The 55,624-nt window shown below is 66.5% G+C and carries 57 protein-coding genes and 2 pseudogenes (2 of these 59 running past the window's edge); 27 read left to right on the top strand and 32 right to left on the bottom strand.

The features are described 5' to 3' along the window. From FHR32_RS27125 to bla, 4 genes are all read right to left on the bottom strand, one after another. Positions 1-29, bottom strand: the beginning of a protein-coding gene (locus tag FHR32_RS27125) for a hypothetical protein (protein ID WP_184757355.1). It extends 223 nt beyond the left edge of the window; only the first 29 of its 252 coding nucleotides appear in the window; it begins with the start codon at positions 27-29; its stop codon lies beyond the left edge, outside the window. A 227-nt stretch (positions 30-256) separates the two neighbouring features. Further along, on the bottom strand, positions 257-724 hold the full coding sequence (locus tag FHR32_RS27120; protein WP_184757354.1) for an OsmC family protein: 468 nt from the start codon (positions 722-724) through the stop codon (positions 257-259). Between the two features lie 14 nt (positions 725-738). Continuing rightward, entirely contained in the window at positions 739-1,206 is a 468-nt protein-coding gene (locus FHR32_RS27115) for a GntR family transcriptional regulator (RefSeq protein ID WP_312882716.1), read from the bottom strand. A gap of 467 nt (positions 1,207-1,673) precedes the next feature. Next, positions 1,674-2,603: a class A beta-lactamase gene (gene bla / locus FHR32_RS27110; protein WP_246467448.1), complete on the bottom strand. Its 930-nt coding sequence runs from the start codon at positions 2,601-2,603 to the stop codon at positions 1,674-1,676. 189 nt (positions 2,604-2,792) lie between these two features. On the opposite strand from bla, the pseudogene FHR32_RS47705 reads away from it, so the two are divergent. The 4 genes and pseudogenes from FHR32_RS47705 to FHR32_RS27095 form a co-directional block, all read left to right on the top strand. Continuing rightward, positions 2,793-2,879: pseudogene (locus tag FHR32_RS47705) on the top strand (zinc finger domain-containing protein); the annotation flags it as partial. 78 nt (positions 2,880-2,957) lie between these two features. Beyond that, positions 2,958-3,386, top strand: a complete 429-nt coding sequence (locus tag FHR32_RS27105; protein ID WP_312882715.1) for a pullulanase-associated domain-containing protein — start codon at positions 2,958-2,960, stop codon at positions 3,384-3,386. A gap of 189 nt (positions 3,387-3,575) precedes the next feature. Continuing rightward, complete coding sequence (locus FHR32_RS27100) at positions 3,576-3,860, top strand: CPCC family cysteine-rich protein (RefSeq protein ID WP_184757352.1); 285 nt, start codon at positions 3,576-3,578, stop codon at positions 3,858-3,860. A 438-nt stretch (positions 3,861-4,298) separates the two neighbouring features. After that, positions 4,299-4,856: a hypothetical protein gene (locus FHR32_RS27095; protein WP_184757351.1), complete on the top strand. Its 558-nt coding sequence runs from the start codon at positions 4,299-4,301 to the stop codon at positions 4,854-4,856. Positions 4,857-5,033: 177 nt separating this feature from the next. Here FHR32_RS27095 and FHR32_RS27090 read toward each other — a convergent pair whose 3' ends face one another. Further along, positions 5,034-6,011 carry a tyrosine-type recombinase/integrase gene (locus FHR32_RS27090; RefSeq protein ID WP_184757350.1) on the bottom strand — a complete coding sequence of 326 codons (978 nt, stop codon included), beginning with the start codon at positions 6,009-6,011 and terminating at the stop codon, positions 5,034-5,036. A gap of 206 nt (positions 6,012-6,217) precedes the next feature. On the opposite strand from FHR32_RS27090, the gene FHR32_RS27085 reads away from it, so the two are divergent. Continuing rightward, the gene (locus tag FHR32_RS27085) at positions 6,218-6,766 is read left to right on the top strand and encodes a hypothetical protein (protein WP_184753076.1); all 549 of its coding nucleotides are present in this window, start codon (positions 6,218-6,220) and stop codon (positions 6,764-6,766) included. 188 nt (positions 6,767-6,954) lie between these two features. Next, entirely contained in the window at positions 6,955-7,734 is a 780-nt protein-coding gene (locus FHR32_RS27080) for a transposase family protein (protein WP_184753144.1), read from the top strand. 100 nt (positions 7,735-7,834) lie between these two features. On the opposite strand, the gene FHR32_RS27075 is transcribed toward FHR32_RS27080, so the two are convergent. The 9 genes from FHR32_RS27075 to FHR32_RS27035 all read right to left on the bottom strand — a co-directional run bounded on the left by FHR32_RS27075 (position 7,835) and on the right by FHR32_RS27035 (position 12,947). Then, a complete protein-coding gene (locus FHR32_RS27075; protein WP_246467443.1) occupies positions 7,835-8,104 on the bottom strand; it encodes an Arm DNA-binding domain-containing protein in 270 nt (89 codons plus the stop codon). Next, complete coding sequence (locus tag FHR32_RS27070) at positions 8,101-8,286, bottom strand: helix-turn-helix domain-containing protein (protein ID WP_184757349.1); 186 nt, start codon at positions 8,284-8,286, stop codon at positions 8,101-8,103. Before FHR32_RS27070 ends, FHR32_RS27075 begins: the two co-directional genes overlap by 4 nt. Further along, a complete protein-coding gene (locus tag FHR32_RS27065; RefSeq protein ID WP_184757348.1) occupies positions 8,283-9,653 on the bottom strand; it encodes a replication initiator in 1,371 nt (456 codons plus the stop codon). The genes FHR32_RS27070 and FHR32_RS27065 overlap by 4 nt, the downstream gene beginning before the upstream one ends. Before the next feature lie 105 nt (positions 9,654-9,758). Next, positions 9,759-9,896 (bottom strand): hypothetical protein, encoded by a 138-nt coding sequence (locus FHR32_RS27060; RefSeq protein ID WP_184757347.1) that lies wholly within the window; start codon positions 9,894-9,896, stop codon positions 9,759-9,761. Then, the gene (locus FHR32_RS27055) at positions 9,893-10,069 is read right to left on the bottom strand and encodes a hypothetical protein (RefSeq protein ID WP_184757346.1); all 177 of its coding nucleotides are present in this window, start codon (positions 10,067-10,069) and stop codon (positions 9,893-9,895) included. The genes FHR32_RS27060 and FHR32_RS27055 overlap by 4 nt, the downstream gene beginning before the upstream one ends. Before the next feature lie 16 nt (positions 10,070-10,085). Next, positions 10,086-10,451: a hypothetical protein gene (locus FHR32_RS27050; RefSeq protein ID WP_184757345.1), complete on the bottom strand. Its 366-nt coding sequence runs from the start codon at positions 10,449-10,451 to the stop codon at positions 10,086-10,088. A gap of 17 nt (positions 10,452-10,468) precedes the next feature. Next, positions 10,469-11,131, bottom strand: a complete 663-nt coding sequence (locus FHR32_RS27045) for a DUF2637 domain-containing protein (RefSeq protein ID WP_184757849.1) — start codon at positions 11,129-11,131, stop codon at positions 10,469-10,471. An 86-nt stretch (positions 11,132-11,217) separates the two neighbouring features. Further along, the gene (locus tag FHR32_RS27040) at positions 11,218-12,594 is read right to left on the bottom strand and encodes an FtsK/SpoIIIE domain-containing protein (protein ID WP_184757344.1); all 1,377 of its coding nucleotides are present in this window, start codon (positions 12,592-12,594) and stop codon (positions 11,218-11,220) included. Further along, on the bottom strand, positions 12,591-12,947 hold the full coding sequence (locus tag FHR32_RS27035) for an SCO3933 family regulatory protein (protein WP_184757343.1): 357 nt from the start codon (positions 12,945-12,947) through the stop codon (positions 12,591-12,593). The genes FHR32_RS27040 and FHR32_RS27035 overlap by 4 nt, the downstream gene beginning before the upstream one ends. Before the next feature lie 183 nt (positions 12,948-13,130). Between FHR32_RS27035 and FHR32_RS27030 the strand changes: the two genes are divergently transcribed. From FHR32_RS27030 to FHR32_RS27020, 3 genes are all read left to right on the top strand, one after another. Continuing rightward, positions 13,131-13,496 carry a winged helix-turn-helix domain-containing protein gene (locus FHR32_RS27030; RefSeq protein ID WP_184757342.1) on the top strand — a complete coding sequence of 122 codons (366 nt, stop codon included), beginning with the start codon at positions 13,131-13,133 and terminating at the stop codon, positions 13,494-13,496. Between the two features lie 279 nt (positions 13,497-13,775). Further along, positions 13,776-14,813 (top strand): AAA family ATPase, encoded by a 1,038-nt coding sequence (locus FHR32_RS27025; protein WP_184757341.1) that lies wholly within the window; start codon positions 13,776-13,778, stop codon positions 14,811-14,813. Continuing rightward, positions 14,810-15,403, top strand: coding sequence for a nucleoside/nucleotide kinase family protein (locus FHR32_RS27020; RefSeq protein ID WP_184757340.1), 594 nt, complete (start codon positions 14,810-14,812; stop codon positions 15,401-15,403). Before FHR32_RS27025 ends, FHR32_RS27020 begins: the two co-directional genes overlap by 4 nt. Before the next feature lie 466 nt (positions 15,404-15,869). On the opposite strand, the gene FHR32_RS27015 is transcribed toward FHR32_RS27020, so the two are convergent. Then, positions 15,870-16,157 carry a hypothetical protein gene (locus tag FHR32_RS27015; RefSeq protein ID WP_184754834.1) on the bottom strand — a complete coding sequence of 96 codons (288 nt, stop codon included), beginning with the start codon at positions 16,155-16,157 and terminating at the stop codon, positions 15,870-15,872. After that, positions 16,154-16,468 (bottom strand): hypothetical protein, encoded by a 315-nt coding sequence (locus FHR32_RS27010; RefSeq protein WP_184754835.1) that lies wholly within the window; start codon positions 16,466-16,468, stop codon positions 16,154-16,156. The genes FHR32_RS27015 and FHR32_RS27010 overlap by 4 nt, the downstream gene beginning before the upstream one ends. A gap of 227 nt (positions 16,469-16,695) precedes the next feature. On the opposite strand from FHR32_RS27010, the gene FHR32_RS27005 reads away from it, so the two are divergent. The 3 genes from FHR32_RS27005 (at position 16,696) to ltrA (FHR32_RS26995) (ending at position 21,269) form a co-directional block, all read left to right on the top strand. Next, entirely contained in the window at positions 16,696-16,962 is a 267-nt protein-coding gene (locus FHR32_RS27005) for a GntR family transcriptional regulator (RefSeq protein ID WP_221465414.1), read from the top strand. 738 nt (positions 16,963-17,700) lie between these two features. Next, positions 17,701-19,092, top strand: coding sequence for a group II intron reverse transcriptase/maturase (ltrA, locus tag FHR32_RS27000; RefSeq protein ID WP_221466229.1), 1,392 nt, complete (start codon positions 17,701-17,703; stop codon positions 19,090-19,092). A gap of 785 nt (positions 19,093-19,877) precedes the next feature. Next, entirely contained in the window at positions 19,878-21,269 is a 1,392-nt protein-coding gene (gene ltrA, locus FHR32_RS26995) for a group II intron reverse transcriptase/maturase (protein ID WP_221466229.1), read from the top strand. A 242-nt stretch (positions 21,270-21,511) separates the two neighbouring features. Here ltrA (FHR32_RS26995) and FHR32_RS26990 read toward each other — a convergent pair whose 3' ends face one another. Further along, the gene (locus tag FHR32_RS26990) at positions 21,512-24,892 is read right to left on the bottom strand and encodes a P-loop domain-containing protein (protein WP_184757338.1); all 3,381 of its coding nucleotides are present in this window, start codon (positions 24,890-24,892) and stop codon (positions 21,512-21,514) included. A gap of 25 nt (positions 24,893-24,917) precedes the next feature. Next, on the bottom strand, positions 24,918-25,280 hold the full coding sequence (locus FHR32_RS26985; RefSeq protein WP_184757337.1) for a hypothetical protein: 363 nt from the start codon (positions 25,278-25,280) through the stop codon (positions 24,918-24,920). A gap of 204 nt (positions 25,281-25,484) precedes the next feature. Between FHR32_RS26985 and FHR32_RS26980 the strand changes: the two genes are divergently transcribed. Both FHR32_RS26980 and FHR32_RS43130 read left to right on the top strand, forming a co-directional pair. Then, the gene (locus FHR32_RS26980) at positions 25,485-26,135 is read left to right on the top strand and encodes an HAD family hydrolase (RefSeq protein WP_184757336.1); all 651 of its coding nucleotides are present in this window, start codon (positions 25,485-25,487) and stop codon (positions 26,133-26,135) included. Between the two features lie 514 nt (positions 26,136-26,649). Beyond that, positions 26,650-28,050, top strand: coding sequence for an IS701 family transposase (locus tag FHR32_RS43130; RefSeq protein ID WP_221465207.1), 1,401 nt, complete (start codon positions 26,650-26,652; stop codon positions 28,048-28,050). A gap of 71 nt (positions 28,051-28,121) precedes the next feature. Here FHR32_RS43130 and tnpC read toward each other — a convergent pair whose 3' ends face one another. Both tnpC and FHR32_RS26965 read right to left on the bottom strand, forming a co-directional pair. After that, positions 28,122-29,081 (bottom strand): IS66 family transposase, encoded by a 960-nt coding sequence (gene tnpC / locus FHR32_RS26970; protein WP_184757335.1) that lies wholly within the window; start codon positions 29,079-29,081, stop codon positions 28,122-28,124. A gap of 261 nt (positions 29,082-29,342) precedes the next feature. Beyond that, positions 29,343-29,483 (bottom strand): annotated as a pseudogene (locus FHR32_RS26965) (ATP-binding protein); the annotation flags it as partial. A 147-nt stretch (positions 29,484-29,630) separates the two neighbouring features. On the opposite strand from FHR32_RS26965, the gene FHR32_RS46785 reads away from it, so the two are divergent. From FHR32_RS46785 to FHR32_RS26945, 4 genes are all read left to right on the top strand, one after another. Then, a complete protein-coding gene (locus FHR32_RS46785) occupies positions 29,631-30,692 on the top strand; it encodes a tyrosine-type recombinase/integrase (protein ID WP_184757334.1) in 1,062 nt (353 codons plus the stop codon). After that, positions 30,689-31,003: a helix-turn-helix domain-containing protein gene (locus FHR32_RS26955; RefSeq protein WP_184757333.1), complete on the top strand. Its 315-nt coding sequence runs from the start codon at positions 30,689-30,691 to the stop codon at positions 31,001-31,003. Before FHR32_RS46785 ends, FHR32_RS26955 begins: the two co-directional genes overlap by 4 nt. 233 nt (positions 31,004-31,236) lie before the next feature. Continuing rightward, the gene (locus FHR32_RS26950; RefSeq protein ID WP_221466227.1) at positions 31,237-32,661 is read left to right on the top strand and encodes a tyrosine-type recombinase/integrase; all 1,425 of its coding nucleotides are present in this window, start codon (positions 31,237-31,239) and stop codon (positions 32,659-32,661) included. Between the two features lie 47 nt (positions 32,662-32,708). Continuing rightward, positions 32,709-33,083, top strand: a complete 375-nt coding sequence (locus FHR32_RS26945; protein ID WP_184757331.1) for a hypothetical protein — start codon at positions 32,709-32,711, stop codon at positions 33,081-33,083. 100 nt (positions 33,084-33,183) lie between these two features. Here FHR32_RS26945 and FHR32_RS26940 read toward each other — a convergent pair whose 3' ends face one another. From FHR32_RS26940 to FHR32_RS26920, 5 genes are all read right to left on the bottom strand, one after another. Then, positions 33,184-33,963: a transposase family protein gene (locus FHR32_RS26940; protein WP_184753075.1), complete on the bottom strand. Its 780-nt coding sequence runs from the start codon at positions 33,961-33,963 to the stop codon at positions 33,184-33,186. Between the two features lie 188 nt (positions 33,964-34,151). Further along, entirely contained in the window at positions 34,152-34,700 is a 549-nt protein-coding gene (locus tag FHR32_RS26935; RefSeq protein WP_184753076.1) for a hypothetical protein, read from the bottom strand. A gap of 270 nt (positions 34,701-34,970) precedes the next feature. After that, a complete protein-coding gene (locus FHR32_RS26930; RefSeq protein WP_184757330.1) occupies positions 34,971-35,648 on the bottom strand; it encodes an ATP-binding protein in 678 nt (225 codons plus the stop codon). Continuing rightward, entirely contained in the window at positions 35,645-37,321 is a 1,677-nt protein-coding gene (gene istA, locus FHR32_RS26925) for an IS21 family transposase (protein WP_184757329.1), read from the bottom strand. Before istA ends, FHR32_RS26930 begins: the two co-directional genes overlap by 4 nt. A gap of 150 nt (positions 37,322-37,471) precedes the next feature. Beyond that, positions 37,472-37,993 (bottom strand): DUF6444 domain-containing protein, encoded by a 522-nt coding sequence (locus FHR32_RS26920; RefSeq protein WP_184757328.1) that lies wholly within the window; start codon positions 37,991-37,993, stop codon positions 37,472-37,474. 192 nt (positions 37,994-38,185) lie between these two features. Here FHR32_RS26920 and FHR32_RS26915 point away from each other — a divergent pair, with 192 nt between their 5' ends. From FHR32_RS26915 to FHR32_RS26905, 3 genes are all read left to right on the top strand, one after another. Then, a complete protein-coding gene (locus tag FHR32_RS26915; protein WP_184753818.1) occupies positions 38,186-38,794 on the top strand; it encodes a helix-turn-helix domain-containing protein in 609 nt (202 codons plus the stop codon). Next, positions 38,728-39,318 (top strand): IS630 family transposase, encoded by a 591-nt coding sequence (locus tag FHR32_RS26910; protein WP_312882647.1) that lies wholly within the window; start codon positions 38,728-38,730, stop codon positions 39,316-39,318. Before FHR32_RS26915 ends, FHR32_RS26910 begins: the two co-directional genes overlap by 67 nt. A gap of 366 nt (positions 39,319-39,684) precedes the next feature. Then, complete coding sequence (locus FHR32_RS26905; protein ID WP_184757848.1) at positions 39,685-40,500, top strand: HARBI1 family protein; 816 nt, start codon at positions 39,685-39,687, stop codon at positions 40,498-40,500. A 322-nt stretch (positions 40,501-40,822) separates the two neighbouring features. Here the strand turns inward: FHR32_RS26905 and FHR32_RS26900 are convergent, their stop codons facing one another. After that, positions 40,823-41,971 (bottom strand): IS30 family transposase, encoded by a 1,149-nt coding sequence (locus tag FHR32_RS26900; protein ID WP_184757327.1) that lies wholly within the window; start codon positions 41,969-41,971, stop codon positions 40,823-40,825. A gap of 56 nt (positions 41,972-42,027) precedes the next feature. After that, on the bottom strand, positions 42,028-42,945 hold the full coding sequence (locus tag FHR32_RS26895; protein WP_184757326.1) for a hypothetical protein: 918 nt from the start codon (positions 42,943-42,945) through the stop codon (positions 42,028-42,030). Between the two features lie 76 nt (positions 42,946-43,021). Between FHR32_RS26895 and FHR32_RS26890 the strand changes: the two genes are divergently transcribed. From FHR32_RS26890 to FHR32_RS26875, 4 genes are all read left to right on the top strand, one after another. Beyond that, positions 43,022-43,309 (top strand): transposase, encoded by a 288-nt coding sequence (locus tag FHR32_RS26890; protein WP_184757325.1) that lies wholly within the window; start codon positions 43,022-43,024, stop codon positions 43,307-43,309. Continuing rightward, positions 43,276-44,187 (top strand): IS3 family transposase, encoded by a 912-nt coding sequence (locus FHR32_RS26885; RefSeq protein WP_184757324.1) that lies wholly within the window; start codon positions 43,276-43,278, stop codon positions 44,185-44,187. The genes FHR32_RS26890 and FHR32_RS26885 overlap by 34 nt, the downstream gene beginning before the upstream one ends. A gap of 390 nt (positions 44,188-44,577) precedes the next feature. Beyond that, positions 44,578-45,834, top strand: a complete 1,257-nt coding sequence (locus tag FHR32_RS26880; protein WP_184752199.1) for an IS256 family transposase — start codon at positions 44,578-44,580, stop codon at positions 45,832-45,834. A gap of 699 nt (positions 45,835-46,533) precedes the next feature. Next, on the top strand, positions 46,534-47,160 hold the full coding sequence (locus tag FHR32_RS26875) for an NTF2-like N-terminal transpeptidase domain-containing protein (protein ID WP_184757323.1): 627 nt from the start codon (positions 46,534-46,536) through the stop codon (positions 47,158-47,160). Positions 47,161-47,284: 124 nt separating this feature from the next. On the opposite strand, the gene FHR32_RS26870 is transcribed toward FHR32_RS26875, so the two are convergent. The 4 genes from FHR32_RS26870 to FHR32_RS26855 all read right to left on the bottom strand — a co-directional run bounded on the left by FHR32_RS26870 (position 47,285) and on the right by FHR32_RS26855 (position 52,681). Beyond that, positions 47,285-47,872, bottom strand: a complete 588-nt coding sequence (locus FHR32_RS26870) for a GNAT family N-acetyltransferase (RefSeq protein ID WP_184757322.1) — start codon at positions 47,870-47,872, stop codon at positions 47,285-47,287. Positions 47,873-48,448: 576 nt separating this feature from the next. After that, positions 48,449-50,185: an IS1634 family transposase gene (locus FHR32_RS26865; RefSeq protein ID WP_184757321.1), complete on the bottom strand. Its 1,737-nt coding sequence runs from the start codon at positions 50,183-50,185 to the stop codon at positions 48,449-48,451. A 197-nt stretch (positions 50,186-50,382) separates the two neighbouring features. Then, a complete protein-coding gene (locus FHR32_RS26860; protein WP_184757847.1) occupies positions 50,383-50,847 on the bottom strand; it encodes a GNAT family N-acetyltransferase in 465 nt (154 codons plus the stop codon). 619 nt (positions 50,848-51,466) lie between these two features. Further along, positions 51,467-52,681 carry an amidohydrolase gene (locus tag FHR32_RS26855; protein WP_184757320.1) on the bottom strand — a complete coding sequence of 405 codons (1,215 nt, stop codon included), beginning with the start codon at positions 52,679-52,681 and terminating at the stop codon, positions 51,467-51,469. Positions 52,682-52,970: 289 nt separating this feature from the next. Between FHR32_RS26855 and FHR32_RS26850 the strand changes: the two genes are divergently transcribed. Beyond that, positions 52,971-55,208, top strand: a complete 2,238-nt coding sequence (locus FHR32_RS26850) for a family 2 encapsulin nanocompartment cargo protein terpene cyclase (protein ID WP_184757319.1) — start codon at positions 52,971-52,973, stop codon at positions 55,206-55,208. 83 nt (positions 55,209-55,291) lie between these two features. Here the strand turns inward: FHR32_RS26850 and FHR32_RS26845 are convergent, their stop codons facing one another. Next, positions 55,292-55,528, bottom strand: coding sequence for a hypothetical protein (locus tag FHR32_RS26845; RefSeq protein WP_184757318.1), 237 nt, complete (start codon positions 55,526-55,528; stop codon positions 55,292-55,294). A 39-nt stretch (positions 55,529-55,567) separates the two neighbouring features. Between FHR32_RS26845 and FHR32_RS26840 the strand changes: the two genes are divergently transcribed. Then, positions 55,568-55,624 carry the 5' portion of a C40 family peptidase gene (locus FHR32_RS26840; RefSeq protein ID WP_246467441.1) on the top strand. 318 nt of this gene lie beyond the right edge of the window, so only the first 57 of its 375 coding nucleotides appear in the window; the start codon lies at positions 55,568-55,570; its stop codon lies off the right edge, out of view.

Here is a 55,624-nt window from a genome sequence, read left to right as displayed (position 1 = left end):
ACGCAGAAACGATCGCGACGCGCACCCACCACATCGCGACCTCGATTCGCGGACCTGAGCGCGTTCCTCGATCGAGCGCTTCGAGGAACGCGCCAAGGTCGGGAGCCCGTTCCAGCAGCCGACGCAGGCCAGCGACGGGCTGAAGGCCGAGAACTGGCGGCCCGCCGTCAATCACCAGGCATGAACCGGCGGTGACACTGTGCACAACTGCGCAACGCCACTTGAGGCCGGTCGGCGTATTGGAAGACCTGACTGGTCAGTCCACCGTCACGGGCGCGTGGCGGACCGGAAAGTTCAACGAGTTGGCGATGAAGCACAACTGATGCGCACGCTCGTGCAACCCGGGCAGCAGGCCGGCCTGCCCCGGGTCGGCCAGGGTGACCCGCGGATGCAGGACGACCTCCTCGAACCGGCCCCCTCCGTCCGGCGTCTCTACCATGGTGCCGGTCGGACTGTCGGAGTAAGCGGTCACCACCACCTTCTCCACGGCACACAGGGAAAGGAACGACAGCATGTGGCACTGCGCGGCGGACGCGACAAGCAGTTCCTCGGGGTTCCACCGGGCTGGGTCTCCGCGAAACGCGGGGTCGGAGCTGCCCTCAATCGGCTGCTTGCCGCCCGCCTCGATCAGGTGGGCGCGCTCGTATGAACGGTATGAACTGGTACCGGTTCCGGTGTTCCCGGTCCAGGTCACCGACGCTTCGTAGTGGTGGGTCTTCGACATTGGCCTCTCCTTTATCATGCCAGTGCAGAACTGGTGGCGCGGGCGTGGTCGCCGGCAATCCGTCCGGCCGCCGCCCGGTCGCCCCGGGCAATGGCCCGGAGCAGGCGCTGATGCTCGGCGGCGACGGTCTGTGGTCGCGCGGGCGGGACGAGTGACGCACGTGTAGAGATGATGATCTGGTTCCACAGCCGGTCCAGGCACTCCAGCGCGATGGGATTGCCCGCCAACTCCGCCACTCCGCGGTGAAACCGCCGGTTGAGCTCAACGGCGCGATCCAGGTTCCCCGAGGCGGTTACTATCTCGAGGTCGCGGGCGTCCCGGTCGAGGGCGGCCAGCTCAGCGGGCGCGATGAGGCCCGCATGCTGCCGGTCGGCGGCCAACTCGGCAGTGAGCGCCTCCAGCGCCGCTCGCACCGCGTAGGCGTGGGCCAGGTACTCCGTGGTGAGTGCGCTCACCACGACCCCGCGGCCGGTGCCGCGCACCAGGCCGTCACCCTCCAGCCGGCGCAGTGCCTCGCGTACTTAGAGAGATACCCCCCGACCCCTTGAAGCCGGTGCGCTTGTAACCGTCGCGGTTTTCGGTCGCGACGGGCAGGTCCGCGACGGTTTGGCGCAGCAGCGGCGGTGCGGCTGGCGCTCGGTGCGTTGCGCTGACGCCGCCTCCGGGGGGTGCTGCTGCCGCAGTGGCGGGGAGCGTGCCGACGAGGAGTGCCGCGTGCCGTGGGGGGAGATGCATGTGTATCCACCTCCGTTGATTACCTAGAGCTTCTTCTGTGCACTTTAAGTAATCATGCGGTAAGGGTGGACGTCTCTGGCGTCACAGGAATACTCACCTGCCCCCAACGGCACCGCCGACGGGTGGAGCGGGCGGGGAGCTGGTCACCATCCCCGGAGGCGCAGGGCCCGCGCTCGGGGTCTTGCTGAGCGCCGCGCCACGACCCGATGGCCGGTCACAACCTGCCGAGGGCCTTGGCCAGCGCGGTCGCGGTGGAGGCGATCATCTTGTCATCGTTCGGGGTGTTGTTGAGGTTGCGGTTGGTGAACACCGACAGGATGATCGGCGCGCTCGATCCGGGTGTCCAGACGATCGCCAGGTCGTTGGCGGTGCCGTAGTTTTTCGCGCCGCCGGTGCCGGTCTTGTCGCCGACCGTCCAGTCCTTGGGGAGTCCCGCCCGGATCCGGTTGGCGCCGGTGAGGCTGGCCTTCAACCAGCCGACCAGCCGGCCTCGGTCGCGGGCGTGGAGGGTCTTACCGGTGGTGAGCTTGGTGAAGGTCTGTGCAGCCGCCGCGGGGGTGGTGGTGTCGCGCTCTTCACCGGGCTTCCACTCGGTCAGCCTGGGCTCCGGTCGGTCCAGGCGACTCGTCTGATCACCGGTGGCGCGGAAGAACCCGGTCAGCCCGCGCGGCCCGCCGATCTGCTTCAGCAGCGTGTTGCCCGCGAAGCCGTCGGATTTGGTGATCCCGGCGCGGCACAGCTGTGCAGGTGTCATGCCGGTGTCGGTGTATTCAGTGGTCTCTGGGGAGTTCGCGGTCAGCTCGGCCAGCTCGGCCGGCGTCCAGCGAACCACCTTGTCCATCAGCCCGGGGTCGCTGGTGCGCGCTTTGTGCAGCACTGCCGCGCACGCGAACACCTTGAACATGGAGTTGAACGGGAAGCGCTCGTCGGCCCGGTAGCCGACCGTTTTACCGGTCCCCAGGTCAATGCCCACTGCACCAATACGCCCGTTGTAGGACTTCTCGAGTTCCTGCAGCGTCTTGCTGAGGTCGGAGCCGGAGGAGGCGTTGCTCCCCGTCCGGGCGGCGACGCTGGAGGTCCTCGTCTCGCCGGTGACGGCACTCGCCGCATGGGCGGGGCCGCCCAGCAGCGCAGAAGCGGTCAATGTCGCGACCCCTAGTCGCAGTCGGAGATGTTGTGTCATGCCGAAGAGAAGATCAGAAACTATCCAGTGATGTCCAATATCAATATGGGTAGTTCCGCCATATCGATATGGATATCGATAGTCGTCTCAAGCGCAGATGACGCCAGTGAGTGTGCGGTGTGACCTGTCTGTACCCACAGGACAGTCAACTGCCCGATGTGCGAGGCGCCGACAGGAAGCGCCTGTCGGACTCGGGGAGGCAAGGTCGCGCCGAAGCACCACACGCCGCGCTTCTGAGCAATAACCCCTTGGGATCAAGCACGTGTTGCAACTCCGAAGCAGGCAACCGCAGGATGGCGTCACGTAGGGCGACAAGTGGCGAAGGTCCATCCGACCCGGGCCGCGGCCGAGAACGTCGCGATCCTGCATTACCACCGGCCGGACGGGAATTACCAGGGCTGGGGACTACACCTGTGGGGTGACGTGGCCACTCCCACCGAGTGGGCCACCCCGCTCCAGCCGGCGGGTGAGGACGGATTCGGAGTCCACTTCCGCGTCCCCCTGACCGAGGGGGCGAAGAACGTGAGCTACATCATCCACAAGGGCGACGAGAGGGACCTGCCGGACAACCAGGCACTGGACCTCACCGCCGCGGGCCACGAGGTCTGGCGGGTGGCGGCCACCGAGGGCCACCTGCTGCCCCAGCCCCCGGCCCGGGGCGCGGACGCCGACCTGAGCAAGTCGGCGGACCACGTCGTCACGGACGTACTCCAGGCGATGGAGATCCTGCGCAGCGAGCGCTGACCGAGAAGCCGCGCCGCAGCTCACGAGAAGTGCTGTACAGCAACGCCGCCTTACGCGATCACATCCCACCGGCCCGTATCTATCGCCCGGCCAAGGCGCGAACCTGCCGACCTGGGCCGTGCCGTTGACTCGTAATTAAGTGATCAGTTGCCGACATTGCCCGTTGGGCAGGGGCGTTACCTTGAGTTAATGGTGTTCGTGAACGTCCTTCGGCCGAAAGGCGACGAGCTGTATCCATGTCCGTGCTGCGGGTTCCTCACACTTGAGGAGCGGGGCATGTACGAGATCTGCCCGGTGTGCTTCTGGGAGGACGACGGCCAAGACGAGCATGACGCCGACGAGGTTCGTGGCGGTCCCAACCGCGGGGTGAGCCTTACTCAAGGGCGACGTAACTTCGCCGAGTTCGGTGCGAGCAGTAAGCGGCGCATCGACAAGGTGCGTGATCCCCTCCCGCCTGAGCATCCAATCAGATGATCTTGCTAACGAGGATGCTAACGACAGACCCGGACACCCTTGGACGACCATGGACTGAGAGACCCCGCAGAGCCCGCCCGACCAGGCCCGGAAGACGGCGGTGGACGGTCCTGGACGATCGTGTCTTCACTCGTAATGAAGGGGTCTGGGATTCGATTCCCCAAGGCGGCTCCAGCTCAGAGGCCCTCACCGGACACCGGTGGGGGCCTTTTGCTAACACCCTTGCTAACAGCTCGTTGTGAGGAGCGCTTAGTGCTGGCTGGGGAGCGAACTGATTGTCATGACGAGGCTCTGGCATCGTTCGCTAAACGACAGGGGCAAGGGCATGTTTGATCATGCTCTCTCATGGCGATCTTCAATGAACTCCAACAGGCCTTGTCCCGTCGGACGATAGCGATTGGATCACGGCCAAGCCCTTTCCTCCGCTGAGGCTATGCAATGGGTGACATGCTACGGAAGGTACTCTCACGCCTGCTCGACATCAGCGACGGTCTTGCGATCGTGTGCTTCGCCGCTACTGGGGTCTTCTCCGGCATACGGCTACTCGGGGAGCACCAATGGATACCCGAATGGGTTGGCGGGCTCCTCCTCGCACTCGCTTTGGGAGCAATCGGCGTCGCCATCCGTTTCCTCTGGCGGAGGCAGGCGAGACGTCTCGCCATCGCAGAAGAAGACCCCGGCCAACGACTCCGGCACCGTATCCAGAGCGTCAATTCTGCCTTCGCCGAAGCAACCACTCTCATGGACGAGCTTCGGCGCGATCTCGAAGCTCAGCAGGCTGCCCGCGAGACCTTGCTTGTCGAGGCCGAGCAACAGCAGCGACTCCTCGAAATCAACACGGAGGAAGCCGAGAAGATCCGGCAAATTCTCGTCGGTGAGACCAAAGCCACCATTCGCGCGGAGCGGCGTCGCGAGTGGATGTTCTTCCTCTTCGGCTTCCTCGCGTCTGCCGCGGCATCGGTTCCCATCGGCCTCTGGGTGAATCACATCAGCTAGGCGAGGTCCTGTCCCTCGCTCCCCTCCCTGAAAAGGGACTCGAACTCAAGGGGCAGGTGAGTCAGTAGTCACCGTATTGCGACCTGCGCAGGTCCCGGGCCACGTTGGTTCGAGGCCAACCAAAAGGTCTCTGATCCGGTCAGATCAGAGACCTTGGGCGAACAGGCTCTACGGGGCTCATTCGAGGGCTCTGGCGAAGATCTCAGCGGCGGCGGTTTCCGCGGAGCGGATCACGTGGGCGTATACCCGAAGGGTGATGGCCGGGTCTGCATGTCCGAGTCGAGTCGCGACTATGTGCACCGGAACGCCGGCCAGGAGGAGCGTGGTCGCGTGGATGTGCCGAAGGTCATGCAGCCGAACGTAGGGAAGCGGATGGACGGGGGCTTGATCCTTGTCCTCCGGTTCGTTGTACGCCTTGATGAGCTTGCCTGGCAGCGCCGTCACGGTGGTCGGATAGATGGCTCCGCCCCAGGCCGTCGTGAAGACATGTCCGTCCTCTTCCCCCTTCCAGGATTCGCCGCCGCGGAGCTTCTCGGCGTCCTGCGCTTCTCTGTGCTTCCGGAGGACAGCAACCGTGCCATCGTCGATGGTCACCACGCGCGTCCGGCCGCTCTTCGTGGTGCCCTCGATGTGCTCACCGTCGACTACGCCCGTTGAGCCCTTGATGGTGATTTGCTTTCCACCCAGGTCGACGTCAGGCCATCGGAGGTTTAGCAGTTCACCCCGTCGCGCGCCTGTGTAGGCGGCCAGGTGGAAGAAGGCGAACAGTCGGTGTGAACGGGCCAGCGCGAGGAACGTCCGGAGTTGAGCCGGGGTCCAGATCATGCCGGGCTCCCGCCAGTCGCCACGCGGACGCTTGGCCTTGTCGACAGGCGAGCTACTGAGGTACTCGTGAACCTCGACGGCATCACGGAAGGCCCGCCGCAGGATCGCATGCGTGTGGACGACGGTGGACACCGACAGGGGCTTTCCGCCGCGCCCGCCTCTGGCGAGCAGATCCCGGTAGAGCTTGGTGATCGTGGAGGGCCGGACCGCCTGAAGCTTCGTTTTCCCGATGTGGGGCTTGATATAGAGGCGGATGGTGATCCGGTAGTCCTCAAGCGTCCCCGGCTTGATCTCCATGGCGTGATCCTCGATCCAGTGAGCTAGTTCCATCCTGTCCTCGCAGGTCGGAGGGGGTGGCCTGGCGGTGTTGAGTGTGCTCTCTCCTGGTAGACGGCTGGGATCATGGGTCTCGATCGTCCGCCGGGGGCAAATGTGGATCTTCCGGCTTTCGTCTGCGCTGCCCGGCCTGGGGTCGTTATCGTCCGTGTCCTGGTGATCTCGCCAGGTAATCGTTGTCTTGTCGGCCGGGGGAAGCCATGTCGTCACCGCTGCTGGAGCGCATCACCATGCGCCTGGTCGCGCTGGGCACGCACGCCGATCGGTTGCGCGAGCAACTGGCCGAGACCGAAGACGAGATGGACCGGCTGCGTGTGGCCGAGCAGGTGGTCAAGGAACTCCTCGCCGACGATCCCGCCGAGCAGCTCAACGCACCCGGCGAGCCCGGCGGTGAGCCGACGCCGTTCTACCAGGTGATGCTCACCCCAGCCCAGGCAGCAGAGCAGGCCTCCCAGGGGATAGAGCTGCGCCCCATACCCGTACCCGTACCCGCGTCCGTGCCCGTGCCCGGCGGTTTGCTGATCCCGCACCGTCACCACGCTGCCGGCACTGATGAGCTGCCCGCCGACTACCAGGCGCTACTGGCCGCGGTACGCGCCGCCGACGGCCCCCTCATCTGCAAGGCGATCTGCGCCCAGCTCAGCCTTTCCACCGAATCGGGGCAGGTCGAAGGCGTGCGGGCCAAGCTGAACCGGCTGGCCGAGCGGGGCTGGCTGCGCAAGACCCCCAGCGGCGCGTTCGCCCCCTGACCTCGGGCGGCCCACTGCGCCCACTGCCGCTTCCCGCAGCCCCTGGCCAGGCCCTGCCCGGGTGAAACATCCCGAGCGTGTCCCCGGCGGGGGCCTGGCGGCGTGTGACCACAACCAAAACCACGACATCGACAACGTCGAAGGCTTCGACGTCCGCCGAAGACACGCCCTCGCCTGTCTACTCCTGCATGCTGCCGCTGTCCACCCAAACCCTCACCTTCCTGGCCGACCTGCTGCGCGCTCATCTCAAGACCATCGGCTCGCGCTGGCGGAAACTGCCCGCCGGGAAGATCGCCACCATCGTGCTGGCCGTCTTACGCCATGACCAGCGCCTGGCCGACATGGCCGGCGCCAACAACGTCTCGGCCTCCACCGTGCGACGCTGGATGCTGGAGACCGTCGAACTGCTCGCCGCCCGCGCACCCCGCCTGGACCGCGCCCTGAAGAAGATCGCCAAAGCCGGTGGTGAGGTCGTCCTGCTGGATGGCACCCTGATCCGCACCCGCCGCCGCACCGGAGCCGACAACCGCAGGAACTACTCGGGCAAGCACAAGGCCCACGGGCTGCTCGTGGTGGCGCTCACCGACACCCGCGGCAACCTGCTGTGGGTCTCCGCCGTCCGGCCTGGTCGCGCATCGGAGATCACCACCGCCCGGCACAACCGCCTCACCGCCCGCCTGCGCAAGGCCGGGCTGGGCGCTATCGCCGACCTCGGCTTCGTCGGCCTGGACGACGATGACGACAATCCGGTCATCATCACCGGCCGCAAAGCCACCCGCGGCAGGCCCCTCACCCCCGCGCAAAAGCAGGTCAACCGGCTCATCAGCGCCGAACGCGCCCCCGTCGAGCACGGCTTCGCCACGTTGAAGGCCTGGCGCATCCTCACCAAGCTCCGCCTGGACGCCATCCACGTCACCAAGCTGCTCCGCGCGCTGATGGTCCTGGCCATCACCGAACACACCCGCTGACCGATGATCACCCACCATGATCAGTACCCACCACCAGCCAGAGCATGCCCTCAACGGATCACACCAGGCCCCTGACCAGCAACTTCAAGTTGGAACGATCTCAATCATCGAGGTACTCGCTCACGGTGATCTCGTTCCGGTCGACGTACTCGCCGCGCCGAGCGTTCACGCGTGCCTCGTCACGAGCAGCCTTGGCAGCTTCCTCAGTGGCGAAGCCACCCACCCACTTCGGCTTGCTCTCGCCCGTCTCTGGATCCTTGACGCGGATCACGTAGGACCAGGTGGTTCCGCGCTTCATGACGCCGTCGCGGAGCTTGGGCGCGCTTTTCTTGTTCGGCTTGTCAGAGGTGTCGGCGAGGGGCTTGGTCATGCCGCACGCTCCGCCGAGGTCAGGCCAGTGATGTAGTCCTGCAGAGCCGAGACCGGGATCCGCCGGGAGCCGTCGATCCGGACCGAGGCGACCGCGCCGGAGGCGATGAGCTGGTAGAGCTTGCTCCGGGAGACCGCCAGGGCAGCCGCAGCTTCGGGAACGGTGAGAAGGAGCCGTGTCATGAGCCACCCCCGGGCAAGGTGGACAGACGGTTTCCGGTAAGGGCGCTTACCAAAAGGGCGTCGCCTGCCGAGTGGCCCTGTCCGGCGTACTCCCAGTGCGAGACGATGAGGACGGTGTCCTCGTCGAAGAGCGGTAGTCGACCGGTGGTGATCGCTTCCCCGCGCATGTACTCGGTGCGGGCGGCGCGGATCTCGCCGAGGGTGGTGGAGTAGCGGCGGCTCTTGGTGGAGAAGTGGCCGCGGAACCCAAGCATGTTCGCCCATTTGATGAGCCGGAACTCGGTCAGTTCGTCGAAGGCACCCAAGCGCAGGCACTCGGCGATGAGCCGCCGGGCGTGGTCGCGAATCGGCAGGGCGGTCAGATCGTCGAGGGGATTGATCCGCCGATCCAGGGTGCCGACGCACTCGGCGGCTTTGGTGGCATATTTGGCGATGTAGGCGGCTACGGCCTGTTCGGTGAGGTCGCCGGTCATGGTGATCTCGCGAACGTCGAGTTGAGCGCCCCATTGGAAGGCCCGCGCGGGTTCGCCAGGTACCGCAGGGACGGTGATCGCGACGGCCGAGGCGGCGTGCTGCACGGCATCGGTCAGCAGGTCGGCTGTCGCCCAGGCCGGTGGAGGTGTAGCCGGCCCCTCGGGGCCGTCGACGCGGATGGCTGCGTGGAAGTGGACGACGCCGCGCCGTTGGTACTCGGCGACTTTGGCGAAGGAGATCACGGCCTGTTCCCGTAGCTCCCGCTGCGTCAGCCCGGCGTTCTTGGCGACGCGTCGGCGAAGAGCTTCGGTGAAGCGCCGCCACAACTCCGGGGACATCGCGTTGAACAGCACCGAGCCCGCGTAGTCATAACAGTCCGGGCAGAGTGGTTCACCAAGGCGACTTTCGTCGGCCCCGTGCCGAGCGGTGCATGACATGACACGCCCGTGTGGGCAGGTGGCCGCATCGCGTCGCGCGTGACACGGCAGGACGGTGCCGTTCTTCTCCCGCCGGGTGTGGACGGTACCGAAGGACGGAGCGGTGAGGGTGACGAACAGGCAGGGGTGCGCGGTGACCGACTCCGGGACGCCCTTGCCGCCTACCAGACCGGCGCGGATGAGTTGGTAGGTGTCAGCCCGGTAGGTCTCGGCGCAGGCCGGGCAGCGCGAGGCGCGCCGGGTCTTGCACGGGACGCGAAGGACACCGTCCGGTTCGCCCGTGGTGCTGTAGCTGTGCAGACGGTTCCCGGTGGCGGGGTCGAGGTGGTCGACGCGGCCCCGCAGGTGGATCGGTTGGCGGCAGCCACCGGTGGCGCGGACTTGGAAGGCCCAGCGGGCGTATTGGGGGTCGTGGAGCCGGGTGATGAGTCCGGCTACGGCGTAGGTGCTTGGCATGATGGGTGGGTCCCTTCCGGGCTTTTCGGGGTTCGGTGCGGGATGGCCCCCGACGTGGCGGACGTCTTGGCGGATGTGTGGTCACGCCGGGGGCGCCGAAGGCTCTCAGCAGAAGCCGAGGCCTTCGCAGTGCGGGCAGGTTGGGCCGTAGCTGTCGACGCCGGTTCCTCCGCAGTGGCAGCACAGCCACCGCTTCGGGGCGATGTCGACGGACGAGGCGTGGTCGTCAGGGGCGTCGGTCATGTGATCCATCTCCTTGCGTGGGGTTTGGGGGCGGTGTCGATGAACACGCGCCAGGTGTAGGGGCGTCTGTGGCGTGGCCGGATCGGCGAGATGGAGCCGATCGGGAGGATCGTGCGGATCTTGTTGACGGTGTAGGCGATTTCGGCATAGGTGCCGTCGATACGGATGCGCATGGGGGTCTCCTTCAGATCAGGCGGCGCGAGTCGAGGTGCTGGGGGCGGAGGTGACGGGGTCGGGGTCGATGCAGCCCGCATACGAGGTGTCGGCGACATGCCGGGCGCGGGAAGCGGCGGGGATGCCTACGGCGGTGTACTCGACCGGTCCGAAGGTGACGACGGCCCGGTAGTGGCCGTGGTCGGGGTCGTCTGCGTCGGTCTCGGTGCCGAGGAGCGCGGCGATGGTGTCGATCTCGGCGCGGATCTCGGTGTCGGTGCCACGGGCGAAGTAGTGGAGTCCGGAGAAGTCGGGGACGGGAATCTCGGGGTTGGCTTCCAGGAAGGCGGCCAGGTCGTGCAGGCCCTTGATGAGGGCGGCGCGGGGGGCGGTGGCGGTCATGGGGGTTCTCCTTGTGTTCAGGCGGGTTCGGGGCTGTCGCGTAGGGCGTGCAGGAGGTCGGAGGCGAGTTGGCTGGACACCCCGAGTCGGGCGCGCAGGGTGTCGCGGGTGATGGGCTTGCCGTGCCGGGCGTGGTGTTCGTCGGCGATGCGGCGCGCGTAGTCGACGAGCGCGCCCGCCGGTCCGGCGTCGTTCTGGCCGTTCTCGGTGCCGTGCTGCGGTCCGTTCTGGCCGGGTGCGGCGAGGCCGGTCAGCGGAACGACGGTGACGGGTTCTGCGGCGGTCTCCGGTACGGCGTCCGGGACGGGGACGAGCGCTCGGGACGGCTCAGGACGAGGTTCGGTGGCGCGGCGCTCCAGCATGGAGACGGCGATCAGGAACGCGCCGGCCGGGGTCGCGGCGGTGATCCAGCCCCAGGCGGAGGGTTCGGCTTGAGCGAGGTTCGCGGCCAGCGACAGGACGATCCCGCCGACGAGGACGAGGGTGGGCCAGGAGATCCAGCCGTCCCGCTGGCGTCCGGTCTTCTTGTCGCGTTGGCGTTCTCGGGCGGCCATGACGCAGGTGAGGTCGACGCAGATGGCCACGGCCCAGGCCATCGGTCCGGATTGCCCGTGTTCGGTGGCGGTGTCGCGGATGTGGGTGAAGCTGCCCGCCCCGGCAATCACGGCGAGGATCAGCATCGGTGTGGAGTCGGCCAGCCGTACGGCCAGTCGGGGCGCGGTCGTGGTCACGGTGGGGCCTCCTTCCAAGGGGTCGCGAGGGGCGGTCAGGCGGCGAGTTCGGGAGCGTCGTCGTGGAGCGGGAGCTCGTGGCCGAGGCCGGAGGCGGCGACCTGGTTCCACGAGGGGGTCATGTCGGCGTAGGTGCCAGCGGCGTGTTCGGCGGCGGTGGTGGAGACGTAGCCGGACCGGGCGCGATACCAGCGACCGTCGGAGCCGGTGATCACGGCCACGCCAGGCAGTTCCGGGGCAATGGAGCGGGCGGCTACCAGGGCGTCGGGATCGAGGTCGCCGAGCGTCATCACCGCGGTTTCGGGGTCGTTGACCCGGTGGCAGACCCGCCCGCCGATCTGAGCACGGAGCGCGGTGACGCCGGGGCCGAGATCGGAGCCGATCCGCTGACCGGACAGCACCAGGTGGATGCCGAAGGCGCGGCCGAGCTGAGCGATGCGCAGCAGCGCGGTAGCAGTCCGGGTGACCTGATCCTTCTCAGCCTTGTCCGCAGTCAGGTACAGCTCTGCCAGCTCATCCACCAGGACCACGACCGGGATGGGACGGGCGGCGTCCGGGAGTTGCCAGATGTCGCGCACCCCGGAGCGGCGGCAGGCGAGCATTCGAGCACCCATCACCGCGATCAGGTCACTGAGCAGGTCGAGGCACTCATCGCGGCTGGTGGCCAGCGCGGTCAGCCGGGCGGCATAGGCCGACAGCTCCACCCCGCCTTTGAGGTCGAAGCCGACCAGGGCGACCGGTTGCGGGGCCAGGCCGACGATGAGCGCGTTGATCAGGTTGGACTTGCCCGATTGGGTGGCGCCGGCGTTCATCCAGTGCGGGATGAGCCGTAGGTCCATCCGCCAGGCCGCGCCGGTTTCCAGCACCCCGACGATGGGCCGCAGCAGATCATCGGCCCGCCAGCCGTCGCGCGGCTCAGCCGGAGGCGTGGCGGGCGCGACGTGGGTTAAGGGGTCGCGGGTGATGCCTTGGAGGGTGACGCGGCCGGGCCGGGAGCCGACGACGCGGACCGCTTCGATTCGCCAGGCGTGCGCGAGGCGTTCGCAGACCTTGGCGTAGTCGTCGGGTACCCGGCCGTCGAGGAGGTGGAAGGTGATGCGGAAGCCGTGCCGCACCGGCCGGGGCAGGCCCATCCAGGGCTTGGTGTCGACGGCGACCCGTTGGAAGCGCCGCTTGACCTGCACGACGCCGGTGGAGGCGACGAGGCCGGGGACGGTGGTGAACCACCAGCGGTGCCGCTTCTTGGTCAGCCCGCAGCCGGAGGCCACGTGCCGCCAGGTCCAGCGCAGCCAGACGGCTTTACGGGGAAAGACGAGGACGTACCAGTAGGAGAGCGGAGCCCAGCGCCGCCAGGCGATCAGCACGAGCAGGGCGGCGAGGACCTTGAGTAACGGGTGGCCGAGGTCGATCACAGGTCCGCCCCCGTTCTGACCGAGGGGGCGGAGGGGGTGGAGCCGGCGGGGAGGAAGGAGGTGGCCCGGTAGGAGATGCCCCAGCGTCCGCCCTGTTCCCAGACGTAGCCGACCAGGCCGACCGGGACGATCTCCTCTCCGGCGATGACCTGCGGTTCGGGGGTGGTGCTGACCTTGACCAGTTCCATCCGGCCGAAGTCGTCCTCGAACAGCAGGGTGAGTTCGTACATGACGTTGCCGTCCTTGTCGCGCTTGATCTCGCCGGTGTCCTTGTTGACGAGGCGGGGCTTGGCGGGCTTGACGCAGGTGATCTGCAACTTGGTGACGTCGACGGGGATAGGGATGGTGCGCATGGTGATCGTGTCCTCTGCTAGATAGAAGTCTTGGAATACATAGAATACTTGGCATTCTAAGCTGTCAATGGGTTCTTCGACGGCTTGGTTGGTTTCTTTACCTGGGTGTGCTCAACTGGAAGCGAAACAAAGTGGAGCAAGACGAAGCACCGCGAAGCGAGACGAAGCGAGACGAAGCAGATAATGGTGGAGAAGACCGGCCGACCGGCCTACCTGCAGATCGTCGACGAACTACGCGGCCAGATCCGCACCGGCACCCTCACCCCCGGCACGGCCCTGCCATCCATCGCCCAACTGGGCGAGCGCTTCGACGTCTCCGCCAGCGTCGTCAAAGCCGCAATCAGCGTGCTGCGCACCGAAGGCCTCGTGATCGGCCAGCAAGGCAAAGGCGTCTTCGTCCGCGACACCCCCGCCGAGACCACCGAACCGGAGACCTCCGGCGCGACCGCGGAGATCCTGGACCAACTCGCCCTGATGCGCCAGGGCATCAAGGAGTTGGGGGATCGGCTCGTCGCTCTGGAGGCGGCAGTCTTCGAAGAACAACGGTGATCTCACCGAGCCGGCACGCCAACTCATCCAGCTCTGCCCGGATCGCGGTCAATTCCCAGATGATCCGCTGGGGGTCCACGTTCATCGCCTACTCCCTTGCCCTGCGGTGTCTTTCGCCTTTCGGCGTTACCTAATTCCACCGTGAGCTGCGGGTTTCCGGTATCACGCTGAGCTGGTTAAGCTTCTGCAGTTGCTTTCAACGACCAATTACATAAGCGTTTTCACATGCACGACCGCACACCGCGCACCACCCCCACAGCGTGAAGGCGAAGGTATGCAATGAAGACGACCCAGCGCCCCGGCTGGACCCCCTCCCGCCTGCGGGAACACCGCGAAGCCCACGGCCTGACCCTGGAGGCCGCAGGCGAACGGCTCCGCCAGGCCGCCGCCCGCCACGGCCTGAGCGTCCCCGCGGGCAGTCTCCAAACCCTGTGGGGACACGAGCACGGAACGACGTTCCCCGGCCCGCATTACCGGCGCGCTTACTGCCTGCTCTATGAGACCACCGAGCCCGAACTCGGCTTTCGTCCCGCTCTGCCCGGTGAATCACAGAAAGCGGAAATCGTGATTTCCGATTTGCCTGCACCCGCTGATCCCGACGCCGACAACGCCGCCGCCCAGGTCATCGAAGCAGCCTTCACCAAGGTCTCCATCGGCGGCATCACCTCGGGCGATTCCCCACCGGCTCTGTTGCGCGGCCGGGTGGTCGACGCCTGGCGCCGACGCCACGGCGGAGGCAGCCCCAAACCCATCCTCGTCCTGGTCGGCGGATACGCCGGATCCGGCAAGACCGAGTTCTCCCGCTTCCTGTCCGACATCACCGGCTGGGCGTTCCTGGACAAGGACTCCCTGACCCGGTGCATCGTCGAGCGGTTGCTCGTCTCCCTCGGCGGCGACCCGCACGACCGCCACACCGACCTGTATCTCAAAGAGGTCCGGCCCTTTGAGTACCGGTGCCTGATGGAGACCGCGTGGGACAACCTCAAGGTCGGGACCTCGGCCATCTTGTCCGCGCCGTTCATCGCCGAGTTGAAGGATGAGGCGTGGTTCACCCGCCTGGAGAACCGGTGCGCGGCCAAGGGCGTCGACGTGGCGGCGATCTGGGTCCGCTGCGACACCGAGTCCATGCGCGAATACATCGAGTTCCGCGGAGCCGCCCGCGACGCGTGGAAGCTGGACAACTGGGAGCAATACGCGGAGAGTCTCCAAGTCGAGGTCAGCCCGCCCACGGCTCACGTCACGGTCGACAACCGACTTGGTGCGGCGATCAGCCTCGCCGACCAGACCCGCGAAGCCCTCAAGCGGATCCTCACGTGAGAACACAGGGGATCGTTCTGTATGGCCCGCCGGCCAGCGGCAAGGACACCATCACCGCCGCCCTCACCCAGGCCGATCCGCAGTTCGTGCTGCTGCCCAAGCTCAAGGTCGGCACCGGCCGGGCACACGGGTATGAGTTCGTTAGCGCCGAGCACCTGGACAAGCTTCGTGACGCGGGGCGGCTGCTGGTAGAGACCCGCCGCTACGGCAACGTCTACGCCGTCGACCGCCAGGCGATCGAAGACCGGCACGCCGCCGGTTACGTGCCCGTCGCTCATATGGGCAACATCCGTGACCTGCGCCAGCTCATCGGCACGGTTCCCGACTCCTGGCTTCGCGTGCTGCTCTGGGTGCCGCGCGAGGTCACCGAACAGCGCTCCCACGCCCGCGGGGACGTCGACACCGGCAAGCGCCTGACCGCATGGGATGAGACCCTCGCCGACATGGAGGCCAACACCGACGCCGGGTTCTTTCATCTGCGCATCCACACCGACCGACTCAGTGCCGACGCCGCAGCCGAGGAGATCATGGGTGCCTACGACCGGCTACGGGCGGCCATACTTCCTCGGGAGGGGGTATGCCCCCCGTGAGCCGAGCCGCGATGTCCGGCGGAATCAGATCCAGCCGCCACCAGGTCCCGCAGCCGACGCACTCAGCTCCCGTCCCCATCCCTTGGGGATTCGACGTCCAGCGCACCGAGCCGTGGAGACACCGGCCATGGGGGAGCCGGTCGACCGCCGACAGGACCATCAACTGTTTCCGCCTCCTCTCGGTTCTCCGCGCTGATGCTGACCATCGCGTTGTCCGTGCATCCCCGCCCCTGACAGCAGTGGAGGCCGTGTCTTCCCGAGGCCAACTCCGTCTGTGGGGGTTGGGTGGGATGAACGGTGTCCGTCAGGGGGTGGACAGACACCGCCAACGGAGCCGGCCTCTTGATCGGGTCACGACACGGGGCCGCTGTCTGGGGCGGGGGAAGAGTGGGCCAGGAGTCACCCGGTTGACTCCTGGCAGGCGGGGCGGTGCGCGTCCCTCCAGATCCCGCACCGCCCCGCCCGTTTAACGGGCGCTTCCGGACAGCAGCGCCGTCCAGGTCGCCCGGGCTTCAGTGATGGGCATGGGAGAGGTCTCGTGGATGTCGGGCCCGCTGTCGAGTTGGACCGTCCGCCGCAGGAACGCACGGCCTCCGCCCACGCACAGCTCGTACACCGTGGCCCGGCACCAGCAGGTCCAGGCCACCGGCCGCGCCCGCTCCAGCGACGGATACGGACGCTGCCACACCAGCCGCACATGCACGCGTTGGAGCATCGCCACATGCGGACTCACGCACTCATCCAGGACGATCACGGCGGGTTCTCCCTGGAGCGCTTGTGCTTCCTGCGGAGATCGCTGTAGCGGAAGGCGAGCCGGCGAGCGGCCCGAGCGGGGTCTATCGCCGGATGCCAGGCGTAGGTGAACCGCTGCCGTTGATCGTCCCAGCCGGTTCGCCACCAGAAACGCTCTCCGTCGCACCAGACGACAAGGCCGATCCAGACCGACACCAGCGCCAAGCCATGCCCGGCGTAGACATCGGCCGCGATCTCATGCCTGTCCAGGGCCTTACGGAGCTCCTCGGCCGCATCCACCGGCTCCACGTCACCAAGGAAGGTCGCGGTCATGCCTCACCCCCTGCCGTGTCTGTCATCCGTTTTATGCCATTTCAGCCTCTAAGGTCGGAACTGTCCGAGGAGAGCGGCAAGTTCGGAAGCCTCCGCCTATCCCTCGGACGTGGTCCCTCGTCGTCAGCCATGTCCGCATCATAATCACACCATGCTGTAGTACACCATAGAACACCGCAGTATGTGTTGGTGGAAGGGTCTGCACTGTGGGCTTCTAGCGTGTTCTCATGACGGAGCTGCGCGACGATCTGCCCAGGTGGCGACAGGTGCGAGACATCATCGTCCAGCGCATCGAGACGGGCCAGTACAAGTCCGGCCAGCGAATCCCCTCGGTCGTCGATTTGACCCAAGAGTTCGGGATTGCCACCCAGACCGCGCAGAAGGTTATGAACGCTCTTCGCAAGGATCGATGGATTCGGACCGAGCGTGGCATGGGCAGTTTCGTCACCACCGTCGAGGAGCGCACAGCCGAGGCCGGCGACACTTCCAAGTAGCCACTATGGCTTCAAGATCATCATAGCTCGCTCGCTCCGGATGAGAACTTTCTCTACGTCTTTAAAGGTGCGCCGTGCGGCGCACCGGTTCGCGAGGAGGTGAAAGACCCTCTCCTTCGTCCTGTCGTAGCAGGGTGGGGTAGCTGAGGGCAGTCTGACCCGGGTGGTGCCGGGGAGGGCGGGAGCAGCCCTGACAAAGCCGGGACGTGCCAGTACTGCCAGATGGTGCGGGTCCGGCGAGCGAGGTGGAAAGGAGTACGCGAGGAACCGGCGTCTTTACGTCCTTCAACACGTAGTACCGGCTCAAATCTGGTGGATATGGGCCGGGCGCGGTGCGTCCCGTCGTCTGCTTGAGCGGCGGGAACTTCCGGGAAGGGATCCTTAACCAGTCCCGGGAGGTCATGGGGAAGGACTGCGGCGTACCCATGACGAGGCCGCTGGGACAGAGTCGGGCTCCTCCTCCACCCAACGAATCGGTGTGAACACGGGAACCGCCTGGTCGCGACTCCCGAAGGGCAGACAGCCAGTCCGCCTATCGGGATAGATGCACCGACCGTCGAACGGGCCGGGCGGGGCGGAGCCGTCGTAGTAGTCCGAGGCCGGGAGAGCCGGTCACATGGCGAAGGACGGCAGCGGTTTTGTGAAGGGATGGAGGCTGTAATGCCGAAAGACGCACCGCCGAATGGTGGTGCCTGGCCGGATGAGGTCCCCAAGGGGCCCCGACGGCAGGTATCGGAGATGCAGGCCAAGCTTCACCGTTGGGCAACGGCCGATTCTGGCCGCCGTTTCGACGATCTGTTCAACCTCGTGCACGACCCGGCGACGCTGCTGATGGCGTTCGAGCGGGTCGCGGGCAACATGGGAGCCCGCACTCCCGGCGTGGATGGCCTGACGGTCGCCCAGGTCGAGGAGTACATCGGAGTTTCCGGGTTCCTGGATGACCTGCGTGCTCAACTCAAGACGGGCACGTTCCGTCCGCTACCGGTACGGGAACGTCTGATCCCCAAGCCCGGTGGAGCTGGAAAACTCCGCCGTCTGGGGATTCCCACGGTGGCCGACCGGGTCGTCCAGGCCGCGCTGAAGTTGGTGCTGGAACCCATCTTCGAGGCCGGCTTCTTGCCGGTCTCCTACGGGTTTCGGCCCCGGCGACGCGCGCAGGACGCGATCGCTGAGATCCACTACTTCGGCACCCGCGGCTACCGCTGGGTGCTGGACGCGGACATCGAGGCGGCCTTCGACAACGTCGCGCATCCACCGGTGATGGACCGGATACGCGCCCGCGTGAAGGACAAACGCGTACTGGCGCTGGTCAAGGCGTTCCTCAAAGCCGGGATTTTGACCGAACTCGGCGAACACAGGGACACCCCGACCGGCACCCCGCAAGGGGGCATCCTCTCACCGCTGATCTTCAACATCGCCATGTCGGCGCTCGATGAGCACCTGCACGGTCCTTGGAAAGACGGCGGGACGATGAGCACCCTTGGCCGACGGGCCTACCGTCGTCGCCATGCCATGCCGAACTGGCGTCTCGTCCGCTACGCGGACGACTTCGTCGTACTCGTTTTCGGCGCCCGCGAGGACGTCCAGGCCCTACACGAGGAAATCACCCACGTGCTCGCCTTCCTGGGACTACGGCTCTCACCAGCCAAAACCAGGATCGTGCACATGAGCGAGGCGTTCGACTTCTTGGGATTCCGCCTCCAGTGGCGTCGCAAGCAAGGCACCAACAAGTGGTACGTCTACACCTTCGTCTCCCACCAGGCCATCCGGACGGTCAGAGCGAAGATCCGTGCCCTCACGCCCAGAACGTCGCAGCAGGACCTGCAATCAGTGTTGAGGAGACTCAACGCGATCACCCACGGGTGGGCCTCCTACTTCAAGCACGCCGTCGCCCAACGCACCTTCGACAGTCTGGACCACTTCACCTGGTGCAGAGTGATCAGGATGCTCTGGAAACGACACCGCTGGACGTGGAGCGACATCCGCCGTCGATACACCACACCCATTGGGCAGTGGCTACCCATCACGGCGGGCGGGACCGAATTGAAACGAGTCGCGGCAATACCGATCACCCGGTACCGCTACCGAGGCAACAAGATCCCCAACCCCTGGACTCCTGCCCACACCTAACGGCAAAGACCGTGGAGAGCCCGGTGCGATGAAAGTCGCACGCCGGGTTCGGCGAGCGGCCTGGGGAAACGGACCGAAGGCAACTTCGACACCGCGCCCCAGGCCGACTCAACGGTGCGCCGTGCGGCGCACCGGTTCGCGAGGAGGTGAAAGACCCTCTCCTTCGTCCTGTCGTAGCAGGGTGGGGTAGCTGAGGGCAGTCTGACCCGGGTGGTGCCGGGGAGGGCGGGAGCAGCCCTGACAAAGCCGGGACGTGCCAGTACTGCCAGATGGTGCGGGTCCGGCGAGCGAGGTGGAAAGGAGTACGCGAGGAACCGGCGTCTTTACGTCCTTCAACACGTAGTACCGGCTCAAATCTGGTGGATATGGGCCGGGCGCGGTGCGTCCCGTCGTCTGCTTGAGCGGCGGGAACTTCCGGGAAGGGATCCTTAACCAGTCCCGGGAGGTCATGGGGAAGGACTGCGGCGTACCCATGACGAGGCCGCTGGGACAGAGTCGGGCTCCTCCTCCACCCAACGAATCGGTGTGAACACGGGAACCGCCTGGTCGCGACTCCCGAAGGGCAGACAGCCAGTCCGCCTATCGGGATAGATGCACCGACCGTCGAACGGGCCGGGCGGGGCGGAGCCGTCGTAGTAGTCCGAGGCCGGGAGAGCCGGTCACATGGCGAAGGACGGCAGCGGTTTTGTGAAGGGATGGAGGCTGTAATGCCGAAAGACGCACCGCCGAATGGTGGTGCCTGGCCGGATGAGGTCCCCAAGGGGCCCCGACGGCAGGTATCGGAGATGCAGGCCAAGCTTCACCGTTGGGCAACGGCCGATTCTGGCCGCCGTTTCGACGATCTGTTCAACCTCGTGCACGACCCGGCGACGCTGCTGATGGCGTTCGAGCGGGTCGCGGGCAACATGGGAGCCCGCACTCCCGGCGTGGATGGCCTGACGGTCGCCCAGGTCGAGGAGTACATCGGAGTTTCCGGGTTCCTGGATGACCTGCGTGCTCAACTCAAGACGGGCACGTTCCGTCCGCTACCGGTACGGGAACGTCTGATCCCCAAGCCCGGTGGAGCTGGAAAACTCCGCCGTCTGGGGATTCCCACGGTGGCCGACCGGGTCGTCCAGGCCGCGCTGAAGTTGGTGCTGGAACCCATCTTCGAGGCCGGCTTCTTGCCGGTCTCCTACGGGTTTCGGCCCCGGCGACGCGCGCAGGACGCGATCGCTGAGATCCACTACTTCGGCACCCGCGGCTACCGCTGGGTGCTGGACGCGGACATCGAGGCGGCCTTCGACAACGTCGCGCATCCACCGGTGATGGACCGGATACGCGCCCGCGTGAAGGACAAACGCGTACTGGCGCTGGTCAAGGCGTTCCTCAAAGCCGGGATTTTGACCGAACTCGGCGAACACAGGGACACCCCGACCGGCACCCCGCAAGGGGGCATCCTCTCACCGCTGATCTTCAACATCGCCATGTCGGCGCTCGATGAGCACCTGCACGGTCCTTGGAAAGACGGCGGGACGATGAGCACCCTTGGCCGACGGGCCTACCGTCGTCGCCATGCCATGCCGAACTGGCGTCTCGTCCGCTACGCGGACGACTTCGTCGTACTCGTTTTCGGCGCCCGCGAGGACGTCCAGGCCCTACACGAGGAAATCACCCACGTGCTCGCCTTCCTGGGACTACGGCTCTCACCAGCCAAAACCAGGATCGTGCACATGAGCGAGGCGTTCGACTTCTTGGGATTCCGCCTCCAGTGGCGTCGCAAGCAAGGCACCAACAAGTGGTACGTCTACACCTTCGTCTCCCACCAGGCCATCCGGACGGTCAGAGCGAAGATCCGTGCCCTCACGCCCAGAACGTCGCAGCAGGACCTGCAATCAGTGTTGAGGAGACTCAACGCGATCACCCACGGGTGGGCCTCCTACTTCAAGCACGCCGTCGCCCAACGCACCTTCGACAGTCTGGACCACTTCACCTGGTGCAGAGTGATCAGGATGCTCTGGAAACGACACCGCTGGACGTGGAGCGACATCCGCCGTCGATACACCACACCCATTGGGCAGTGGCTACCCATCACGGCGGGCGGGACCGAATTGAAACGAGTCGCGGCAATACCGATCACCCGGTACCGCTACCGAGGCAACAAGATCCCCAACCCCTGGACTCCTGCCCACACCTAACGGCAAAGACCGTGGAGAGCCCGGTGCGATGAAAGTCGCACGCCGGGTTCGGCGAGCGGCCTGGGGAAACGGACCGAAGGCAACTTCGACACCGCGCCCCAGGCCGACTCAACCGATCCGCCTGCGGCGTCTCGCCGCGCGTCGGGCGGTCGCTGGCCGCGCTGCGGCTCTTCGGCCGGTCGCGGCCAGCACCGCCCACGCGCCATTCGCCCTTAACGAGCCTGCTGAGCTTCGAAGATTCTTTATCGTGGCTTGTGATCAGCCTGCTCTATGGCTTGTGCAAGTCGGCAAACTGCGGCCGGTTCAACCTTTACGACGCTGTTGAGTAGATAAACATGGCTCAACCTACTCAGTCCCCACGCGAGTAGTTGACGATTTTGGGATACGTCGTTGTGCCTCACGATTGAGGCAATGGCCTGCGCTTGATAGTGGGGGTCGGTGATGGTGCGGGCTATGGTCTCGGCTTGTTCGTGTTGACCTGCACCGGCCAGCGCCTCCACCAGTGCCGCCAACGCCTGCGCTTGATAGTAGGGGTCGGTGATGGTGCGGGCTATGGTCTCGGCTTGTTCGTGTTGACCTGCACCGGCCAGCGCCTCCACCAGTGCCGCCAACGCCTGCGCTTGATAGTAGGGGTCGGTGATGGTGCGGGCTATGGTCTCGGCTTGTTCGTGTTGACCTGCACCGGCCAGCGCCTCCACCAGTGCCGCCAACGCCTGCGCTTGATAGTAGGGGTTGGTGATGGTGCGGGCTATGGTCTCGGCTTGTTCGTGTTGACCTGCACCGGCCAGCGCCCTCACCACCATCGCTAACGCCTCCACTTGATCGTAGGGGTCGGGGATGGTGCGGGCTATGGTCTCGGTTTCGTGGGCGAGTGTTCGTGCCCGATCGTGTTGACCCGCATGGGCCAGTGCCTTCACCAGTGCCGTCGACGCCAGGGCTTGAGCGCGGGGGTTGGTGATGGTGCGGGCTATGGTCTCGGCTTGTTCGTGTTGACCTGCATCGGCCAGCGCCCTCACCACCATCACCAACCCCCCCAATTGATGGTCGGGGTCGGGGATGGTGCGGGCTACGGTCTCGGTTTCGTGGGCGAGCGTCCGTACCCGATCGTGTTGACCTGCATCGGCCAGCGCCCTCACCACCATCGCCAACGCCTCCACTTGATCGTAGGGGTCGGGGATGGTGCGGGCTATGGTCTCGGTTTCGTGGGCGAGTGTTCGTGCCCGATCGTGTTCACCCGCACTGGCCAGCGCCTTCACCAGTGCCGTCGACGCCAGGGCTTGAGCGCGGGGGTCGGGGATGGTGCGGGCTATGGTCTCGGTTTCGTGGGCGAGTGTTCGTGCCCGATCGTGTTCACCCGCACTGGCCAGCGCCTCCACCAGTGCCGCCAACGCCTGCGCTTGAGCGCGGGGGTTGGTGATGGTGCGGGCTATGGTCTCGGCTTGTTCGTGTTCACCCGCATGGGCCAGTGCCTCCACCAGTGCCGTCGACGCCAGGGCTTGAGAGTTGGGGTCGGTGATGGTGCGGGCTATGGTCTCGGCTTGTTCGTGTTCACCCGCATGGGCCAGTGCCTTCACCAGTGCCGTCGACGCCAGGGCTTGAAGGGAGGGGTTGGTGATGGTGCGGGCTATGGTCTCGGTTTCGTGGGCGAGTGTTCGTGCCCGATCGTGTTCACCCGCACTGGCCAGCGCCTCCACCAGTGCCGCCAACGCCTGCGCTTGAAGGGAGGGGTTGGTGATGGTGCGGGCTATGGTCTCGGTTTCGTGGGCGAGTGTTCGTGCCCGATCGTGTTCACCCGCACTGGCCAGCGCCTCCACCAGTGCCGCCAACGCCTGCGCTTGAAGGGAGGGGTTGGTGATGGTGCGGGCTATGGTCTCGGTTTCGTGGGCGAGTGTTCGTGCCCGATCGTGTTCACCCGCACTGGCCAGCGCCTCCACCAGTGCCGCCAACGCCTGCGCTTGAAGGGAGGGGTTGGTGATGGTGCGGGCTATGGTCTCGGTTTCGTGGGCGAGTGTTCGTGCCCGATCGTGTTCACCCGCACTGGCCAGCGCCTCCACCAGTGCCGTCGACGCCAGGGCTTGAGCGCGGGGGTCGGGGATGGTGCGGGCTATGGTCTCGGTTTCGTGGGCGAGTGTTCGTGCCCGATCGTGTTCACCCGCACTGGCCAGCGCCTCCACCAGTGCCGCCAACGCCTGCGCTTGATAGTAGGGGTCAGTGATGGAGCGGGCCAAGGCTTCAGCACGAACGGTGTTACCCAGCCGCGCCCATACTGCGGGTAACCCGGTCGGGAGCATCGCGTTGCGCTCGGCCAACCGATCGCGGGTATGGGCAAGCAGCAGCATCACCGAAAGATCCGGCTCCTCCTGCCCACAGATCACCGCCTGACAGGCCGTGATCTCAGCCAACGCCGCAGCATCACCCCCACTGATGTCCATCATCCGATCAAGCCGCGCCCCATCGATCGCGCACGCCACCATCCGCTCCAGATCGCCCACCGACCCCAGCAACCGGTGATAACCCCGCAACAGATACTCCGGCGTCTCGGCCGGCCACCCCCGATCCCGATAACCCTGCGCCCACGCATGAATCCGGTCACGACACCCCGACAGCATCCGCTCCCCCAGCGACTCCACCGCGGCGGCGTGAAGCTCCTCATGCGCCAGCACGAACACCCGCGCCCCCGTACCCGGCCGCCACCGGCTCTCCCGACCGGTAAACGTCCGCCCAGACACCGCGTGCAACCACCTACGCACCACACCCGCCGGCGACCCGGTCAGCTCCGCCAGATCCCCAACGCTCAGACCACCACCCGCGGCCACCAACAACCCCAACAGGTCACGCCCGGCAGCAGCCCCATGCAGCACATGCTCCAGCTCACGCTCAGCGTCATCACGGATGACCTGCGCCGCAGCCGACGGCGCCAACGCCCGTACGATCCGCGCATCCCGCAACGGATGCCCCACCGGCACATCCGACGGCACCGGAGGGTTAGGCCGCCCAGCCACCACCACCCGCAACCCCTCCACCACCACCGACGGCAACAACGCCGCGATACTGTACGCCCCCGGCCCGACCGTCACCCCCCGATCCTCATCCAGCCCATCCACCACCAACACCAACCGCTCACCCGCCCGCACACACGCCTGAGCGGCCTCCTTCAACAACCGGTTGAACCACCCCTGCTGCGTCGCCGCCCCCAGCAACGGCGGCAGCGACTGCCCCAACAGCCCCGCCAACTGCGGCAACACCACATCCAAGAACGCCTGACGATCACTCTGCCCCGCATACCGGGCCGTGATAAAGAACGACACTACCCGCACCCCGACCGGGGGATGCAACACCAGCGTCGCCATCAACGCCGACTTACCCGCCCACGCCGGCCCCTGCCACCACACATAACCCGAACCGCCCTCACCCAAGCAGAACGCCGCCAGCTCGGCCAACTCCTCAGCGCGACCCTCCAACCTCCACGGGAAGATCTGCTCAACCTGCTCCAGATACGCCGACCGCGCCACCGGCTCCCGATAGACATCCCCGATATGGATACCCGTGTTGGCATACCCGCCCGACTCGGCCGACGCCGTCCCGCTCTCCCGGACACCGCCCTTCCAGCGCCCGCCGTCCATACCCGCGCCTGCCCTTCGAACGGCGTCAGTTCAACCGGATACCGGAGTTGGCATCGCCCTCACCCGACGCTTTGGCGTCCCCGCTTCTGTGCACCACCACATCTCCGGGAACAGCTCCGGACTTGCCCACCACGCCGGTGTTCGCATCCCCCGCCCCTGCCCCCGAAGCCGTCGCCGTCCCCGTCTTCCTGACACGCACCCGGCCGCCACCAGCCGAGACCGCAGGCCAGCTCGCCCACACCGCCACCCCGACCGCCGCCAGCCCTGCCAGCGCCGACACTGCCGTCGCGACCTTGTTCGCGCTCTCCCACTGCAGCCAGATCAGCATTACGGCTACACCGGCCACCAGTACAGCCGTTCCCACCAGAACCCACCGCCGAGCCGTCATCCCCGTATTGTCCTCCAACAGAGCGTTACAACACATAGCAATTCACATATCGGCCGCCGCGAGATCACAAGAAGCTGCCGCGCCGCTTCCGGTGCTCGGGCCTGGCGGCCCTGCGCTCCGGATCGGCTTGCCACCGGATGACCTCATAGTCTCGCCGTCCAAACACAAACGAGCAGGGAAATGTCCCCAAGTAAGCTGGCAGTCGTGCAGAGGCTCGCGCTCTTCGACCTGGACAACACGCTCATCAACCTGGATGAGGCATTCCAGGTATGGGCGGGGGAATTCGCCAAGAAACACGACTTAGGCGGTGAGGCGGTTGATTGGTTGATCGCTCTCGACCGGGCCGGCTACCCGCACCGTGAGGCATTCTTCACCAAGGTCCGTGATCGCTTCACCCTGCCTGAGTCGGTCGACGATTTGTGGAGCCGTTACCGCCAGCGCATGCCGTACCTCGTTCGCTGTCGACCCGAGGTGATGGACGGGCTGTCTCGACTCCGGGCGTCGGGCTGGAAGGTGGCGATCGTCACCAACGGCACCGCGGACAACCAGCTCGGCAAGATCCAGCGGACGGGACTGGCCGAGGCCGTCGACGCCTACGCGCTCTCAGGGGTCGACGGCATCCGCAAGCCCGATATCGGTTTGTTCGAGGTCGCGGCCAAGCGCTGTGGCGCGGTGCTGGCCGACGGGGGATGGATGATCGGCGACCACCTCGTTGCCGACATTGGCGGAGGACGCGCAGCCGGTCTGCGCACCATCTGGGTCGACCGACAGACCTGGCCGAACCAGGAGCATGAGGCGGACCACGTCGTCACGGACGTGCTGCAGGCGATGGAGATCCTGCACGCGGTTCGATGACCGATTCGAAAGCGGGAAAGACACAAATGCCAATCTTGCTAATGCGGATGCTAACAACAGGCTTGGACAGACCTGGACGACCATGGACTGAGGGACCTTATGAACCCCACCCGAGCAGGCCCAGAAGACGGCTGTGGACGGTCCTGGACGATCGTGTTCTAACTCGTAATGAAGGGGTCTGGGATTCGATTCCCAAGGCAGTTCCAGATCAGAGGATCTCCCGGTCAGTCCGGGAGGGTCTCTGTGTCCGTACTGATCAAAAGATGTGGGCTTGCCATGAGGACGGGTACCTGATAGCGACCGTTTGTCCAGGTGACAGCTTTGAAGGGTGAGGTACCCCGCTTCTATCGGGGTACCTCACCCTTCAACTGTCACCAGGGTGAACAGTGCCCGGAAAGGGCATCACGTTACGTCACGCCTGCATTTCTTGATCAGTAACGGTGGTTCGTTGGATCAAGAATGATGCCGGGTATCGCCTTATTAATGCTCGTTCGAGCGTTTCAGGGGGTGGGTGATGACCGCTCGTCTGCCGTGCCCGGTGGCGCCTGGTCCGCTGGAAGAGTACGCGGCGTGTTTCGATGATCTGTTCTCCGCGCTCGGGCAGCGGCGCGGGTTTCGCGAGTATCTGGCCGGGCTGTTGCTGCCTCGCGAGCGCAACAAGACGCTGACCTGCCTGGCCGGGGCCGAACCCGTGGTGGGAATCAATGATCCGGCGGTGCAGCGGCTGCAGTACTTCCTGTCGGAATCGGTGTGGAACCCCGAGGCGGTCAACGACCGGCGGGTGGCGTTACTGCGGGCCGATCCGGCGGTTGCGCCGCACCGGGGCGGGGTGTTGGTGATCGACGACAGCGGCGACCGCAAAGACGGGCACGCCACCGATCACGTGTCCCGTCAGTGGCTGGGCCGGCTCGGTAAGACCGACAACGGGATCGTCACCGTCACCACTTTATGGGCTGATGAGCGGCTGTATGTGCCGCTGCACGCCCAGCCGTACACGGCGGCGTGTCGCCTGCCGGGCGGCACGGCGGATCCGAACTTCGCCACCAAACCGAAGATCGCCGCACGGTTGGTGGCCAAGGCGCTGGAGGCCCAGATCCCCTTCACCGCGGTGGTGGCCGACTGTGCCTACGGCGACAATGACGACTACCGCCGCGAGCTACGGCAGCTGGGGCTGGCGTATGTGCTGGCGCTCAAGCGGCGCAAGGGCCTGTGGGCGCCCGCCTCCGCCGATCACACCCCGGTCGAGGCCGCCTGTGCCCTGGTCTGGGGCGGGCCGGAGCATCCCGGCGACTGGACGCGTGTGCAGCGCCGTTTCCGTGACGGCCACACCGAGATCTGGTGGGCGGCTGATGCCTCCTTGGGTCCGTGGGGTCCCGATGAGCCCTACCGGCTGGTGATCGCCACCACCGATCCGGCGATGCTGCCGGATGCGAGCACCTGGTATCTGACCACCAACCTGCGCCGTCCCGGCGGCTACGCCGCCGACTCCCCGCACCCGCCGGCCGACCTCGCGCACATCGTGCGTCTGTACGCGCTGAGATCATGGATCGAGCAGGGCTACAAGCAGGTCAAAGACGAGCTCGGCTGGGCCGATTTCCAGGTCCGTTCCTCCCTGGCGATCCGCCGTCACCAGACGCTGGTGATGGCCGCGTTCTGCTTTTGCTGGCACACCTGGCTGGCCGGAAGCGGCCTGCCCGATGGCGCCGTGGGTCCGGGCGATGAACCGCTCCCCTCACCGGGTGAGAATCATTCCAACGGTGGCCAGACCGTCGAGGATCGGGGGGAAAATCAGCTCCGACACCCAGCTCAGGCCGTCTTGGCCGTCAGCGCTGCGCCACGTGCGCGGCTGGCTCACCCCTTGGACACGGCTCCAGCGCTACTGGCGTGCCTGGTCCAACGCGCCCCCGCCCCCTGAGCTCCAGCGTCTACTCGCTACCGTCGGGTAAGCAATCAGAAGGTTCTGTGACGCTGCGTGATACGCGCTGATCAGGCGTTGAGTGCGACGGGGGGCATCCAGAGGTTGCCGGTGAAGGCGCGGTGGATCGCTTCGAAGGCACTCAGCCCGTGCTTGCGGGCACTGTCGAGGTAGGAGCGGACGGTCAGCCAGTGCGCGGCGCCGTCTTCGGATTGATGGCAGCCGGAGATCTTCACCTGGGTCTTGACCGGGCGGAGCGCGCGCTCGCCCGTGTTGTTCGTGAACGGCACCCAGCCGGGGAAGTCGGCGAAGCGCAGCACGTCAGCCGCCCGGTCTCGCAGGCGTTCCAGCAGGTTGCGGGCCGGGGCCTGTTTCCGTCCCGGCGCGCGGGGATGCAGCGACAGCCCGACCGCGATCCCGTGGTGGAAGGATTCGAGGTAGATCCGCGACCGCTCGGGCGGGATCTCGGTCAACCCACTCTCACGGGCCTTGACGGCCTGCTTGTTCAACTCGGCCAGCGCCCAGCGGATCTGTACCGGCCACCGCTGGCCGGGATGGTCCTCTGCCGCGGCGGTCAGCTCTCTGACCAGGTGGGCACCGCACAGTTGATGCCTGGCGTGCGGGTAGCCGTTGTAGAGCGACAGCGAGTCGTGCACCAGCACCCCGCGGAACTCGGGCAGAATGCCGAGGGAGTTGGCACCCTGGCGGGAGCGTTCGCCCAGACCGAGCAGGGTCAAGGTGTTCGTGCAGGCCACGTGCAGCCAGCGCCGCCCGGCCCCGATCCGGGTGGTGGTCTCATCGACATGCAGCACGTGCGCCAGCGTCAGGAGCGCGCGGATCACCTTGATGCCGTCGGCGACCAGGGTGGCGGCCTCGGCCAGGATCGACGACACCCAGCCCGGCGAGACCCGGGCTCCGGTGACGTCAGCGATCAACTGGGCGCAGCGTTCCACCGGCACGTGCTGGAACACCAGCAGATAGGCGGCCAGTGCTCGCAGATTCGGCCCGTACGACGATGGCGCGCCTGCCACTGGCTAGGACGGCTTCAGCTGGCCCCATTTGACGGCTTGACCTGGACCCATTTGTTGATCACTGAGTGAAAACATGGCGGCTTGAAATGGCCCCACCCCAGGCAGGCAGGCGGCGAGATGATCGTGCGGTCTGTGGTCTCGGGGGCTGCCGCCCCCGAACCCCTGCCCCGCGAGGGCATCGCCCGCCCGCCGGGCGCGACGGCGGGCGTGGTGGGGCGGGGCGGGCGATGCCCTCGCCTCGATGCGCGGGGCAGGATGAGATCAGGATGTGCCGTTGTGCTGAGCCTTGGTATGGGCCAGCCGGTAGGAATCGGTGCCGGTCTCGATGATGGTGCCGCCGAAGGTGAGCCGGTCGACGATCGCAGCGCAAAGGCGCGGGTCGGTGAAGGTCTTGGTCCAGCCATCTGGGGCTCGTACTTGTTCGTCTTGCGGGATCTCGGCTTGTGCCTGGGATCTTTCGTTCTTCCTCGTTTCACCGATTGTCAAAGCGTAGACACGTTATGTTAGGTGCTGCCTTAATCCTTTAGGTGCGAGGAAGGTGTGCCGGTGGTGCGGTCGCGATTACAGATCGTCCAGGGCGGTGGCGTCCCGCAGGAGCCGATCACCACGGACCCGTGGCAGTTCCAGGCCGAGTGCGTCGAGGCCTTCGTGGCCTCGTGGACAGCCCGCGGGTTCAGCCCGGTGACGATCGACAACGACACCGGCCTGCTGGAGCGGACCCTGACCGCCCTGGGGCGTCTGGCCTGGGAGGTGACTCCCGAAGACATCGACCGAATCGTCGGGGACCTGGCAGTGGCGGGCCGAGCAACCTCCACCCGCCGCGATTACGTGCAGATCTTCAAAGGGTTCCACCGATTCCTGCAGACCCGTAAGGCAGCCCAGATCGAGGCGGCCTTCGGGGTCCGCCTGGTCTGCCCGGTCGATGAATTCAACGCCTCCCGCCATGTCGGCGACGATTCCCCGGCCCAACTGCCGCCGCCGACCCCGGAGCGGGTGACGGAGTTCTTCGACTTCCTCAAGGTTCGGATCGCCTCCGCCCGCAAGTACGCGCCCGCGGCGCGCGACTACGCGCTGTTTCGAACGCTGTATCACGCTGGCCTGCGCTCGGAGGAATGCGCTCTGCTGGATCAAGCCGATGTGCACTTCGGCCGGGGTCCGTTCGGCAAGCTGCATGTCCGCTTCGGCAAGGGCGCTCGCACCTCCGGGCCCCGGCCTCGCTGGGTGCCGATGCTCGACCACCTGGACCTGGTGCTGCGCTGGTTCCTGGACGATGTGCGCGGCAAGTTCCCCGACTCAACGGTGCTGTTCGCCGACGAGTCCGGCGGCAGCCTGCATCCGGGAACGATACGCAACCGGCTGCGCTATCTGATGGAACTGGAGGGCCGCCCGGCCGCCGAGCGGTTCAGCCCGCATGCGCTGCGGCGGGCGTGCGCGACGCACAACTACGAACGCGGCGTCGACCTGGTCGCGATCCAGCAGCTGCTCGGGCATTGGACGGTCAGCTCGACCATGCGCTATGTCCGGCCCTCGGCCACCTTCATCGAGGACGCCTATCGACGCGCGGTGGCCGGCACGCTGAGCGAACTGACCCGAGAGGACCCCTCGCCATGAAGATTCGGTGGAAGCTGCGGATGGCTGCGGCGCAGCGCGAGGTGTGGACCGGTGCCCAGTTGCGGCGGCTGCTGGCGGAAAAGGCCGGGTTGGAGCTGTCGGCGGCATCGGTATCGGTGTTGCTCACCAAGGAACCCGCCCAGATGAAGCTGTCCACCCTCGCGGCGTTGTGCACCGCGCTGGAGTGCACTCCCAACGACCTGTTCGAGGTGGACACCACGCCCGTCGAGCGGCCCGCGCCGGCGCCGCGGGCGACGGTCGACCAGCCGAAGAGCGCCTCCTCTGGTGGTCGGTCGATGCCGCCGGTGTGACCGGGGAAAGGCGAACGTGAGCGATGGGCAAACGGCAACGAGACTGCGTCGGCTGCGGTGGCTCGGTCGGCCTTCACGATCCCGATCGGCAGCACTGCAGCCGGTGCCGGCGCCGACTGACCGAGGAGGCGGCGAAGGACACCTGCCCGGGCTGCGGCAAACAGCGCATCTTGCAGGCCGACACCGGAGTGTGCATCCGCTGCTCACGGGCGTGCACCAGGTGCGGGCATCTGGTGCGAACCCAAGAGACGACCCTGTGTCGCGACTGCCGGCGCCGAGCCGATCGGCAGGCCGACCAGCTCCCGTGTCCGCGCTGCGGCCGCCCCGGCTATCTGCGCCAGGACACCGGCTGGTGCGGCCACTGCTCGCGCGTCCGGCAGTCCAAACAGCCGCCGCGCGCCTGCGCCGGATGCGGCCAGGTCCGCCCTCATGCCGGGCTGGGACTGTGCTCCGCCTGCTGGCAACGTCATCCCGACCGGCCCTTCATCGCCGGCGACAACCTCACCGCCCGCCTGACCGAGCCGCCGCCTTGGCTCGGCGACCTCATCGCGCAGCTGGCCGCCCGCTATAGCGTCGGACGCGCTTGCACCATGATCAGCAGCCTTGGGCGACTGCTGGAAGACGAGCACCTCAACCACCCGCAGGCCCTTCTGGAGCGCGCCCGCCGCCCGGGACGCTCCATGGGATCTCTCGCCCGCCTCCTGGAGAACTACTTCACCGAGCACGGGCTGGCGCTGCCAGTCGATCAGGCAGCAAGGCTGGCCGAGGGACGACGCAGGCGCCGTATCGACGCAACTCCCGCGCCGCTGCGCCCGGCGGTGGAGTCCTTCGCCGCCTTCCTGCTGCGCTCACGCGAACGAGCCCGCAGGGCCGGGACTCTGCCCCGCAGCGACACCACCATCGACGCGGTGCTCTCGACCGTGCGTGACCTGGCCAGATTCCTGAACAACGAGCGGGGCAAGCAGGACTGGGCCCTGGCCGACGTGCACGACATCGACGCGTTCCTGGCCGTGCTGCCCAAAGGCCGGGCGCGACGGCTGACGATCGTTCGGCAGTTCTTCCGCTTCGCCAAAGCTCATAAGATCGTGCTCGTCGCCCCCACCGGAGGCCTGTCGGCCAAGGCGCCGAAGGGCTTCACCGGCCAGACCCTCACTTTGAGCCAGCAGCGTGTGTTGTTTCGCCGATGGACCACCGATCCGGCGGTTCACCCACACGAGGCCCTGCTGGGAATCCTCGCCCTGCTCCACGGAGCCTCCAGCAACGAGGTCCGCCACCTGCAGATCACCGCCATCGATTCCGCCGCCCGAACGATCCGGCTGGGACAGCGGCCCCATCCAGTGCCGATGGACCCCGTCAGCTGGACAATTCTGCAACGCTGCCTGACACACCGCGAGACTCAGCGCACCGACAACCCCCACGTGATGGTCACCAAAGGCACCAAGGCCGGACACGCCCCAGCGTCCACCGCCTATGTCAGCCACGTCCTGGATCCGTGCGACATCTCACCTCGGATGCTCCGCAGCACCCGTCTGGTCGACCTGGTCAACATGATGGACCCCAAACTCGTGGCCGCCGCGTTCGGCATGGACGCCGAGAGCGCCATGATCTATCTCGCCGACCGGATCGATCCCGGACGGCTGCCTGACGCCATCGCATGAGGAGCGCCGATTGGTCAGCACATAGGTCAACCTCCAGAATGGCGTTCATGTCGTTCTTCGTCTGCGCCCGTTGCGAGCGGCGTCTCACCGCTGAGATCAACCTGGAGGACGCTCCGCCATCAGCCGGCCATGACCTTCCGGGCAAGGCCCGGATGGCGGCGGGGACTTATACGTCCAGCTGGAACAACGGCTTCGTCCTGCATCCTGACGATGTCACGGGCGCAGAACGCCACCCCAACCCCCGACGTCTGAACGGATGCTGCGGCCTCGATGGGCTGGATGGTCCCAACCTCGTCTGTTCCGGATGCGGAGCCGAGATCGGTACCGAGGAATCGGACTGCTGGAAGCCACATTTTGTCGTAACACTTCCAGACGCGGCCAACTTGATCGCCGACCACCAGTCTGACGAGTCAGCTCATTGAGATCGTTCCAACTTGAAGTTGCTGGTCAGGGGCCTGGTGTGATCCGTTGAGGGCATGCTCTGGCTGGTGGTGGGTACTGATCATGGTGGGTGATCATCGGTCAGCGGGTGTGTTCGGTGATGGCCAGGACCATCAGCGCGCGGAGCAGCTTGGTGACGTGGATGGCGTCCAGGCGGAGCTTGGTGAGGATGCGCCAGGCCTTCAACGTGGCGAAGCCGTGCTCGACGGGGGCGCGTTCGGCGCTGATGAGCCGGTTGACCTGCTTTTGCGCGGGGGTGAGGGGCCTGCCGCGGGTGGCTTTGCGGCCGGTGATGATGACCGGATTGTCGTCATCGTCGTCCAGGCCGACGAAGCCGAGGTCGGCGATAGCGCCCAGCCCGGCCTCGCGCAGGCGGGCGGTGAGGCGGTTGTGCCGGGCGGTGGTGATCTCCGATGCGCGACCAGGCCGGACGGCGGAGACCCACAGCAGGTTGCCGCGGGTGTCGGTGAGCGCCACCACGAGCAGCCCGTGGGCCTTGTGCTTGCCCGAGTAGTTCCTGCGGTTGTCGGCTCCGGTGCGGCGGCGGGTGCGGATCAGGGTGCCATCCAGCAGGACGACCTCACCACCGGCTTTGGCGATCTTCTTCAGGGCGCGGTCCAGGCGGGGTGCGCGGGCGGCGAGCAGTTCGACGGTCTCCAGCATCCAGCGTCGCACGGTGGAGGCCGAGACGTTGTTGGCGCCGGCCATGTCGGCCAGGCGCTGGTCATGGCGTAAGACGGCCAGCACGATGGTGGCGATCTTCCCGGCGGGCAGTTTCCGCCAGCGCGAGCCGATGGTCTTGAGATGAGCGCGCAGCAGGTCGGCCAGGAAGGTGAGGGTTTGGGTGGACAGCGGCAGCATGCAGGAGTAGACAGGCGAGGGCGTGTCTTCGGCGGACGTCGAAGCCTTCGACGTTGTCGATGTCGTGGTTTTGGTTGTGGTCACACGCCGCCAGGCCCCCGCCGGGGACACGCTCGGGATGTTTCACCCGGGCAGGGCCTGGCCAGGGGCTGCGGGAAGCGGCAGTGGGCGCAGTGGGCCGCCCGAGGTCAGGGGGCGAACGCGCCGCTGGGGGTCTTGCGCAGCCAGCCCCGCTCGGCCAGCCGGTTCAGCTTGGCCCGCACGCCTTCGACCTGCCCCGATTCGGTGGAAAGGCTGAGCTGGGCGCAGATCGCCTTGCAGATGAGGGGGCCGTCGGCGGCGCGTACCGCGGCCAGTAGCGCCTGGTAGTCGGCGGGCAGCTCATCAGTGCCGGCAGCGTGGTGACGGTGCGGGATCAGCAAACCGCCGGGCACGGGCACGGACGCGGGTACGGGTACGGGTATGGGGCGCAGCTCTATCCCCTGGGAGGCCTGCTCTGCTGCCTGGGCTGGGGTGAGCATCACCTGGTAGAACGGCGTCGGCTCACCGCCGGGCTCGCCGGGTGCGTTGAGCTGCTCGGCGGGATCGTCGGCGAGGAGTTCCTTGACCACCTGCTCGGCCACACGCAGCCGGTCCATCTCGTCTTCGGTCTCGGCCAGTTGCTCGCGCAACCGATCGGCGTGCGTGCCCAGCGCGACCAGGCGCATGGTGATGCGCTCCAGCAGCGGCGACGACATGGCTTCCCCCGGCCGACAAGACAACGATTACCTGGCGAGATCACCAGGACACGGACGATAACGACCCCAGGCCGGGCAGCGCAGACGAAAGCCGGAAGATCCACATTTGCCCCCGGCGGACGATCGAGACCCATGATCCCAGCCGTCTACCAGGAGAGAGCACACTCAACACCGCCAGGCCACCCCCTCCGACCTGCGAGGACAGGATGGAACTAGCTCATTAGCACTGACGCCGTTAAGGCAGAGGGCTGAACCTATACAACTTAGGCATCACCTCGCACACGTTGCCGCGAACATGTGCGCTTTGGAGAAGGTCTCGTTGGAAGCGATCGCGACGCTGCTTTTCTCCTCGCGTTCGGTCAGCACCTGAAACAGCAGCTCAGCGCCGCGCCGGTCGAGTTCCATGTAGCCGAGCTCGTCGATGCAGAGCAGGTCGACCCGGCCGTAGCGGTTGATGGTCTTGGTGAGCTGGCGGTCGTCGGCGGCCTCGACGAGTTCGTTGGCGAGTTTGGAGGCCAGCACGTAGCGGACCTTGAAGCCGGCCATCGCCGCGGCCGAGCCCAGGCCGATCAGCAGGTGCGACTTGCCGGTGCCCGAATCGCCGATCAGACACAGCGGGGCGCCTTTGCCGACCCATTCGCAGGTCGCCAGGGTGTTGATGATGGCGGGTTCGATGTGGGGGTTGGCGTCGTAGTCGAAATCCTTGAGCCATTTCGGGCGGGGGAAGGCGGCGGCGCGTAGCTGGCGTTCGGCGCGGCGGCGATCTCGCTCGTCGCACTCGACCATGAAAAGCTCGGCCAAAAATCCGCGGTAGGTGAGCTGTTCGCGCTCGGCCCGGTCGGCGCAGTCGGCGAACTGGTCACGGATGGCCGGCAGGCGCAGCACGCGGCAGGCGGTGTCGATTGCGGCCTCGGCGGCGGGTTCGGTGATGCCCCGGTTGCGGGTCATGACGCGCTCTCCTGGTGGTGGGTGTCGCTTTGGTGGCAGGTGTTGGGCGCCGGGCGGCGCAGCAGCTGGTCGTAGGCATCCACGCTGGGCAGCGGACGGGTGTCGGGGGGAAGCTCGGCCAGGCGTTTGCGGGTCAGGCTGGTCACCTGGGGGCTTTCGGCCGGGACCGTCGCCGGCCCGCTCAGGCGGGCGATGCCCGGGGTGGGACGGCCGGTGCCGCGGGCATCGGCCGCCTTGCGGGCCTCCACCGCGATCACGTCGGCGGCGAACGAGCCGACCGACAGCGCCGCGCGGATCCCGGCGATGACGTCGGCGTCGTCCATGGTGCGGTGCAGCAGCAACACCTCGATCAACGCGCGGGTCGCGCCGGGTTCGCCCAGCGAGCGCCGGGCCGCTGACCACAGGGCGTCGTGGGCGTCGGTGAACGCGCCGCCGATGCGGGCCGCCTCCAGCGCGACCGACCCGGCAAACGCCCCGGGTTTGCGCATCAACGCCTCCAGATAGTGATCCAACACGATGGTTTCGGTGCCCTTGCCGGTCAGCCGTTCATGCCTGGCGACCTCGCGGTGCCGGTCGTAGACGATGACCTCACAGGCGTGCAGCATCACCCGCACCGTGCGGCCGATCAGATGAATCGGCACCGAGTAGCGGCAGCAGCGCACGGTGATCTGGCCATAGCGGTCGACGCGGGGCGTCAGCAGCAGCCCGGTAGAGAAATGATCGTCAGGCAGCGCGCGTAGCAGCGGCGCTTCGATCGCGAAGTCCTGGGCGATGGTGCGCAGCCGTGCTCCGATCCGGCGGCCGTCTTCGAGCTGCTCGAAGTGCTCGATGCGGGCGTTGAGCTCGGCCAGGCTGTCCACTTGCGGCACCGGCGACAGGTAGTTGCGACGAAAGTAGCCGATCTGGCCTTCCACCCCGCCCTTCTCATGAGCGCCCTCGATGCCGCGCTCGCAGTAGAAGGCCTCGCAGCGGTAGTGCGAGCGAAACAGCCGCCAGCGGGGGTTTTCCACCCGGAGCCGGCCGCGGAAGAGAACCTTCGTCACTGCCGCGGTCAGGTTGTCGTAGCGGATGTGCCGGGTCGGGGTGCCGCCCAGCCGGGTGAATGCCTCCACGTGCCCTTCCAGGAACGCCTCCTGGCCGCTGGTGGCGTAGATCTTGTGGATGGCCTTGCCGGAATACGACATGCGGTAGACGAACAGGTAGCACTTGGTCAGCACCCCGGCCAGGTTCACCCACAACTCGCCGAAGTCGACCTCGGCCTCCTCGCCGGGCGGATGGTTCTGGCGGATGAACACCTTGGCCGGTGCCCGGCCCTCCTCGATGCGGATCTCGGGTTTGCGCTTGGCGAGGTAGTCACGCACCGTGGAGTACGACAGCCCGGCCGCATCCTGCTCATCGAGCAGTCGGCGGTGGATCCGCTTGACGGTGTGACGCTGTTTGCGGGGCGCGTCCAGGTCGGCGCGCAACCACTCGTCGATTACCTTCTTGAACGGCTCCAACTGCGGAGATCGCCGTTTCGGTGTCTTACGCGGTGTTGGTTCGGGCTGCGTCAGTGCTTCGCGGACCAGTCGCCTGTGCACGCCGTACTTGCGGGCCAGTGCCCGAACGCCTAGGCCTTCACGCCACGAATCCCGGCGGATCTGGTCGAACAGCTCGACTTTGGTGAGCGCCACCAAGCCCCCTTGCCGCGGCGCGCGTGATCTAGCAGGTCGAGCCTGTCACCGCAACCCTAAAGGTGGGGCCATTTCAAGCCGACATGTCGGTCTGGGATCACACCACCGGCCCGAGGTGGGTCCAGCTCAAGCCGCCCAGGTGGGGCCGTTTCAAGTCGTCATAACCACTGCCACCGTCTCGGGCATGTCCGCGCTGGTGAGGCGGCCGCACCCGCCGCATCGGCACCGATGCGCGCGGTGCTCGGTCACCGTGACGGTGGCCAGGGGAATGTCGCGGACCTGGCGGCGCGAATAGCCCACGCTGTCGGTGGCCGACAGCTCCTTCCCGCATCCGCCACAGGCGGCCGGGACGTGGTCTTCGACCTCGTCGGGGGTATCGACCATGGCCAGGCCGCTTCCCGGTGCTCCGGGCTGGCGGCCCCGTTTGCGCCCGCTCTTGGCCGTCGGCTTTTTGTCCGGCCGGACGAAGGTGTCACTGGACGGCGGCAGCGAGGAGTTCCCCGAGTTGCGGCCCTGCCTGCGTTCCAGCTCGGCGACCCGCGCGGTCAGCCGCTCAACCGTCGCTTCCAGCTGCGCGATCGTCTCCCGCTGAGCCTCGATCGTGGCCATCTGCCGGACCACCAACGCGGCCAGCTCGTCATACGACGGGCGGCGATCCGGGGTCTTCGGCACCCAAAGATCATCCCACCGCGCGGGCGGTGCTCACACCATGATCGCGAACCTCTGAATGCCTACACCGTCGGAGCCGGACATGCCCTCAACCTCTACGTCCGGATTTAACAGACCACCGGTAATGCTGCGTTCCTGAATGGAGTCAAAGATCCCTGCTGACCTGGGGTGATGATGGTCTCAGGGGGGATTGTCATGCCGAAACTGCTGCATGCGCGTCCACCGATGGACGCCGAAGAGAAACGACAGATCTGCAAGCTGGCCGGGGCCCGTCATGCCCCGGCCGACTGGATCATGAGAGCGCAGATCATCGTGTTCAGCTGGCAGGGGCTGCGCACCAGCGCCATTGCCGCCAAGCTGGGCTGTCACATGCAGACCGTACGCGAGCGGATCGAGCGCTTCAACGCCGAAGGCCTGGCCGGCCTGGGCGACCGACCCGGGGCAGGCCGCAAACCACGCATCACCGAGCTCGAACGCGGACAGCTCATCGCGCTAGCGCGCTCGACTCCGCCCGGACGGCTGGTCCGCGACGAGGCCGGGGACCTGGCCGCGGCCGATGAGGGCGGCCCGCCGCAGTGGACGCTGGACAGCCTGACCGCCGCCGCCCGCGCGCAGGGCATCGTCATCGCGCGCAGCCAGGTCCGCCGGATCCTGCTCAAAGAGAAGGTCCGCTGGCGCCATCCCCGCTCTTGGACCACCTCGACCGATCCGGACTTCGCCCCAAAAGGGCCGAGGTCATCGGCTGCTACACCGACCCGCCGCCCGGTACCACGGTCATCTGCGCCGACGAGCTGGGACCGGTGACCCCGCGCACCTTCCCGCCCGCGCCCGGCTGGTCGGTCGACGGACACCGGATTAAAGCGCCGCTGACCTACTCCCGCGGCACCGACAAGAGCTGGGTATACGGCGGCCTGCGCATCCGCGATGGCATCGAGCTCACCTTCTGCGCGCCCTCACGCGACAGCGACGGCTGGATCGGGCTGCTTCAGCAGATCGCCAGGGCCAACCGACGCGGCCCGATCGTGGTCATCACCGACAACCTGTCCAGCCATTCCAGCTGGAAGGTCCGCCAGTGGTTGCTGCGGCATCCACGTATTCGCCAGGTGTTCATCCCGGTCAAGGCCTGCTGGCTGAACCTGGCCGAGGGTTGGTGGCGGCTGCTGCGCCGGGCCGCGTTCGCCGGGCAGACCTTCGCCGACGCCACCGAGATCGCCCACGCGGTCACCCTCGCTACCGCCCAGCTCAACGCCCACGCCCATCCCTGGATCTGGGGACGACCGCCCCCGCAGCCCCGAGCCCTGCGCCGCAAGTTCGTCTATTTGCTATGAGGAACGAAGCAGTAAGTGCGCTGCGGACGGGACATACACCCCTGTCCGAGAACAGCTCAGCAGTACGTGGACATCCAAGTGGACGTTCTCACGGAACCGTCAGCCTCGTAAGTCACTTCCGAGATTCTCACCCCTCATGTCCCTACTTCACCGCATACTTCTCTTGGGCATAGACCGCACACGGACAGTGAGACGTTGTCAGCAACGGTCGATGACCGTGTGTAGCCGATCACGGCGGGCGTGGGAGTGATCAAGTAGAGAAAAGCGTGAAGCCCCTGGTAGGGGTGGGTCTTGTCGAAGGATCCACCGCACCGCACACAAGGGCTTCACGTGACCTCCAGTATCACCTACACAGCCGAGTTGGACATGCCGCGCGAGGTTGTGCTGTTTCTGGCCGGGCTGTTGCGCGCCGAGCGGGTACGGCGCCGCACCCGCGCGGGCACTCGGGCGCTGGGCGAGTTCAAGCAGGCCGTTCTGATCATCCGCTGGCTGGTGGACGGCGCTCGGATCGCCCGGCCGGCCGCCGATAACGCCATCTCGCACGCGACCTGTGATCGGTACGTCGAAGAAGGGGTCACCGTATTGAAGGCCCAGGCGCCGACGCTACAGGAGGCGCTCACGGCGGCGAAGGCCGCCGGCTACACCCACCTGCATCTGGATGGCACGCTGATCGAAACCGACCGCTGCCGCGCCCTGGGCCCGAACGGCGCCGACCTGTGGTGGAGTGGAAAACACAAGCAGCACGGCGGCAACATTCAGGTCCTGTCCAGCCCCGGCGGCGACCCGCTGTGGACTTCTGAGGTACGGCCCGGCCGTGAACACGATCTCACCTGTGCCCGCCTGCACGGCCTCCTCGACCCGCTGGCCAAGGCCGCCGAGGACGGGCTGATCACGTTGGCCGACCTCGGCTACGTCGATGCGGGTATGGGGTTTCGCCTGCCGTACAAGAGGTCTCGGGGTGGCACACTCACCAACGATCAGATCCAGTACAACAAGGTCCACGGTGCGCTCCGAGCCCTCGCCGAACGAGCGAACGCCCAGCTCAAGATGCGGTTCAAGGCACTGCGGAACGTCAGCAAGTGCCCTTGGAAGATCGGCGGTATCGTCGCCGCGGCGCTCGTCCTCTTCCACCGGGAGCAAGCTCACAAGCAGCTGTCACCCAGCGTGAACGCCGGTTGCTGACAATGACTCAGCGAAATATTCTCCAGCTGTCTGCGGGTCCAGCTCCTGCTCCACAGGTGGGTGCGCTGCGAGTGCGGTTTTGAGGCTGCGCTGCCTCCAGGTAGTTCCGGTTCGCGGCCACTCACGTTCCGCCAACGCGGCAATCTCCAGAGCTTGGTTGTCCAGAGCCAGCCGAGCCCCGTGTGCCTTCAAAGCGCGTCGTCGCGTACTCACATGATCAGGATGCCATCGCATGAGGCGGCATTCGGTCGGTACTCCCCACACACGGCGCGACTCCTCGGCGCGTGTGAGGAACTGATCAGGTCGAACGCATAGCTTAGATTCAAAGAGTCAAGGCAACGCATTGGGCCGGGGTTCGGTAGCCGAGGCACTTGCGGGGGCGGTTGTTCAGTCGGGCGGCCAGGGCGTCGAGGTCGGCTTGGCTGTACAGGCTCAGATCGATGCCTTTCGGTAGGTATTGCCGGATCAGTTTGTTCGTGTTCTCGTTTGTGCCCCGCTGCCATGGGCTGCGCGGTGCTGCGAAGAAGACGTCGACGCCGGTCGCTTCGGTCAGCAGCCGGTGGCCGGCGAGTTCCATACCGCGGTCCCAGGTCAGAGTGCTGAGCAGGCGAGTTTCCATCAGTGAGAACGCCTGCTGCAGGGCGGGGATGACCGTCGTAGTGTGACGGCTGGGTAGCGCGACCATGGTCAGGTAGCGGGACTTGCGGTCGACCAGCGTCGCGACCTGGCTGTTCTTGGCTCCGACGATGAGATCGCCTTCGAGGTGGCCGAGCTCGGTTCGGGCGTTGGCTGCGTCAGGCCGTTCCTCGATCGGCCGGGCCCCGGTGATCTGGGAACGCCACTGGCCCTTGACCGTGTTCTTCTTGTTTTTGCGGATGGGACGGCGCGTGCGCAGCTTGGCGCACAGCTCACGCGGGATCACTTTCCACTGGGTCGTGTAGATCGCGCGGTAGATGCTTTCGTGGCTGATCCGCATATGCGGGTTGCCAGCGTGCATCAGCCGCAGATGTCCCACGATCTGCTCCGGGGACCACTCGTTGTCGAGCAGTTCGATCACCAGCTGGCACAGCACCGGGTTGTCCTCCAGGGCGGACGGTTTTGGGCGACGTGCCTGCTCTTGAGCGCGTTGCTCGGCGGCGACCGCACGGTACTTGACTCGGCCGCCGTTGCGGGCGACCTCCCGGCCCACCGTGGACGCCGGGCGGCCGATCGACACGGCGATCGAACGTAGTGAGGCTCCAGCCTCGAGGCCGCGAGAGATCGATTCCCGGTCCTCGGCGCTCAAACGGTCGGCCCGGCGCACCCGCTCGGCCGGCGCGATGCCGCCATGGTGCTTCAGCACCGTGAAAACCGACCCCGGGGGCTTGCCCAGTGTCCGGGAGATCATGCTGATGGAGTCACCGGCGCGCCACTGCCGCCACAAGTCTACTTTCATCGCGTCCGACATTCCCGGCCGACCCATCCGAGCCACGATCCACCCATCCACTAGCAGCGTTGCGTTGATCGTTTGAATCTAAGCTATCGTGCTCAGCCGTCCCGAACATCACGCTGCTCCGCAGAGTGGTACATGGGGGCGTCTGGCTCCGACTGCCGCGCACTCTGCCGGACGAGGTCGGCATCTCCACCCCTCACTTGGCCGCATTCGAACTGATTCGTGACGCTGCGGGCCGGCCAACCTCCCCGCAAGGTAAGCCCGTGACAGACGCGCAGTCGGTGAAGCTCCCACCACACGATGGCGCTCACCATGATCGGGCCGCCGAGGAACAGCAGGCACGCGATCATCGGCGGTCCTCCAGGCATTCCATTGAGGGCGAAGCACTCCCAGACCAGGACGCCGGTCAGCAAGGCCGGGAGCGCGGGGTGGACGGTGCCCAGGCCGAAGCCGGTCCGTACGACCCTGCCGGAGGCGAACAGGAATATGAGCGCAAACCAAACGACCGCCGCCACGGCCGCCTTGACTGGCCAGCTGGCGTTGTTCAAATTCACCTCGTCGTCAGGCAGCCCCAACATGAGGCTGAGAAGGAGAGCGTAGGCGAGGAGCAATGTGCCGGCGTAATAGCCGAGTTTGCGCAGCGGGCTTCGCAGGGCGGTCCGCATAACCGGGCGCTCTTCGGGCGGCGCGCAGCGGATGAGTATCCCGATGACGACCGTCGCGGTGGCGACGAGCAGCCAGGGCGCGACGATAAGTGTCAGAAATGGTTCAGAGATCTTCTCGAGGATGACGTCTTCTGGGGTGGCGAACGATGCGAGAAGCACGAGCGACACCGTGGGCGCCGTCCACGTCCGCAGTCTCTTGATGCGCGTCACCATCGGGTCGTGCACATCCGGAGGGGCATCGCCGCCGAAAAGGCGCCAGACGAGGAGGCGGGCGCTGCGGAAGAAGTAGTACAGCGCCAGCAGATAGAAGAGCCACCGCGCGGCCACGAAAGCCAGCAGCAGGAGCAACAGAGGGATGAGGAGCCCCCAGTCTTCCGGACACGGTGCCCAGTAGGGTGCTGACTGATCTGGAAGGAACGGGTACGTGGCAGGAAAGAACTACGCCCAGGAGTTTAAGGACGAAGTCGTCAAAGCTGTCTTGGACGATCAGGTGACGATCGGACAGGCCGCGAAGGATTTCGGGGTTTCACGGGAGACCGTACGGAACTGGGTGAGCAAGGAAAAGCGTCGCCGGTCGGGGAACACCGAGCAGGCGCGGGACGCCGCGGAGCGAGCGCGGATCCGTGAGATGGAACGCCGGATCGCCGAGCTCGAACAAGAAAACGCCTTCCTAAAAAAATGTGCCGCCTTCTTCGCGAAAGAGCAGCGGTAAGCGAGCGGTACACGCTCGTCCGTGCGGAGGAGGCCGACTTTCCCGTGGCCATGATGTGCCGTCTTCTCCATGTGTCGACCTCGGGATACTACGATTGGAAGGATCGCCCGCCGTCGGTCACCGAACAACGCCGACACGAGCTCGCGGAAAGAATTCAGGAAATCTTCGACGAATCGGGCCGTACCTACGGCTATCGGCGGGTGCACGCCGAGCTGCTGCGCTCGGGCCAGGTGGTCGACGACGAGCTGGTACGCCGGCTCATGCGGCAGATGGGGCTGCTTCCGGTGCAGGTCAAGCGGCGTCGGGGGCTCACCGTGGCCGACGCGCAGGCCGGTCCGATCGCTGACCTGGTCGGGCGGGACTTCACCGCGTCGGCGCCCGGCGCCAAAATGGTCGGCGATATCACGCAGATCGACACCGGCGAGGGGCCGCTGTTCTTGGCCACGGTCGTCGATTGTTTCTCCAAGTCGGTTATCGGGTGGTCGATCGATGTGCGCTATCCGGCGAGTTTGGTGTGCGCGGCGATCGAGATGGCCGCGCAGCGCATTCCTCTTCCGGTGGATGCGATATTCCATTCTGATAGGGGAAGCCAGTACACCTCGGCTGAGTTCGGGCAGGTACTCGAAAGGCGCGGGATTCGGAGGTCGGTGGGGAGAACCGGGATATGTTTCGACAACGCGATGGCTGAATCATTCTTTGGAAAGCTGAAGACCGAGCTGGTGCACCATCGGTCGTTCGCCACCCGCGCGGAAGCGCGTCGTGCCGTCATTCGGTACATCGAGGGCTTCTACAACTCCAGGAGGCTGCACTCCGCGTTGGGATACAGACCTCCCATCGAAGTGCTCGATGAATGGCTGACGAATAGCACGGCGGCATGATATGATTCATTTACTCCGGTGTCCGGAAAATGCGGGGCTCGTCAGGATGAGCCTGTTGGGGAAGAGAGAAGGCCTTTCCGGGAAAAATCTTCGCTGCAGCGGGGGCCAGTTCCAGATGGGCGGCGGCCGGTCGGAATTTGCCGAAGGCCGCCAAGCCCGGTGCAATAGACGGAGTGCGACTGAAGTGGGCTCTGGTCGGGATTCCATCAATGCTGTGCCGCCTTCCGCCGCTCCGTCATCTTCGATGATAATCCCCCGGGATCCGTTCACGTCCAGGGAGATGGTGTGCGGGTGATCTAGGCCTGGCGTTGGCACGGGTGAGATCCATGTGACAAGAGACGGCCACTCCGTAATCCTTCGATTCGCTCATACCAACACGAAGGGGACGAAGTGGCCGTCAATGACATTGTGCCCGCTGCCGGGGAGTACTTGGAAGACACCCTGGCCGCGGCGAGTCCGGACCTGCTGCGCACGATGATCCGGGAGTTCGCGCAGCGGATGATGGATGCCGAGGTCGAGCAGCTGTGCGGCGCCGGCTACGGCGAGATCAGCAGCGAGCGGGTCAACACCCGCAACGGCTACCGTACGCGGCCGTGGGACACCCGGGCCGGGAGCATCGAACTGGCCGTGCCCCGGCTACGACAGGGCTCCTACTTCCCGGACTTCCTGCTGGACAAGCGACGCCGGGCCGAGCGGGCGCTCACCTCGGTGGTGGCGACTTCCTACCTGCTCGGGGTGTCGACGCGGCGGGTGGAGAAGCTGGCCGAGGCGATGGGCATCACCTCGTTGTCGAAGTCGCAGGTCTCGGCGATGGCCGCCGAACTCGACGGCATGGTGGAGCAGTTCCGGTCCCGGCCGCTGGACGCCGGCCCGTACACCTTCGTCTGGATCGATGCCCTCACGCAGAAGGTCCGCGAAGGCGGCCGGACGGTGACCGTGCACGCCCTGGTCGCCACCGGTGTCAACGCCGACGGCCTGCGCGAGATCCTCGGCCTGGACGTCGTCTCCAGCGAGGACGGCGCGGGTTGGCCGGCGTTCCTGCGCGGCCTGGTCGCCCGCGGCCTGTCCGGCGTGCTGATGGTGACCTCCGACTGCCACGCCGGGCTGCGCGACGCGATCGCCTCCACTTTGCCGGGCGCATCCTGGCAGAGGTGTCGAACCCACTACGCGCGAAACTTGATCACGCGCGTTCCGAAGTCGGCCCAGCCATGGGTGGCCACCATGCTGCGCACCATCTTCGAGCAGCCTGACGCCGAGTCGGTCTATGCCCAGCATCGTCATGTCGTGCAGGTACTGGAGGCCAAGTACCCGAAGGCGGCCGAGCATCTGGACGAGGCCCGCGAGGACATCTTGGCCTTCGCCGCCTTCCCCAAAGCCGTCTGGCGTCAGACGTGGAGCAACAACCCTCAGGAGCGCCTGAACAAGGAGATCAGGAGGCGGACCGACGTCGTCGGTATCTTCCCCAACCGCGACTCGATCGTCCGGCTCGTCGGCGCGGTACTGGCCGAGCAGAACGACGAGTGGACCGAACAGCGCCGCTATATGGGGCTGGAGGTCCTCGCCGAGTGTCGCAAGAACACCGATTCACCCGATTCTAAAAATAAGACAAACGATGCTAAAGTGACTATTGAGGCGATTGCTTCCTAATAGTCACCGATTACGGGTGGCCTTCTCAAACACCACCTCCCTGGACGCGGCCCGGGATCCGGAACTACTTGGTAAGACGAGGAGTCCGGGCAGTTGGTTCGGCCATCGACTCAATGGTGTCGGGCCCAACCCGTTCCCTTTCGCCGTTCGACTGGGCGCACACCCTCCGCGGCAGCGATGGCGCCAACGCCAGCGCTAACCACGGCGCCAGATCACCACGAACCGCGATGGATATGCGGGGGGCACGGTCAGCCAAGGGACGTCGGTGGACAGCCCTAAACAATGCTGATCTTGCTATGGATCCGATGCCGGTGTCCTTTCGTGCGCTCAGTGTTGTACAGCAGAGAAGTACAGCAACACTGACGGACACGAGCACCCACTGCCAGGCAGCATCAGCCGCTTGACCAGGAGGAAAACGACTCGACGTTGTGACTGGCTCCCGTTTGCAAGCAGGCCGTCATGCCCCACGTCGCTTCCGAGCCAGAGTGCGGGACATGTGCGGGATGATCTTACAAGGAGTGTGGGCTGCGTGGGATGTTCGCGCAGCTCATGCCGTATAGGACTGTTGTACGGCCACCGCTCTCCTAAAGGGGTGCTTAATAGCCGGCCGCGCGGCTTCCGGCCCTCGGGCCTGGCAGCCTTGCGGTCGCAATCCCCTGTGGATCACGTGTTGTGGTCCAGCCGATAGGGTTGCCCGATATGTCCGCATTTCCTCCCCGCTGGCGACGGACAGGGATCACCATCGCCGTAGCCCTGGCTGCCACCCTCGGTCTAAGCACTGCCGTCTACCTGTCGGTGCGCACCAAAGGCTCGCCCCAGCAGACGGCGACTGCGTTCCTGATGGCCTGGCAACGCGGCGACCTGCCCGCCATGAAAGCCCAGGTGCTGGAACCGCCCCGAGACTTCGACGGCATCTATGACGCCTTCACCAAGGGCTCCCAGGCCAAGAAGATCATCATCCAGAGGATCGGCGTCCACCCCAAGGCCCACCGGAATTTCGGGGAATCCGCCACCTACTACGCCACGTTCTCCGTCACCCTCGACGGCCCTGTCCCCTATACCTATGACGGACACCTGGAGATCATCGATTTTGACCGCGCCTGGAAAGTTCACTGGTCACCGACCGTGATCCACCCCGAGTTGCAGGAGATCGGCTCCAGCGAGGTACGGCAGATCCGCGTCGTACCCCAACGCGACGGCTCCTCCCGGCTGGTCCTCCTGGAAGCGCGAGCCAAAGGAGAACAGGCAGGACGATTCTTCGTCGACGAAGGCCTCAAACTGGTGGCAATCCTGGCCGAATCGGCCCAACCAGGGGTCACCGGCTAAGCGGCATTCCAGAAATTCCGCTTGTAACCAGCCGAGGGCCAGGTCTTGCGTCCCGTCATGCCTGACGCAGTCCCAGGTACCTGACGTATGCGGCGGTTGTCCCGCCGCACCCATCACATGATCGCTACAGTGATGACCTTCTGTCGGCTTGTTCAGCCTTGGGGCGGTTGTCGGCGGTTGCCCCCGTGGCGATCATCGAGAAGACGGCCAGGTCATGAGCCTCGCACCCTTCCTGCTCGGCCATCCGCAGTGTGCCCTCCCGCTGGTATCCGGCCTTTTCGGCCACCCGCAGGGAAGCGACGTTGTCGACGCGGGAGTGCAACTGAACCCGCCGCATCCCGCCGTCGGTAAGCGCCCACCGTCCAACCGCGCGCGCTGCCTCGGTCGCATAGCCTCGACCTCGCTGACTGGTGTGCATTCCGTAACCGATCTCGGTGCGACCAGCCTCCCAGTCGGTGTCCCGCAACCCGATACTGCCGACGATCTTGCCGGTGGTCTGCTCCACTATCGCCAGGAGGACGCCCTCGCCGTCCAATCGCCGCTGGTGCACTTTGGTCAGCCATCCGTCCACGTCAGCGACCGCCTCAGGGGAGCCCGGCGGCAGTGCCGTTCGATCCCCGGCCGCCACGAATGCCGCCACAGGTACAGCATCCTGCGGCCCGAACTCACGAATCTCCAACCCACCGGAGATGATCTTCACTGGAGGAAACATGGTGTGCAGCGTAAGCTCTCACCCAGTGCGCGGTACAGGGGGATGGCGCCCGTTCGTGGCCTCGCGAGCTGAGAGGATCCACTCGCGCCACTACTGAGCCCGTAGATCACGGAACAGCCCGGCCTCCGGCCCCACGCCGACAACCCGGGAAAGTAGATCTGCGTCATATTGTCCGGAACGCGGATCGGAGCTCTGTCCCGGCGATGCCCTTGTCAATGCCTGCCTATCCCGGCGGTCTCACGCTCTGTTACGCGCAGAACTCTGGATAGGCACTTAGGGCGCGCTCTGCCGAGCTCGCCACCGTGGATGGGCCGCCCACCGCGCCCGCCGGCGAGGCATCCACGCCTGGGACGACACCGGCCTCCAGAACGAGAATCATCGCCTCAATCAACGCGACCTCCGGTGCCCAGTCGCCGTACGTGTACATGACCCTGGCGGGGGTATGCCCGGGTTCGACAGATGATTGTTCTACTAGGGGCATCAATGCCTGCCTGAACAGCGGAAACGCCTAGGACGCGCCGGAAGGGCGTGTCACTAGGCGTGCAGGTGGTCGCGAGGCGGGACTCGGGCCGGCGGTCAGTCGGCGACGGCCAGATCGAGGATTTTCTTGGGCGCGGGGACGTCGAGGGCGATGAACAGGTCGCGCTGGGGCTTGGTGAGCTCGGTGGACTGGCGGAAGGCGCCCGAGGGGCCGGTGTAGGCGATGACGTGCAGGCGCTGCAGTTCGGCGCGCAGCGTGGTCCAGGTCTGGCCGGTGGCGTTCTCGGCGACGCGGATCAGCAGCAGGGCGAGCCAGCAGAGCAGGACATGGGCGCGGATGCGGTCTTCGCGGCGGTGGTAGACGGGCCGCAGGTCGATGATCGATTTCATGTCGCGCCAGCCTCGTTCCACCTGCAGGAGTTGCTTGTATCCAAGCGCGACATCCTCGGGGCTCAGGCTGGGGTCGCTGCAGCGCAGCAGGTACTTGCCGTCCAGGTTCGTCTCGCGTTCGATCTTCGCGCGGTCGACGCGGAGTAGTCCACCGGGCGTCTGGCGTAGGAAACGGTGCAGGCCTGGCTTGGTGGAGATGACTCCGGCGAGCTCGGCTCGTTTGGTGCGGCTGAGGGTGTCGGTGCCGTCGATCATCTCGGTCAGCTGGGAGATGAGTTGCTCACGGACGGCGGCATCACGGACGGCCTGATCGGGGTTATAGCAGATGATGAAGCGGTCAGCCGATCCGATCTTCACCTCTTTGACCTGCAGGTTGTCGGCGACGGTGGCATAGCGGCCCTGCCGGGACAGGGCCGTCTTGGCCTCGGCGGTGCCCGAGCGGAGCTTCTCGCCGATGATGTAGCCGGTGCCCCCTTGCATCAGAGCCTTGCGGTTCGTGGCGGAGGAGAAGCCTCGATCGGCCACGTAGATGACCTTGGACAGCGTCCATTCGCGCAGGTCGTCGCGGACCTGGCGGATGAGGGCCGAATCGCCGGTAGCGCCCGGCCAGGACCAGACCCGCACCGGAATGCCGTCGCGGGTCACCGCCATGCCGACCACGACCTGCGGGAGATCAGGCCGTGAGTCCTTGCTCTTGCCGTAGGAGCGGAACCCGCGCAGCTTCACCTTCTCCCCGGCGCCGTCTGGGTTGTCGTCGCCGGTGGCGGACGGGCCGGCGGGCTGGTCGAGGAGGCGGCCTCGCTCGTCGCGAGCGACGGGCTCATCGGCCTGATCGGTCTCGAAATACGTGCTGGTCGTATCGAAGAAGATCAAGTCGACTTCGAGGTTCAGCAGGTCGGTGACCTGGAAGTACACGTCCTTGGCCAGGACGGGTTCGATCTCGGCCAGCCAGTCCATTGCCCGGTGGCAGGCCTGCTCGTCGATGACGGTCAGGCCGTCGATGTGCACGTCGGAGTTGATCCACTCGGTCGCGGCCGGCTTGGACGACGGCGCGAGCGCCCGGTTGGCGACCAGCGCGAACAGCGTCCGCTCGGCTCGGGCGTCCATCCGCCGCCCGGCCAGCAGCCGCTTCATCGTGGCGTCGATGCCCAGCCGTCGCCACAGCCCGTCGAGCATGTGGGTGCCGCCCAGCGGGCGTGCCTCCAGGAATTCCAGTCCCGCCGGGGCGCTCAACACTGCGGCACGGTCCGGATCGAGCAGTCGGCCTAGCGACACGACCAGCCGCTCGATCGCGGCCCGGTCCAACTGGTCGGCGCGGCCGAAGGAGTGCAGCACCTTGGTCCGGGACCGCTGCGCGTCGGCGTCCCACTCGTTGTGGGCCAGTTGGAGGTAGCGGATCTCCTGGCCATCCTTGGTCCGCCGGGTCGCAGTCTTCACGTACATGCCACTAGACGATACCGCTATATCCCCGCGTAAATAGCCGTCTTAGAGCGAAAGCGTGTCACTAGGCGATTTCGTTGTTTCCGCTAGCCGTGCGACCTGTGACCTGCACGTACAGATCCATAATGTCCCCGAAAGCCCGATGATCTGTCGAACCCGGGGTATGCGGGCGGCGCGGCCGGCAGGATTCTCTCCAGCTCCTACCGGCTCTTGCCCGCCACGCGGCACGAGGCCAGGTTGTCGACTTGGTGGAGGAGCTCCAGGCGGTTCAGGCCATGGACCCCGAAGGTGGCGAAGGCCCATGCGGTGAGCACGTCCAGAGCGCGTGGAGCCACACCCATCCCGCGCGCGTACGCCGCCGTCCAGTAGCCCACCTCGGCGGACGCGTTGCCGGATGCGACGTCTTTGAGGACCACGTTGCCCACCAGGTGACCGTCGGCCGCATCGACGGCGAAACCGTACCTCTGGCCTGCCGCCCAGCCCGCTTGCTGGGCCCGCAGCCACCGCATGGCCTCGGCGTCGTCGTACACCGGAGCGTTCGACCAGCGACGCAAGGCCGGATCCCGCCACGCCGCCACCAGCGCGGCAACATCCGTCTCGCGCCAAGGGCAGAGCACGAGGGCGGGAGCCGACGACGTCGCGGCCACCTGCAAGACCACACCCATCTCGGTCACTATCGGCGCTCCTGGGCCCGCATGGTGCGCAGGCACCACTCCAGCGCTGGTGTCACGCTCTCCGGGGCGGGCCAGCCGTTGATCAAGGTGCCGCCACCTCCGGCGGCGGCCAGGACCTTGGTGAACTAGGGGCGGTCGTCTGGTCCGCCGGAGATCGCCTCATGGAAGCGACCCCACGTAGCTGGCAGTCGTGTCCGGGAACGTCTACGTTCCGACCTCACGGCACTGGATGGCATTCGGCGAGCAGGCCCGGCATGCTCCACCGAGGTTCGCATCGAAGAGGTCAAGGCACATCCGGGGCACATGGGCGTGATGAACGCTGCGAAACGATGAGAAGCGACGAACACCAAAAGCCCAGCTCAGCGCATGAGCTGGGCAGTCGCCGCAGGTCAGCTATCAGGAGGGATCAGATCTACGACGTCTGACCGGTGAAAGCGGCCGGCGGCTGACCCGCCGGGGCGCGCACAGGACATTCAGGCCGCATGCGAAAGGCCGCCGGGCGTCCCTCCGTCGAGGGCACGCCCGGCGGCCTTTCGCATGCGCTCAACCGGCCAGGAAGGCCGAGGCCCGGCTCGCCATCAGGCCGTGCGCGTAGACGGTGGGGACAGGATCAGGCCTCGCGGTAATAGGGGTCGGCGACCTCGCCCTCACCCTTGTCCACCGAGAAGCTGTAGACCTCGCGTCCCTCGACGAACACCCGGAGCGCGCGGCTCATGATGTCGAGGGGGTCGCCCGACCAGATGACGACATCGCCGTCCAGCCCCGGCTTCAGCGCCCCGACCCGGTCGTCCAATCCCATGATCCTGGCCGGGTTCAGCGTGATCGAGCGCAGCGCGGCCGTGGGGTCCAGCCCCTCCTTGACCGCGAGCGTCGCCTGATGCACCAGGAAGTGGATCGGCACGACCGGGTGGTCGGTGGTGATCGCCAGCTCCACGCCGGCGCGGGCCAGGATGCCGGGGTTGCGCAGCGACCGCTGGCGCAGCTCCACCTTCGACCTGCTGGTGAGGAGCGGGCCGATGATCACCGGGATGTTCCGCTCCGCGAGCGCGTCGGCGATCAGGTGCCCCTCGGTGCCGTGGTTGATCACCAGACGGTAGCCGAACTCGTCGGCCAACCTGAGGGCGGTGGCGATGTCGTCGGCCCGGTGCGTGTGCTGGCACCAGGGCAGCTCGCCGTCGAGCACCCGGACGAGGACCTCCAGCGTGCCGTCGCGGTCGAACGGCTTGCCCTCGGCCGCGGCGTGCTCCCGCTTGGCCTTGTAGTCCTGCGCCCTGGTGAACGCGTCGCGGATCACCGCGGCCACGCCCTGCCGGGTGGAGGGCAGCTTCTTCTGGTCGCCGTAGACACGCTTGGGGTTCTCGCCCAGCGCGCTCTTCACGCTCACCGGCTCGCGGACCAGCATGTCGTCGACCGTACGGCCCCAGCACTTGACCGCGACCGTCTGCCCGCCGATGGGGTTGCCCGAGCCGGGCTTGATGACGGCGGTGGTGACGCCACCGGACAGGGCGTCGGCGAAGCCCAGGTCGGCCGGGTTGATCGCGTCGAGGGCGCGCAGCCGGGCGCCGTTGGGGTCGGTCATCTCGTTGGTGTCCTGGCCGGCCCAGCCCTCGGCCTCCTCGTGGACGCCAAGATGGCCGTGCGCCTCGACGAAGCCGGGCAGCACCCATGCGCCGCCCGCGTCGACCGTCGTGACGCCCGCGGGCACGGTGACCTCGGCGTCGGCAGCGACCGCCACGATCTTGCCGTCCTGGATCAGCACGGTTCCGCCGTCGATCGGCTCACCGTCGACGGGTACGACAAATCCACCGGTAATGGCAATGTTCATGGAATGCAACCTACCGGCACCCCGCCATACCGGCGGGAGGGGCGGCAGCCGGGGGGCGACGCGGCCACGACCGGCCCGGCCGGCGCTTCTCTCCGGCACGGCGCGCGTCCCCGCGGCGAACGGCCCTCGGAGGCCCTCGGAGGCCCGCGCCCCGCCCACGGTCGCACCCCGGCGGCGGACAGACATTTGAGGATATCGCTCGGCGGGATGCCACAACGCAGTACGCTGCGTGGTGATTTAATTACCTTAAGTGAAGTGCGCTAGGCGGCTCAAGAGAGTAGGCACGCTCATGCAGGCTTTCACACTGCCCGACTTCTACATGCCGTATCCGGCCAGGATCAACCCCCATCTGGAACGCTCCCGCGAGCACAGCGCGGGCTGGGCCCGGCAGATGGGCATGCTCGACTCGCCCAAGCCGGGAGGCGGCGTCGTCTGGGACGAGGCGGCGCTGGACAAGATGGACTACGCGCTGATGTGCGCCTACACCCATCCCGACTGCGACGGCCCCACCCTGGACCTGATCACCGACTGGTACGTCTGGGTGTTCTTCTTCGACGACCATTTCCTCGAGCAGTTCAAATACTCCCGCGACCTTCCCGGGGCCAAGGCCCACCTCGACCGTCTCGAGCTGTTCATGACCTCGGAGGGAGAGACGCCTCCGGAGCCGGCCAATCCGGCCGAGGCGGGGTTGAAGGACCTGTGGGAGCGCACGGTCCCGTCGATGTCGTACGGGTGGCGGCAGCGTTTCATCACCAGCACGCACAACCTGATGGTCGAGTCGATGTGGGAGCTGGACAACATCGACCGCGGCCGGATCGCCAATCCGATCGAATACGTCCAGATGCGGCGCAGGGTCGGCGGGGCGCCGTGGTCGGCGAACCTCGTCGAGTACGCCGTGGGCGCGGAGATCCCCGACGGCCTCGCCGGGATGAGGCCGATGCGCGTCCTGTCCGACACCTTCTCCGACGCCGTTCACCTGCGCAACGACCTGTTCTCCTACCAGCGCGAGGTCCGGGAGGAGGGAGAGAACTCCAACGCGGTGCTGGTCTTCGAGAGGTTCTTCGGCTGTCCGACGCAGGAGGCCGCCGAGCTCGTCAACCACCTGCTGACCTCCCGGCTGCAGCAGTTCGAGAACACGGCGCTGACCGAGGTCCCGTCCCTGCTGGTCGAGCACACCGTGCCCGCACACGAGCAGGCCGGGGTGGCCGCCTACGTCAAGGGGCTGCAGGACTGGCAGTCCGGCGGCCACGAGTGGCATGCGCGCTCCAGCCGCTACATGAACGAGGGAGCCGTCGCAGATCCCGGCGGTGTGCTGGGGGGCCCGACGGGCCTGGGCACCTCAGCCGCCCGGCTGGCGTTCTCCCCCGCGAAGCTGGGGCTGCGGCGGAGGGTCCAGCAGCAGTCGCACGTGCCGTTCCAGCCGGTGGGGCACCTGTCGCTGCCGGAGCTCTACATGCCCTACCCGATCCGTACCAGCCCGCATCTGGAGGCCGCGCGACGCTATGCGGTCGGCTGGGCGCGGCAGATGGGCATGTTCGACTCGGTGCCCGGGGTGGAGGCCGGCGGGATCTGGGACGAACGACGCTTCATCGGCTTCGACTTCGCCCACTGCGCCGCGATGATCCACGCCGACGCGAGCTCCGAACAGCTCAACCTGTCCTCCGACTGGCTGGCCTGGGGGACCTACGGTGACGACTACTTCCCCGTGGTGTTCGGGGCCCCCCGCGACCTGGTGGCGGCGAAGCTCTGCAACGAACGGCTGTCGGCGTTCATGCCGCTGGAGACCGAGGCGGCCGTCCCGGAGCCGACGAACGCCGTCGAGCGGGGCCTTGCGGACCTGTGGCGGCGGACCGCGGGGCCGATGACCCTGTCCGCCCGACGGCAGTTCCGCACGGCGGTCGAGGAGATGACCTCCAGCTGGCTGTGGGAGCTGGCCAACCAGACCCAGAACCGTGTCCCCGACCCGGTCGACTACGTCGAGATGCGCCGCAGGACGTTCGGGTCGGACATGACGATGAGCCTGGCCCGGCTCGCGCATTCGGACGTGGTCCCTCCGGAGCTCTACCAGACGCGGGTGATGCGCGAGCTGGACACCGCGGCGCAGGACTACGCCTGTTTCACCAACGACCTGTTCTCTTACCAGAAGGAGATCGAGTTCGAGGGCGAGGTCCACAACCTCGTCCTGGTCGTGGAGAACTTCCTGGACGTGGACCGCTGGAAGGCCCGGGACATCGTGGCCGACCTGATGACGGCGCGGATGGAGCAGTTCGAGCACATCGTCGCCAACGACCTGCCGGCGCTGTTCGACGACTTCGCCCTCGACGGACCGGTCCGCGAGATCCTCACCCGGCACGCCGACGACCTCAAGGAGTGGATGTCGGGGATCCTGGAGTGGCACCGCAGGTGCGTGCGGTACACCGAGGCCGAGCTCCGGCGCAGTCGGCCCTCGGCACCGACCGGGTTCTCGTTCCTGCCGACCGGCCTGGGCACCTCGGCGGCGCGGGCCGCGGCTTCGGCCGGGAGATGAGCCAAGAACACCGGCAGAGCGCGTCGGCGTGAGCGACGGCAGCGAGCGATGCACCGACCTCCCGGAAGGGGCCGGGGCATCGCTCACAGCGGCTGCGTGACGTCACTCCCCTCCTCGACCTCACTCGGGACGCGGACGGCGGCGTTCCTCCGGGCCAGACGGCGCCTGCGTAGGAGCATCATCAGGAGGACCAGGGCGAGCTGATGATCGCCCGGCTCCGGATCGGACGGCACGCTGATCCGGGCGGACACCGGCGTTGACTCCCCCGCCGCCAGGCGGAAGCGGTGGGGAGTGACGGTAACCCAGTCCACAGCAGGCACGCGCCCATCAGAGCGGCGACACTCCCGCGCCTCGGCCGGATGGTCATCTTCGGCTCGCCGGAATGCTCGTGGCCGTCAGCGGCTCGGTACCACTGC

This window comes from Streptosporangium album, assembly GCF_014203795.1.
Classification (GTDB): Bacteria; Actinomycetota; Actinomycetes; order Streptosporangiales; family Streptosporangiaceae; genus Streptosporangium; species Streptosporangium album.
This window is presented reverse-complemented; position numbering and strand designations above follow the sequence as displayed.

Bases quoted from the DNA above. Each gene is read 5' to 3' on its own strand.
- FHR32_RS27120 (WP_184757354.1), bottom strand. From the start codon at position 724: ATGTCGAAGACCCACCACTACGAAGCGTCGGTGACCTGGACCGGGAAC.
- FHR32_RS27100 (WP_184757352.1), top strand. From the start codon at position 3,576: ATGGTGTTCGTGAACGTCCTTCGGCCGAAAGGCGACGAGCTGTATCCA.
- FHR32_RS27095 (WP_184757351.1), top strand. From the start codon at position 4,299: ATGGGTGACATGCTACGGAAGGTACTCTCACGCCTGCTCGACATCAGC.
- FHR32_RS27090 (WP_184757350.1), bottom strand. From the start codon at position 6,011: ATGGAACTAGCTCACTGGATCGAGGATCACGCCATGGAGATCAAGCCG.
- FHR32_RS27085 (WP_184753076.1), top strand. From the start codon at position 6,218: ATGTCGTCACCGCTGCTGGAGCGCATCACCATGCGCCTGGTCGCGCTG.
- FHR32_RS27080 (WP_184753144.1), top strand. From the start codon at position 6,955: ATGCTGCCGCTGTCCACCCAAACCCTCACCTTCCTGGCCGACCTGCTG.
- FHR32_RS27075 (WP_246467443.1), bottom strand. From the start codon at position 8,104: ATGACCAAGCCCCTCGCCGACACCTCTGACAAGCCGAACAAGAAAAGC.
- FHR32_RS27070 (WP_184757349.1), bottom strand. From the start codon at position 8,286: ATGACACGGCTCCTTCTCACCGTTCCCGAAGCTGCGGCTGCCCTGGCG.
- FHR32_RS27065 (WP_184757348.1), bottom strand. From the start codon at position 9,653: ATGCCAAGCACCTACGCCGTAGCCGGACTCATCACCCGGCTCCACGAC.
- FHR32_RS27060 (WP_184757347.1), bottom strand. From the start codon at position 9,896: ATGACCGACGCCCCTGACGACCACGCCTCGTCCGTCGACATCGCCCCG.
- FHR32_RS27055 (WP_184757346.1), bottom strand. From the start codon at position 10,069: ATGCGCATCCGTATCGACGGCACCTATGCCGAAATCGCCTACACCGTC.
- FHR32_RS27050 (WP_184757345.1), bottom strand. From the start codon at position 10,451: ATGACCGCCACCGCCCCCCGCGCCGCCCTCATCAAGGGCCTGCACGAC.
- FHR32_RS27045 (WP_184757849.1), bottom strand. From the start codon at position 11,131: ATGCTGATCCTCGCCGTGATTGCCGGGGCGGGCAGCTTCACCCACATC.
- FHR32_RS27035 (WP_184757343.1), bottom strand. From the start codon at position 12,947: ATGCGCACCATCCCTATCCCCGTCGACGTCACCAAGTTGCAGATCACC.
- FHR32_RS27030 (WP_184757342.1), top strand. From the start codon at position 13,131: ATGGTGGAGAAGACCGGCCGACCGGCCTACCTGCAGATCGTCGACGAA.
- FHR32_RS27025 (WP_184757341.1), top strand. From the start codon at position 13,776: ATGAAGACGACCCAGCGCCCCGGCTGGACCCCCTCCCGCCTGCGGGAA.
- FHR32_RS27010 (WP_184754835.1), bottom strand. From the start codon at position 16,468: ATGACCGCGACCTTCCTTGGTGACGTGGAGCCGGTGGATGCGGCCGAG.
- FHR32_RS27005 (WP_221465414.1), top strand. From the start codon at position 16,696: ATGACGGAGCTGCGCGACGATCTGCCCAGGTGGCGACAGGTGCGAGAC.
- ltrA (WP_221466229.1), top strand. From the start codon at position 17,701: ATGCAGGCCAAGCTTCACCGTTGGGCAACGGCCGATTCTGGCCGCCGT.
- ltrA (WP_221466229.1), top strand. From the start codon at position 19,878: ATGCAGGCCAAGCTTCACCGTTGGGCAACGGCCGATTCTGGCCGCCGT.
- FHR32_RS26990 (WP_184757338.1), bottom strand. From the start codon at position 24,892: ATGGACGGCGGGCGCTGGAAGGGCGGTGTCCGGGAGAGCGGGACGGCG.
- FHR32_RS26985 (WP_184757337.1), bottom strand. From the start codon at position 25,280: ATGACGGCTCGGCGGTGGGTTCTGGTGGGAACGGCTGTACTGGTGGCC.
- FHR32_RS43130 (WP_221465207.1), top strand. From the start codon at position 26,650: ATGACCGCTCGTCTGCCGTGCCCGGTGGCGCCTGGTCCGCTGGAAGAG.
- FHR32_RS26955 (WP_184757333.1), top strand. From the start codon at position 30,689: ATGAAGATTCGGTGGAAGCTGCGGATGGCTGCGGCGCAGCGCGAGGTG.
- FHR32_RS26945 (WP_184757331.1), top strand. From the start codon at position 32,709: ATGTCGTTCTTCGTCTGCGCCCGTTGCGAGCGGCGTCTCACCGCTGAG.
- FHR32_RS26940 (WP_184753075.1), bottom strand. From the start codon at position 33,963: ATGCTGCCGCTGTCCACCCAAACCCTCACCTTCCTGGCCGACCTGCTG.
- FHR32_RS26935 (WP_184753076.1), bottom strand. From the start codon at position 34,700: ATGTCGTCGCCGCTGCTGGAGCGCATCACCATGCGCCTGGTCGCGCTG.
- FHR32_RS26930 (WP_184757330.1), bottom strand. From the start codon at position 35,648: ATGACCCGCAACCGGGGCATCACCGAACCCGCCGCCGAGGCCGCAATC.
- FHR32_RS26915 (WP_184753818.1), top strand. From the start codon at position 38,186: ATGCCGAAACTGCTGCATGCGCGTCCACCGATGGACGCCGAAGAGAAA.
- FHR32_RS26905 (WP_184757848.1), top strand. From the start codon at position 39,685: ATGCCGCGCGAGGTTGTGCTGTTTCTGGCCGGGCTGTTGCGCGCCGAG.
- FHR32_RS26885 (WP_184757324.1), top strand. From the start codon at position 43,276: ATGTGCCGCCTTCTTCGCGAAAGAGCAGCGGTAAGCGAGCGGTACACG.
- FHR32_RS26875 (WP_184757323.1), top strand. From the start codon at position 46,534: ATGTCCGCATTTCCTCCCCGCTGGCGACGGACAGGGATCACCATCGCC.
- FHR32_RS26870 (WP_184757322.1), bottom strand. From the start codon at position 47,872: ATGTTTCCTCCAGTGAAGATCATCTCCGGTGGGTTGGAGATTCGTGAG.
- FHR32_RS26865 (WP_184757321.1), bottom strand. From the start codon at position 50,185: ATGTACGTGAAGACTGCGACCCGGCGGACCAAGGATGGCCAGGAGATC.
- FHR32_RS26860 (WP_184757847.1), bottom strand. From the start codon at position 50,847: ATGGGTGTGGTCTTGCAGGTGGCCGCGACGTCGTCGGCTCCCGCCCTC.
- FHR32_RS26855 (WP_184757320.1), bottom strand. From the start codon at position 52,681: ATGAACATTGCCATTACCGGTGGATTTGTCGTACCCGTCGACGGTGAG.
- FHR32_RS26850 (WP_184757319.1), top strand. From the start codon at position 52,971: ATGCAGGCTTTCACACTGCCCGACTTCTACATGCCGTATCCGGCCAGG.